40 protein-coding genes and 1 tRNA gene (1 of these 41 running past the window's edge) are annotated in these 57,671 nt (G+C 72.5%); 24 read left to right on the top strand and 17 right to left on the bottom strand.

Annotation, left to right across the window (positions count from 1 at the left end; translation table 11 throughout):
• The 4 genes from LQ222_RS17445 to LQ222_RS17430 all read right to left on the bottom strand — a co-directional run.
• Positions 1-10,972, bottom strand: the 5' portion of a protein-coding gene (locus LQ222_RS17445) for a filamentous hemagglutinin N-terminal domain-containing protein (protein ID WP_230168115.1). Its footprint begins 2,804 nt before the window's first position; only the first 10,972 of its 13,776 coding nucleotides appear in the window; it begins with the start codon at positions 10,970-10,972; its stop codon lies off the left edge, out of view.
• Between the two features lie 111 nt (positions 10,973-11,083).
• Positions 11,084-12,841: a ShlB/FhaC/HecB family hemolysin secretion/activation protein gene (locus LQ222_RS17440; RefSeq protein WP_230168114.1), complete on the bottom strand. Its 1,758-nt coding sequence runs from the start codon at positions 12,839-12,841 to the stop codon at positions 11,084-11,086.
• 129 nt (positions 12,842-12,970) lie between these two features.
• Positions 12,971-13,531: an OmpA family protein gene (locus LQ222_RS17435; protein WP_230168113.1), complete on the bottom strand. Its 561-nt coding sequence runs from the start codon at positions 13,529-13,531 to the stop codon at positions 12,971-12,973.
• Positions 13,532-13,856: 325 nt separating this feature from the next.
• Positions 13,857-16,751, bottom strand: a complete 2,895-nt coding sequence (locus tag LQ222_RS17430) for an FAD-dependent oxidoreductase (protein WP_230168112.1) — start codon at positions 16,749-16,751, stop codon at positions 13,857-13,859.
• A 76-nt stretch (positions 16,752-16,827) separates the two neighbouring features.
• On the opposite strand from LQ222_RS17430, the gene LQ222_RS17425 reads away from it, so the two are divergent.
• The 5 genes from LQ222_RS17425 to hydA all read left to right on the top strand — a co-directional run bounded on the left by LQ222_RS17425 (position 16,828) and on the right by hydA (position 22,248).
• Positions 16,828-17,739 carry a dihydrodipicolinate synthase family protein gene (locus tag LQ222_RS17425; protein WP_230168111.1) on the top strand — a complete coding sequence of 304 codons (912 nt, stop codon included), beginning with the start codon at positions 16,828-16,830 and terminating at the stop codon, positions 17,737-17,739.
• A 16-nt stretch (positions 17,740-17,755) separates the two neighbouring features.
• On the top strand, positions 17,756-18,580 hold the full coding sequence (locus tag LQ222_RS17420) for an ABC transporter substrate-binding protein (protein ID WP_230168110.1): 825 nt from the start codon (positions 17,756-17,758) through the stop codon (positions 18,578-18,580).
• Between the two features lie 80 nt (positions 18,581-18,660).
• A complete protein-coding gene (locus LQ222_RS17415) occupies positions 18,661-19,350 on the top strand; it encodes an amino acid ABC transporter permease (RefSeq protein WP_230168109.1) in 690 nt (229 codons plus the stop codon).
• Positions 19,351-19,387: 37 nt separating this feature from the next.
• On the top strand, positions 19,388-20,707 hold the full coding sequence (locus LQ222_RS17410) for a cytochrome P450 (protein WP_230168108.1): 1,320 nt from the start codon (positions 19,388-19,390) through the stop codon (positions 20,705-20,707).
• A gap of 59 nt (positions 20,708-20,766) precedes the next feature.
• Positions 20,767-22,248, top strand: a complete 1,482-nt coding sequence (gene hydA / locus LQ222_RS17405) for a dihydropyrimidinase (RefSeq protein WP_230168107.1) — start codon at positions 20,767-20,769, stop codon at positions 22,246-22,248.
• On the opposite strand, the gene LQ222_RS17400 is transcribed toward hydA, so the two are convergent.
• The 4 genes from LQ222_RS17400 to LQ222_RS17385 all read right to left on the bottom strand — a co-directional run bounded on the left by LQ222_RS17400 (position 22,241) and on the right by LQ222_RS17385 (position 29,236).
• Complete coding sequence (locus LQ222_RS17400; RefSeq protein WP_230168106.1) at positions 22,241-22,957, bottom strand: hypothetical protein; 717 nt, start codon at positions 22,955-22,957, stop codon at positions 22,241-22,243. The genes hydA and LQ222_RS17400 overlap by 8 nt on opposite strands.
• Positions 22,958-23,026: 69 nt before the next feature.
• The gene (locus LQ222_RS17395) at positions 23,027-27,286 is read right to left on the bottom strand and encodes a Hint domain-containing protein (RefSeq protein ID WP_230168105.1); all 4,260 of its coding nucleotides are present in this window, start codon (positions 27,284-27,286) and stop codon (positions 23,027-23,029) included.
• A 100-nt stretch (positions 27,287-27,386) separates the two neighbouring features.
• Complete coding sequence (locus LQ222_RS17390) at positions 27,387-28,541, bottom strand: aminotransferase (RefSeq protein WP_230168104.1); 1,155 nt, start codon at positions 28,539-28,541, stop codon at positions 27,387-27,389.
• A 65-nt stretch (positions 28,542-28,606) separates the two neighbouring features.
• The gene (locus tag LQ222_RS17385; RefSeq protein ID WP_230168103.1) at positions 28,607-29,236 is read right to left on the bottom strand and encodes a DNA-3-methyladenine glycosylase; all 630 of its coding nucleotides are present in this window, start codon (positions 29,234-29,236) and stop codon (positions 28,607-28,609) included.
• 240 nt (positions 29,237-29,476) lie between these two features.
• Here LQ222_RS17385 and LQ222_RS17380 point away from each other — a divergent pair, with 240 nt between their 5' ends.
• The gene (locus LQ222_RS17380; protein ID WP_230168102.1) at positions 29,477-30,193 is read left to right on the top strand and encodes a response regulator; all 717 of its coding nucleotides are present in this window, start codon (positions 29,477-29,479) and stop codon (positions 30,191-30,193) included.
• Positions 30,186-31,532: an ATP-binding protein gene (locus LQ222_RS17375; protein ID WP_230168101.1), complete on the top strand. Its 1,347-nt coding sequence runs from the start codon at positions 30,186-30,188 to the stop codon at positions 31,530-31,532. Before LQ222_RS17380 ends, LQ222_RS17375 begins: the two co-directional genes overlap by 8 nt.
• A gap of 98 nt (positions 31,533-31,630) precedes the next feature.
• On the opposite strand, the gene LQ222_RS17370 is transcribed toward LQ222_RS17375, so the two are convergent.
• From LQ222_RS17370 to LQ222_RS17360, 3 genes are read right to left on the bottom strand one after another with little or no spacing between them, the layout of a single operon-like run.
• Complete coding sequence (locus LQ222_RS17370) at positions 31,631-33,580, bottom strand: Tad domain-containing protein (protein ID WP_230168100.1); 1,950 nt, start codon at positions 33,578-33,580, stop codon at positions 31,631-31,633.
• Positions 33,577-34,233 (bottom strand): TadE/TadG family type IV pilus assembly protein, encoded by a 657-nt coding sequence (locus LQ222_RS17365; RefSeq protein WP_230168099.1) that lies wholly within the window; start codon positions 34,231-34,233, stop codon positions 33,577-33,579. The genes LQ222_RS17370 and LQ222_RS17365 overlap by 4 nt, the downstream gene beginning before the upstream one ends.
• Positions 34,205-34,804: a TadE family protein gene (locus LQ222_RS17360; protein WP_230168098.1), complete on the bottom strand. Its 600-nt coding sequence runs from the start codon at positions 34,802-34,804 to the stop codon at positions 34,205-34,207. Before LQ222_RS17360 ends, LQ222_RS17365 begins: the two co-directional genes overlap by 29 nt.
• Positions 34,805-35,031: 227 nt before the next feature.
• Between LQ222_RS17360 and LQ222_RS17355 the strand changes: the two genes are divergently transcribed.
• Positions 35,032-35,595 (top strand): LemA family protein, encoded by a 564-nt coding sequence (locus LQ222_RS17355; protein WP_230168097.1) that lies wholly within the window; start codon positions 35,032-35,034, stop codon positions 35,593-35,595.
• A gap of 93 nt (positions 35,596-35,688) precedes the next feature.
• Entirely contained in the window at positions 35,689-36,876 is a 1,188-nt protein-coding gene (locus LQ222_RS17350; RefSeq protein WP_230168096.1) for a M48 family metallopeptidase, read from the top strand.
• On the opposite strand, the gene LQ222_RS17345 is transcribed toward LQ222_RS17350, so the two are convergent.
• The 3 genes from LQ222_RS17345 to LQ222_RS17335 form a co-directional block, all read right to left on the bottom strand.
• A complete protein-coding gene (locus LQ222_RS17345; RefSeq protein WP_230168095.1) occupies positions 36,877-37,527 on the bottom strand; it encodes an aspartate/glutamate racemase family protein in 651 nt (216 codons plus the stop codon).
• On the bottom strand, positions 37,524-37,979 hold the full coding sequence (locus LQ222_RS17340; protein WP_230168094.1) for a hypothetical protein: 456 nt from the start codon (positions 37,977-37,979) through the stop codon (positions 37,524-37,526). The genes LQ222_RS17345 and LQ222_RS17340 overlap by 4 nt, the downstream gene beginning before the upstream one ends.
• A gap of 141 nt (positions 37,980-38,120) precedes the next feature.
• Positions 38,121-39,353 (bottom strand): MFS transporter, encoded by a 1,233-nt coding sequence (locus tag LQ222_RS17335; protein ID WP_230168093.1) that lies wholly within the window; start codon positions 39,351-39,353, stop codon positions 38,121-38,123.
• A 138-nt stretch (positions 39,354-39,491) separates the two neighbouring features.
• Between LQ222_RS17335 and LQ222_RS17330 the strand changes: the two genes are divergently transcribed.
• Together LQ222_RS17330 and LQ222_RS17325 are read left to right on the top strand one after the other, a co-directional pair.
• Positions 39,492-39,567, top strand: a tRNA-His gene (locus LQ222_RS17330).
• Between the two features lie 71 nt (positions 39,568-39,638).
• A complete protein-coding gene (locus tag LQ222_RS17325) occupies positions 39,639-40,424 on the top strand; it encodes an SDR family NAD(P)-dependent oxidoreductase (RefSeq protein ID WP_230168092.1) in 786 nt (261 codons plus the stop codon).
• 254 nt (positions 40,425-40,678) lie between these two features.
• On the opposite strand, the gene LQ222_RS17320 is transcribed toward LQ222_RS17325, so the two are convergent.
• Entirely contained in the window at positions 40,679-42,451 is a 1,773-nt protein-coding gene (locus LQ222_RS17320) for a DEAD/DEAH box helicase (protein ID WP_230168091.1), read from the bottom strand.
• 218 nt (positions 42,452-42,669) lie between these two features.
• Between LQ222_RS17320 and LQ222_RS17315 the strand changes: the two genes are divergently transcribed.
• The gene (locus LQ222_RS17315) at positions 42,670-42,999 is read left to right on the top strand and encodes a hypothetical protein (RefSeq protein WP_230168090.1); all 330 of its coding nucleotides are present in this window, start codon (positions 42,670-42,672) and stop codon (positions 42,997-42,999) included.
• A gap of 51 nt (positions 43,000-43,050) precedes the next feature.
• A complete protein-coding gene (locus LQ222_RS17310; RefSeq protein WP_230168089.1) occupies positions 43,051-43,860 on the top strand; it encodes an aspartate dehydrogenase in 810 nt (269 codons plus the stop codon).
• 194 nt (positions 43,861-44,054) lie between these two features.
• On the opposite strand, the gene LQ222_RS17305 is transcribed toward LQ222_RS17310, so the two are convergent.
• Positions 44,055-45,656 carry an alkaline phosphatase gene (locus LQ222_RS17305; protein WP_230168088.1) on the bottom strand — a complete coding sequence of 534 codons (1,602 nt, stop codon included), beginning with the start codon at positions 45,654-45,656 and terminating at the stop codon, positions 44,055-44,057.
• 148 nt (positions 45,657-45,804) lie between these two features.
• Between LQ222_RS17305 and LQ222_RS17300 the strand changes: the two genes are divergently transcribed.
• The 9 genes from LQ222_RS17300 (at position 45,805) to rseP (ending at position 54,399) form a co-directional block, all read left to right on the top strand.
• Entirely contained in the window at positions 45,805-46,779 is a 975-nt protein-coding gene (locus tag LQ222_RS17300; protein ID WP_230168087.1) for a tripartite tricarboxylate transporter substrate binding protein, read from the top strand.
• Positions 46,780-46,960: 181 nt separating this feature from the next.
• Positions 46,961-47,764, top strand: a complete 804-nt coding sequence (gene rpsB, locus LQ222_RS17295) for a 30S ribosomal protein S2 (RefSeq protein WP_230168086.1) — start codon at positions 46,961-46,963, stop codon at positions 47,762-47,764.
• A gap of 68 nt (positions 47,765-47,832) precedes the next feature.
• Complete coding sequence (gene tsf / locus LQ222_RS17290; protein WP_230168085.1) at positions 47,833-48,777, top strand: translation elongation factor Ts; 945 nt, start codon at positions 47,833-47,835, stop codon at positions 48,775-48,777.
• A gap of 227 nt (positions 48,778-49,004) precedes the next feature.
• Positions 49,005-49,730: a UMP kinase gene (gene pyrH / locus LQ222_RS17285; RefSeq protein WP_230168084.1), complete on the top strand. Its 726-nt coding sequence runs from the start codon at positions 49,005-49,007 to the stop codon at positions 49,728-49,730.
• Positions 49,731-49,844: 114 nt separating this feature from the next.
• Positions 49,845-50,411 carry a ribosome recycling factor gene (gene frr, locus LQ222_RS17280; RefSeq protein ID WP_230168083.1) on the top strand — a complete coding sequence of 189 codons (567 nt, stop codon included), beginning with the start codon at positions 49,845-49,847 and terminating at the stop codon, positions 50,409-50,411.
• A 152-nt stretch (positions 50,412-50,563) separates the two neighbouring features.
• Positions 50,564-51,235 (top strand): polyprenyl diphosphate synthase, encoded by a 672-nt coding sequence (gene uppS / locus LQ222_RS17275; RefSeq protein ID WP_230168118.1) that lies wholly within the window; start codon positions 50,564-50,566, stop codon positions 51,233-51,235.
• Between the two features lie 59 nt (positions 51,236-51,294).
• Positions 51,295-52,092 (top strand): phosphatidate cytidylyltransferase, encoded by a 798-nt coding sequence (locus tag LQ222_RS17270; protein WP_230168082.1) that lies wholly within the window; start codon positions 51,295-51,297, stop codon positions 52,090-52,092.
• Positions 52,089-53,270, top strand: coding sequence for a 1-deoxy-D-xylulose-5-phosphate reductoisomerase (gene dxr / locus LQ222_RS17265; RefSeq protein ID WP_230168081.1), 1,182 nt, complete (start codon positions 52,089-52,091; stop codon positions 53,268-53,270). The genes LQ222_RS17270 and dxr overlap by 4 nt, the downstream gene beginning before the upstream one ends.
• Positions 53,271-53,298: 28 nt before the next feature.
• Positions 53,299-54,399 carry an RIP metalloprotease RseP gene (gene rseP / locus LQ222_RS17260; RefSeq protein ID WP_230168080.1) on the top strand — a complete coding sequence of 367 codons (1,101 nt, stop codon included), beginning with the start codon at positions 53,299-53,301 and terminating at the stop codon, positions 54,397-54,399.
• Positions 54,400-54,541: 142 nt separating this feature from the next.
• On the opposite strand, the gene LQ222_RS17255 is transcribed toward rseP, so the two are convergent.
• Positions 54,542-54,796 carry a hypothetical protein gene (locus tag LQ222_RS17255; protein WP_230168079.1) on the bottom strand — a complete coding sequence of 85 codons (255 nt, stop codon included), beginning with the start codon at positions 54,794-54,796 and terminating at the stop codon, positions 54,542-54,544.
• Positions 54,797-55,145: 349 nt separating this feature from the next.
• On the opposite strand from LQ222_RS17255, the gene bamA reads away from it, so the two are divergent.
• Both bamA and LQ222_RS17245 read left to right on the top strand, forming a co-directional pair.
• The gene (gene bamA, locus LQ222_RS17250; protein ID WP_230168078.1) at positions 55,146-57,458 is read left to right on the top strand and encodes an outer membrane protein assembly factor BamA; all 2,313 of its coding nucleotides are present in this window, start codon (positions 55,146-55,148) and stop codon (positions 57,456-57,458) included.
• An 18-nt stretch (positions 57,459-57,476) separates the two neighbouring features.
• Positions 57,477-57,671, top strand: a 195-nt coding sequence (locus LQ222_RS17245; RefSeq protein WP_230168077.1) for a hypothetical protein, incomplete at its 3' end; no start/stop codon positions are given.

The raw sequence follows: 57,671 nt of genomic DNA, 5'->3' as shown, positions 1-57,671 counted from the left end.
TCCCGTTCGCCGCCAGCCCGGTCGCGCCGGTCAGGGCGAGGTCGCCGCCGAGGGTCTCGATCCGTCCGCCGGCGGTCAGCACCGCGTCGGCGCTCAGGGTGACGTCGCCGGTCGCGGTGAGGCGCGCCGTGCTGCCGAGATCGCCGCCGGCCGTGCCCGTGAAGTCGCCGCCCGCGGTGATGGTGCCGCCCAGGGTCAGCGCTCCGCCGGCGGTGGCGACCATGGTGCCACCCGCGGAGATGGTGCCGCCGAGGGTCATCGCACCGCGGGCCTCGAAGCCGGCGAAGGTGCCGATCGTCGCGGTGCCCGAGAAACCGAGCGCGCCGCCCGCCATCAGGTTGGCCGCGCCGCTGGCGCCGAGGATGCCGGCATAGTCGATCGCCCCGCCGGCCGCCAGCGAGACACTGCCCGGTCCGCCGGTGACGGTGATGCTGCCGGTATTGGCGACCGTCAGCCCCAGGTCGGTGGTCAGCGACAGGCTGCCCACCGCCGAGACCGCGCCGCTGACCAGCACCGGCAGCACAGTGTTCAGCGCCAGTACCGGCCCGGTCGCGACCAGGCCGTTGAGTTCGAGGATCTGGTTGTCCTCGGGCAGCGAGACGCTGCTGCCGTTCAGCGTGAACAGCCCGGTGACGATCAGCGCGCCGGGCCGCTGCGAGACCGCCCCGTCGCTGTCGATGGTGACCGAGGTGCTGCCCTGGACCAGGCCCAGCAGCGTGACGCTGCCGCCCTCGATCGTGACGACCGGTGCCGTGATGCCGGCGGCGAACAGGTCGCCGCCCGCCGCCACCCGCACCGAGACCGGCGCGGAGATGGTGCCGGCATCGAGCACGCCCGCCGTCGCCAAATCCACCCGCCCGGTCGCGCCGGTCGCGGGCAGCGTGCCGGCGGTGATGCCGGTCGCGGTGTCGAAGGCGTTGGCCGCGCGGCCGAGCTGGAAGTCGCCCTGCGCCGTGCCGGTGATGGTCGCGACATCGACGCTCCCGCCGGTCTGCCGCACCGATCCGCCGGCGGTCCCCGGCGTGCCGGCCACCAGCTCCAGCGTGGCGACGCGGTCGATCCCGGCGCCGCGCAGCAGCACATCGCCGGCCACCGTGATGTCGCCCGCCGCGCGCACCGTGCCGGTATCGCCGGCCACGCCATCGGCCCCGATCACCAGGCGCGAGACCGGCGGATCACCGGCCCCGCGGATCAACGCCAGCTCCGCCGTGCCGAGCGCGAGCGTGCCGGCCGCGGCATTCGGCCCACCGAGCGTGACGGTCCGCCCGAGCGTCTCGGGCAGGATGTAGATGGTGCCCGCGGTCGCGAGGATCGCCGCCTGGATGTCGAGGTCGTCGGCGCGCAGCACGATGGTCGCGCCGGTCGGCGCGCTGATGGCGCTGCCGGCGCCGCCGTCGCGCAGTTCCATCATGCCCGCGCCGCCGCGGATCTCGACATTGCCGCCGGCGGTGACGCCGGCCAGCGCCTGGATGCGGTTGTCCGCAGTGCCCGGGTCGAGCAGCACCGCGCCATTGGGGAACAGCGCCGAGAGCGTCGCGACATCGAGCAGCGTGCCCGCGGCCTGCGTCAGCGCGCCGTCGCCGGCGAGCGTCAGGCGCCCCACGCGCGGCGCCGCGCCATTCACCAGGTCGACCGTGCCGGCGATGTCGATCGACCCGGTGACGCCAAGCGCGCCGAGCCGCAGCTCGGCCGCTGCCGTGCCGCTCGGCAGGAAGCCGAGCTCGGTGCTGTCGAGCGTGATCCGCCCCGCTGTGGTGTTGCCCGACGCGCCGCCCAGCACGTAGCCGATGCCGGTGGTGATCGGCAGCAGGGTGATGACACCGCCCGGCGCGCGAAGCTCGGCGCCGATCGCGAGGTCGTCGGCGCGCAGCCTCAGCGTGCCGCCGGCGTCCACCTGCAACGCCCCGGTCACGCGCAGCGCGGCCGATCCGCCGAAGCCGTCGCTGTGCACGGTGGCGTTGGTCCCGGCCCTGAGACCGAGGCCGAGCGCCGTGCCAGTGGCGTCCCGCCCGCCGCCCAGCGCGCCGATCGCATTGCCGGCGCGGTCGAGCGTCACGGTCCCGCCCGCCAGCGCCGCCAGCGCGGCCGCCGAGATGGTGCCGCCGGTCTGCGTGATGTTACCGCCGCTCGCGGTGCCGCCGTTGAAGCTGCCGGTGCGCAGGATGATCTGCCCGTTCGGCCCGGCCGCGCTCAGGTTGTTGGCGAGCGTCAGGCCGTTCGCCTCCAGCGTGAGGACACGGTCCGTGCCCACGCTGATCGGCAGGTCCAGCGTCAGCGCCAGCGCGTTTCGCAGCGTGATGTCGCCGCCGGCCGTCAGCTGCGTCAGGTCCTGGATGGTGTTGCGCGCGGTGCCGTCGCCATTGGCCCCCGCCAGGCGCAGCGTGCCGGCGGCATTGGCTGCCAGCGTCGCGGCCGACAGCCGCGCGCCGGCATTCTGGAGCAGGTTGCCGGTGGTCGCATCCAGCATCACCGTGCCGCTGCCCAGCACGTCGTTGAGCGTCAGCGACGGCGCGGCGATGTCGATGGTGCCGGCCACCTCGGTGCCCGCGCCGCCGGCACCGACCGCGCCGACCGTGGTGGCGCCGGTGCCGCGGAAGGCGACGCCGTCGCGCGCCTGGGCGGCCAGGGTGCCCACGGCATTGTCGCCGGTCAGGCGCACCTCGCCGGCCGTGGCGGTGGCGTTGAGCGTGCCGGCGCGCACCGCCGCCTGCGCCGCGGTGCCGGTGATGTCGCCCGCCGTCGCGGTCAGGTTCACCGCGCGGCCGGCATTGTCGATCGTCACCTGGCCGGCGGTGAGCCCGGTGGTCGACAAGGTGATGTCCGTGCCGCTGAAGGTCACGCTGCCGCCGCTGCTGGCAGTGCGGCGGATCTCCAGCGCGCCCTCGGTCGCGACATTGATGTTGCCCAGCGCCTCGACACCGACCACCGGCAGGCTGTTGCCGGCCTGGCCGATCTGCACGACGCCCTCGCCCTGCAGCGCGCTGACCGTGAGCGTGCCGACCGACAGCCCGCCGGCGATCTGCCGGATCGCGCCGATGCCCCCCGGCGTCAGCGCCAGTTCGAGCCGCGTCGCGGTGCCGGGGGCGATCGTCCAGGCGCCGCGCAGGCGGATATCCGGCGCGGCGGCCAGGATGCTGCCGCCATTGGCGTCGAGCAGCGCGAGCTCGGTCGAGGTCAGGCGCGCCGTGCCCGCATCCGCCACCGTGCCGCCCAAGCTGAGCGTGCCGGGCGACAGGATCTCGATGCGGCCGGGCGCGCCGGCGCCGGTGTCGATGGTGGCCCCCGGCAGCAGCGCGAAATCGGGCGCCTGCAAGGTGATGGTGCCGCCGATGCCCGCGCCGACCAGCGAGATCGGCGCCGCCACGGTGAACAGCCCGGTGCCGGCATCGATGCCGGCGCTGGTGACCGACACCACCGGCCCGCCGGCGCGGATGCCCGAGACCCCGTCCCAGGCGCCGGCGACGACACTGCCGATGCGGCTGCCGGCGGTGCCCAGCCGGATGCTGCCGCTGGCGACGGCACTGATCTGCGGGACCGACAGCGTGAAGCCGTCCGCGATGATGTCGCCGCCGCTGCGCAATTCCAGCGCCTGCGGCGCGCCCGCGCCGGTCAGGTCGACCGCGCCGCGCAGCGTGATGGTGCCCGAGCTCACCTGGTCGGTCGGCTCCAGCGCGCCGATGATCAGGCGGCCGGTCTGCACGCGCTCGATCGCCGCGGCGCTGATGGTGGTGGTGTCGCCGAAGCCGCCGGCGCCGCCCAGGCCGATGGTGCCGCCCGCCGTGAAGGGGGCGAACTGCACCACGCCGCCGGGGGCCAGGAACACGGTGCCGAACAGCCCCGGCGCCACGCTCAGCCCATCGGCCAGGATGCCGATCACGCCGCCGGTCCCGGCATTCACCCGCGCGCCGACCTGCAGGTCCGCCAGGCTGTTCGCCATCAGGAAGGTGCCGCCGGGCGAGGTGACCACGGAATTGGCCGCGGCCCCGCCGCCGAGGCTGAGCCCGGCGAGCAGCCGCTGCACCTCGTTCGCGCCGCCCAGCATCACGTCGCCGCCCGCCGAGGCCGACAGGCCCTGGGCGCGGATGATGCCGTCGGTCTGGTCGATGCTGCCCGCGCCGGGGGCGTCGAAGGCCGCGCCGGTGCGCAGCACCACGTGCCCGCCCGGCTGGTTCGCGGTGATGTCGCCGGCCAGCGTCAGGCCGGCGGCTTCCAGCGTGATGGTGCCGGTGGTGGCGGTCGCGCCCTCGACCGTCAGCGCGCCGGCGTTGCGCAGCGTCAGGTTGGCGCCGGAGGAGGGCGCCAGCGTGCCGACCGCATTGAGATCCCCCACCACCAGCGAGGCGCCGCCATCGAGCACGACATCGCCCGGCGCGGCGACCCGCAGCCGATCGGCGGCGATGCGCGCGCCGGTGGTCTGGGTGATGCCCCCGCTGGCGGCCGACAGGTCCACATCCGCCCCGGTCGCGGCAATGCCCGGCGCGGCCACGACGAAGGCGCCAGCGTTGCGGAAGGTGAAGTCCTCGCCCGCCGCCACGCCGCCGGAGACCTGCCCGACACTGTTCAGCACGCCGGGCGAGCCCATCAGGACCGACCCCGCATCGGCGATCGCCACGAGCCGGTCTGCCGTGACACCGCCGGCGACGCCCTGGACGATGTCGCCGCTGGTCGCGCGCAGCGTCAGCAGCGCGCCGGTGGCCGGGAATTCGAAGGGCGTCGGGATGGTGAAGACGGAATCGAGCGCAATGCTGCCGCCATTGAGCGTCACGTCCAGCACGCCGTTCAGCACGGTGGCAGGGCCGGTCACGGTCAGCGCGCCGGCGCCGGGCGCGTCCAGCCCGATCACCAGGTTCCTGGCGGTCAGGAACTGCAATTCGGCGTTCGACAGGCCCAGCGCATCGAGCACGATGCCATCGCCCACCTGCACGGCGCGCGCGGTGGTGCGCGGCGCGATGTCGATCGTGCCGTTCAAGGTCGGCGAACCGCCCGGGTCACCCGCGAGGATGCGCCCGCCGATGGTGATCTGGTCGGCGCGCAACTGAACCACGCCATCGGCCGCGGTCGCCCAGATGCCCTGGCCCAACGGCGCGACGGCACTCGGCAGCACCGTGAGCGCGTCGGCGGTCAGGAACACCGACCCGGCGATGACGCCGGAGGCATCGACCGTGCCGCCCATCCCGTCGGGCAGCCCGGTGAGCGAGCCGGTGGACAGCGCGCCGGCGGTGGTGAGCGCGAAGGTTCCAGTGGCGGAGGCCGCGATGGCGCGCACGTCGTTGGCGCCGGCGGTCAGGTCCACGTCGCCGCCGCTGTACACGCCCAGCGTCGCGGCGACGATGCCCCCGGCCTCCTGCGTGATGGCGCCGCCGGCGCCCAGGCGCACGGTGCTGGTCGCGGCACCGCCGGTGACCCCGACCGTGCCGCGCAGCGTCATGGCACCGGGCGTGCCGAGGGTGATCGCATCGAAGCCGAGCGTCGCGCCCGCATTGAGCGTGAGCGCGCCGCCCGCGGCCACCTGCAGCGTGCCGCCCGGGGCGGACTGGCTGATCGTGCCGTCCAGCGCCAGGGCGCCGGCGGTGCGCAGCGACAGCGTGCCGCCGACCGTGCTGGTGCCCAGCACGTCCACGGCATTCCCGCCCGTGGGCGCGAGCGTCGCGTTGATCCCGGCGGTGACTTCGAGCCGCCCCGCGGTGATCCCGGCGCCGGTCGCCGCCTGGTCGATGCTGCCGGTGGTCGCCTCCAGCGTGACCGTGCCGGTGCCCGCGCTGATCGGCGCGTCCAGCGTCAGGGTGCCGGCATCCGCCACCAGGGTGATGTCGGCATTGCCGCCGCCGGCCGGCCCGATCGCGGTGCCGACGGTGACGGCGCTGGCGCTGCGGTAGCCGAAGGCGGTCTCGAACGCGATGGCGCCGAGCGACGCCACGGCATTCGGCGCCTGGTCGAGCAGGATCGCGCCATCCGCCGTGGCGGTCAGCAGGTTCGCGGTGATGGTCCCGGCCGCGGTCTGGGAAATGGTCTGGCCCGCGCCCGTCGCGGTCAGCGCCACCGTGCCGGTATCGCCCGGCGTGATCAGCGGCGCCTCGATCAGGACGGAGGCACCCTGCAGCGTCAGCGTGGCGCCGGGCGCCGCCGCCTCGGCCGCCGTGGCCACGGTCAGCGCGCCATCGGTGGTGAGCGAGATGCTGCCGGCCGCATAGAGCGAGCGCGGCCCGGCCGCGCCGGCGGGCGTGCCGCCATCGGCCAGGCGGAAGCTGCCTTCGCCGGCCAGGGTGATCCCGCCCGCCGCGGCATGGGCCACCAGGTCGCGCGTGCCCCCGGCGGCCACCAGCGCGCCGCCGACCGCCTGGGTGATGGAGGTGCCGGCGCGCAGGGCGATGCCGCCGCCGGTCCCGCTGGCGGTGACATCGACCGCGCCCAGCGTGATCGCCGTGCCGGCATCGAGCCGCACGCTGCCCGCGCCGAGCGCGGCATTCACCGCGATGGTGCCGGTGGCGGTGGCTTCGAAGGCCACGCCGCTGCCCAGCGACAACGCTTCGGCCACGGTCACGCTGCCCGCGGTCACGGTGTCGGCCGCGATGGTGGTGCTGCCGATGCGGATGGTGTCGGCCGTCGCGCCCGCAAGCGCCGCCGCGGCGATCTGCAGCGACGCCGGGTTGGCGGTGCTGTCGATGGCGACCGCGCGCCCGGCGGTGCGCGGGCCGACCTCCAGCGTGCCGCCGGCGACCGACAGGCTGCCGCCCGCGCCCACGCCCAGCGTATCGGTCCGCAGCGTCAGCGTGCCGCCGGTGCCCGCGGTGACGCCGGCGCCGATGGCGAGCGTGTCGGCCACCAACCGCACATCGCCGGTGGCGACCACGCCCGACTGCCCGGCTGCCACGGTCAGCTCGCCGGCGGTCAGCGTGACCGTCGCGCCATTCGCCTGCACGACGGAGACAGGGCCGGCGACCGTCACGTCGATCACGCCGGTGAAGGCGCCGGCCGGCGTCGCGGTCGCGCGGATGTCGATCTCGCCGATGTCGTTGATGCCGGCCAGGCTGATGCTGCCCGCGCGCGAATTGCCCGCGGCGCCGCCGCGCACCGTCAGTCGCCCGGCGCCGCCATCCAGCGTGATGGTCGCCGCGCCGTCCTGCGTGATGGCGCGCGCGGCATTGAGCGCCAGCGTCTGCGCCGTGATCGCCGCCGTCGCGCCCATCGCCAGCGTGCCGGTGCCGGCATCGTTGAAGGCGGTCAGGGTGGCGCCGCCGCCGGTCGCGGTGACCGCGCCGGCAATCTCGAGGTGTCGGCCGCGGATCGCGATGTCGCCATCGGTGGTGGTCGCGCTTGTCACCCGCAGCCGGCCGTTGTCGCCGACCAGCGAAATGCCGTCATTGCTGCCCGCCACGGCGACGCTCAGCGCCAGCGCGGTCGCCAGGTCGGCCGCGCCGGTGGTGGCATTGCGGAAGGCCAGCACGCCGTCCACGCCCTGCGTGATGTCGCCCGCGGCGGCCAGCGCCACCGACTGTGCGTGGATCGCGCCATCCAGCGTCAGCGCGTTGTCGGCGCCCTGCACCGTCAGCGTGACGGCGCCGGCGACGCTCAGCACCTCGCCGGCCGCGAGCGCCAGGCCCTCGGCGCTGGTGACCGAGAAAACGCCGTCCGTCGCGCCGCCCGACAGCACGTTCAGCGCGCCATTGCCCTGGGTCAGCACGACATCGCCGGTGCCCGAGACGCTGGCCGCGAGGTCCAGCACGGTGGTGGCGCCGGCGGCGTGGCGGATCGTGGTGCCGGCGGCCTGGCTGATCCCGGTGGCGGCGGCGAGCGTCAGGCCGGTCGCGCGGATATCGCCTTCGAGCTCCAGCGCGCCGGCGCGCGCGGTAAGCGAGACATCCGTGCCGCTGACCGTGGCGGTGACGCGCAGCGTCTCGGCCGCGACCGTGAGGCCCGCATCGGCGGCGCTGGCGCCGAGCGCGAACACGCCATTGCCGGCGCGGTCGAGCACGATCGCGCCATTGGGCGCATTCGCCGTCAGTTCCAGCTCGGTCCCGCTGGTGACATGGGCGATGGTGCCGCCGGATTGCGTGATGCCGGCCTCGCCCGTCAGCGCCAGGGAGGTCGCGCGGATGTCGCCGTCGATGGTCAGCGCGCCGGTATCGGCGGTCAGCGAGACGGTGGTGCCCGCGATCGCGCCGGTCGTGCGCAGCGTATCGGCCGCGACGGTGAAGGTGCCGCCGGCCGTGCTGGCGCCCAGCGCCAGGCTGCCATTGCCGGGCCGCGCGAGGTCGATGTCGCCGCCAGCCGCGGTGGCGGTCAGCGTGAGCTGCGTCGTGGCGCCGCTGCTGTGGCGGATATTGCCGCCGGTCTGGTCGATCCCGGTCGCCCCCGCCAGCGCCAGGTCGGTGGCGCGGATGTCGGCGCCGATGGTCAGCGCGCCGGTATCGGCGGTCAGCGTGACCGTGGTGCCGCTGACCGCACCGGTGGTCGCCAGCGTATCCGCCGCCACCGTGAAGGTGCCGCTGGCCGCGCTGGCGCCGAGCGCGAGAGTGCCGTTGCCGTCCTGCGCCAGGCTGATATCGCCGCCGGCCGCATTCGCCGTGAGCACCAGCTGCGTCGCGGCATCGGTGCGGTGCTGGATGGTGCCGCCGGACTGGTCGATGCCGGTGGCGCCCGCCAGCGTCAGGCCGGTGGCGCGGAGATCCGCGCCGATCGTCAGCGCACCGGTATCGGCGGTGAGGGACACCGCCGCGCCGGAGATCGCGCCAGTGGTGGCGATGGTGTCCGCGGCAACCGTGAAGCCCGCTGTCGCGCTGCTGGCGCCGAGCACGAAATTGCCGTTGCCGCCATTGTCGAGCGACACCGCGCCGCCCGCCGCCACGGCGGTGATCGGCAGCGCCGTGCCGGCGCCGGCGCGCGCCTGGATATTGCCGGCGGTCTGGTCGATCGCGGTGCCGGCGCTGAGCGTCAGGGCCGAGGCGCGCAGGTTGGCGCCGATATCGAGCGTGCCGGTGCCCGCCGCGAGCCGCATCGCATTCGCGATCAGCCCGCCATCGACGGTCAGGTTGCCGCCGGCGATGATCTCGAGGCCCGCGCCGGCCGGGCGCGAGAAGCCGGCGCCGGTGGCGACGGTCACGTCGCCGGCGGTGACGGTGCCGAGGCCGGTGATCGTCGTCTCGCCCAGGCGCAGGGTGCCCGCGGTGATGGTGGCCGCGCCCAGATTCGCCGCCGCGAGCACGAGCGTATTCGCCACGTTGCTGCCGACGCGCAGGTTGCGCCCGGCGGTCTGCGGGCCGATCTCGACCACGCCCGAGGGCGCCGCCAGGGTGCCGGCGCCGCCGAAGGAGACGGTGTCCGCGCGCAGCGTGATGGTCTGCCCGGTCCCCGCCGCCACCGCCGCGTTCACCGCGATGGTGCCGGTGCCCGCGCTGGCGACGAAATCGCCGCTGACGCTGATGGCGGCGCCCAGCGTCACGTTGCGCCCGGCCAGCAGCGACAGGCCGCCATTGGTCTTGTCGATCGCGGAATCGACGATGATGTCGCGCGCCGCATCCAGCGTGACGGTGCCCGCGAAGCCGGTGATGGCGGCGGTCGAGACCCGCGTCCATTCGTCGTTCTCGGGCGTGTTCGCGGTCACGGAGCCGGTCGCGGTGGTGATCTCCACCGTGATGGAATCGCCGCCGGGCAGCCCGGCCGGTTCGGCCGGCAGGGCGGTGTTGCTGACGATGATGTTCTGCGGGTCGAGCAGCAATTCGCCGTTGCTGCCGGCCGGCGCGCGCACATCGACCGTGCCGGCGGCCTCGATCACGGTCTGGCCGGACAGTTCGACGAAGCCGCCATGGCCGCCCGTGGCACCGCCGCGCGCCGACAGCGCGCCGCGCATCTCGGTGCGTTCGAGCGAGTTCAGCACCAGCATGCCGCCATCGCCGGCGCCGGTGGCATCGGCGCGGATCTCGGCGCCGCGTTCCACGATGGTCTGGCGCGCCATGGTCTGGTTGCGCCCGCGCCCGGTGGTGCCGACCAGCACCTGGCCGCCGCCCGCCCCGCCCGAGGCATCTATGCGCGCCGTGGCCCCCGCCGTCACCGTGCCGGTCGCCTGCAGCGCGATGCGCCCGCCGCGTTCGCCCGCGCCGCCGGTCGCGGCGACGCGCCCATCCACGCGCAGGCTGCCGCCCTCGGCGCGGATCGCGACCTCGCCGGTGCGGGTGCCCAGGGTGGGGGCCTCGATGCGCCCGGTCTGGCGCACCAGGTCCTCGACCAGGCCGGAGGCGGCGTGCGCGGTGATCAGCACCGATCCGCCGGCGGCCTCGATCACGCCGGAATTGGTCACCAGGGCATCGCCGCCGGCGGGCGCGGTCCGCACCGCCTGGGTCACGTCGATGCCGATCAGGCCATCGCCCGCGAGGTCGAGCACGAAGGTCTCGGCCGCGCCGAGGGCGACGCGCCCGAGCCGCGCGCGGATCACGCCCGAATTCGACACGCCGGGGCCGACCAGCGCCGCCAGGCCGCGATCGGCCACGGTGATGGAGCCGCGGTTCTCGACCCGCGCGCCGGGGCGCGCCGCCTGGTCGAAGGCCATGCGGCCGGCCATGAAGTTCTCGTTCGTGATGCCGGCGGCCGAGGCGATCAGGCTGCCGACATTCACCTGCGCCCCGCCGGCGAAGACCATGCCGGACTGGTTGACGATGGCGACGCCGCCATTGGCCTGCACGCGCCCCGCGATCACCGACGGATCAGGCCCGACCACGCGGTTGAGCGTCCAGGACCCCTGGCTGGGCTGCACGAACTGCACGGTGTGCTGGCTGCCGACGTTGAACTGCTGCCAGTTGATGGCGGCGCGGTCGGTGCCCTGGGTGATGGTGGTGCGGCCGGGCGTGGTGGCGATGCCGGCCTGGCCGGCGACCACCTGGCCGCCGGTCGGCCCGGTAGTCGGGGCCGGCTGCGCCATGACCGGGCCGGCGGCGATCGGCAGCAGGGCGGTGGTGGCCAGCAGCCAGTCGCGGCGCACCGCCAGCTTGCGGGGCGGCTGCGCGGGCGCAGGCCGGGGCGCACGCGCCGCTGCCGGAATGGTTTTACGGGCGGCCCGCCGGGGGCCGCGCTGCGCCGCGCCTGACATGCTTCAGAACCTTATCAGCGTGCGAAAATAGAGCTGCGTCGCACGCAGCGGATCGGAAAATTCACCATCGGGGCGGGTCGTGATGCGCCGCGCCACTTCCAGGTCGAACTGCACAGTATCCGCAAGTACCGTCCGAACGCCACCGCCCCATGATGACAAGCGGCGATCGGCATCGGTGTCCAGGTTCTGGTAGGCCCAGCCCATGTCCCGGAACACATAGAACTGGCTCGACCCCCGGTTGTTGCCGAGTGTCGGCTGCGCCGCGAGGTCGTAGGCGATATCGAGCTGCAACTCGAGCGCGTAGCCATAGCCCCAGTCGCCTGTCACCTGCCCGGAATAGAAACCGCGCCCGAGCCGCGACCCGCCGAGGTAGTATTTCTCGGCATTCGGCAGGATATTCGATGACCACTGGCCCGAGGTATAGACCTGGAAATTGAACATCCCGCCCTCGAACGGCGAGAAGATCGGCTGGATGCGCTGGTAGTCGCCGGTATATTTCGTGAAGTCGAACTGGCTGCCGATGCGCGTGGCCAGCGGGTCATTGGCCGGCGTGGCGTCCCACACCGCAAGGCCCTGGTGGATGCGCGCCGTGGCCTGGTTGGTGGCGGGCGGCAGGAAGGGCAGCAAGGTGTCCAGCGCCTGCCCGTCGAAGCCGCCGCGCGCGGTGCGGATGCGGTCCCGACCGGCCACGTTGCGCCCCGATGGCGTGCCCACGCCGGTGTAGATGTCACTGTCGAACATGTCGAACTGCGCGACGGCATACAGGTTGGCCGGACGCGAACGGATGATCGGATAGGTCGCGACGATGCCGGCGAGCCGGTTCTCCGCCTCGTAGCCGATCTCCGCGAGCTGCCCGGTCGGCAGCGTATTGCCCATCCCGGCATAGACGCGCACCCGCAGCCCCGATCCGCCGACGAAGGCCTCGACGCTGGCCTGCGTGAACCATTGCGAGGCCTGTTCGGCGCCGAACACCGAGACCTCGGTGCGTTCGCCGTATTCGGTGAAGGAATTGAGCCCGCCGACCAGCAGCGCCTGCCACGGCCCGGTCAGCTGGTAGGCACGGTTGTCCAGGTTGAAATAACCGCTCACGGCGGAGCGCGAGAGCTGCGCGACCAGCCGCAGCGCGCCGGGTTCGCCCTGGATCGGCTGCAGCACGCCGCGCACCGTCACCCCGGGCACGTCGGAGGCCAGCAGCAGCGCGCGCTCCACCGCCGCGGTCGAGATCGGCCGCACCGAGAGCACGCGTTCCAGGAAGCGCAGCACCTGCGTGCCTGCCGGCCCGATGTCGCCATCCAGGCGCACTTCCGCGACATAGCCCTCGGTGATGGCGAAGCGCGCCTCGGCCCGGCCATCGGGCTGCGGCTGCAGCGCCGCCGCCACCGAGACGAAGGGATAGCCGGCCCGGCGATAGAGGCCGAGCACGGCAAGCCGCGTCTCCTCGATGCGTGCCAGCGTCACGGTGCGGTTCTCGATCGGCGCCAGCACGGCGCGGAAGGACGCGATGTCGAGCGCGGTATTGCCCTGCACCACGGCGGTCGAGACCGCGACCTCGAGCGATTCACCCGGTCCGCGCTGCGCCTCGGGCGGCGGCGGCTGGATGCGCGGCGACAAGGTCGGGGCCGACCCGGGCCCCACCCGGTCGATCAGGTCGGCCGGCGCGGGCGGCGGGCGTGGCAGGCCGGGCGGCACCTGCGCCACAACGAGGGCCGGTGCGATCAGCAGCATGGAAGCAGCGATCAGCTGCGCCGGGGTGGAACTCACGGGATCGCCACGCTCGCCTGACTGGATTGTGCAAAGGCTACCGTGGCTTAACCGGGGATGCACCTTTCTTGTGGTAGCATCTGGCCGATTTCCGGCCGACGTAGCGTTGGTGCAACGGTCGGCCCCGGCTCAATCGCCCAGGTTCACCACCTGGACGCGGCGGTTGCGCGGCTCGGCCCGGCCATCGCCGGTCGGCACCAGCAGCGTGCTCTCCCCGAAGCCCCTGGGATCAAGGCGCGTCGCCGCGATGCCGTAGCGTTGCACCAGCACGTCCCGCACCATCGCGGCGCGGCGTTCGGACAGCGCCTGGTTCAGCCCGGCATCGCCGACCGTGTCGGTATGCCCCTCGATCCGGAAGCGCGAACCCGCCAGCTCCGGCGTGGCCAGCGCCCGCGCGAGCGAGCCCAGCACCGCCTCGGCCTGCGGCGTGAGCTGGGCCGACCCGGTGGCGAAGGTGATCATCAACGACACTGCCGGGCGGTCGGGTGGCGCCGTGGTGCCGGCCTGCACCGGGCTGCGCGGGTCGAGCGGCGTGACCGGCGCGGTCACCGCATCGCCCTGGCCCGGGATGCGCAGCCCGCGGGTGAGGTTGCGCACGATGCTGTCGGCGACGGGATCGGGGGCTTGCGCCTGGGCCGGCGCGGCCGCCAGCGCGCCAAGAAGGGCCAGCAGCACAGGGGTGGTGCGCATCGTCCGTTCCTCCATCCCGGTCGGGCCGGCGCCGCGTCGGCCTCAGGTCGGGCAGGCGAGAGCCTAGCGCGTTTTCCGCGCCGTTGTATCGGCGCCGCCCGCCCACCTCCAGGATCCTGAAGCCCGGTCGCGGGGTGGGGCAGGGGGCGGACGCGTGGCACCTGCGGGCCGGAACCGCCCGCCGGGTGGCCGGCCTGCGGCCGCGCACCACGCCTGCAGCGCCGCCCGATGCAGGCGGGTGCGACGCGTGCGGCACCGTGCGTGGCGCTCTGCCCGCCCAGCAGGGCGCTGTGTGTTGCCCAGGCTGCGTGCCGCCGGTCCCCCTTCACCCGAAGCGCGCGATCGCAAAATCCGCCGCGACCGGCGCGCGCCCCAGCACCGCATCCGCCGTCATGCGCCCCGCCACCGGGCCGAGCGTGTAGCCCGAGGAGGTCACCGCGGCGAAGAAGCCCGGGCAGGACGGCGCCTCACCCAGGATCGGCGCGCGGTCGATATGCACGTTCATCCCGGTCCAGGCGCGCAGCACGGACAGGCCCGCCACCGCCGGCACCACATGGCCCGCCACCCACAGGTTGCCCTCGATGCTTTCGCGCCGGTTGCGGGTGGCGCCGGTGGCCGCGTCGTGCACGCCCGGCCAGGCGCCGCCGATCAGCAGGTGGCCGTGCGGGCCCTGCTTCAGCGACAAATGCCGCCCGGCATGGGCGACCAGGTGCGGGATGACGGGGCCGGTGGCCTCGGTGGCGATGACCTGCTGGACCAGCCCGCCGACCGGCAGGCGCACGCCGGCCAGCGCGGCGATCTGCCCGGACCACGGCCCCGCCGCGACCACGACGCGCCCGGCGCGGATGGTGCCGGAATCCGTGGTCACGGCGAAGGCGGCGGCCTCGCGCGCGATGCCGGTGACCGCCACGCCGCCGGCCACGCGCGCGCCGGCCCGCCTCGCCAGCGCCAGCAGCGCCGCGGTGCCGCGCAGCGGGTCGATCTGGCCCTCCAGCGGGCAGAAGGCGGCGCCGAGGAAGCGCGGCGCCAGGTAGGGCGCGATGTCGCGCAATTCGTTCGCGCCGATCACGTGGCTGTCGATGCCCGCACCGCGCTCCACCGCGGTCTTGCCATGCAGCCAGGCCAGCTCGGCCGGGGTCTCGGCCAGCATGATGCCGCCTTCGGTGCGGATGCCGCAGCCCTCGCCGGCATCGCGCGCGATCTCCTTCCACAGGTCGATCGAGCGCGGGCCGAGCGGCAGGGTCGCGGCGGCCGGGCCGGCAGTGCCGAGCGCCTCGGCCTTGTCGCCGAAATCATAGGGCAGCAGTTGCACATGGAGGCTGCCGGCATTGGCGGTGCTGGCGGCCAGGCCGGGCTCCGAGCGATCCACCACCAGCACGTCGGCGCCCTCGCGCGCCAGGTACAGGGCGGTGGACAGGCCCAGCACGCCGCCGCCGATCACCAGCACGTCGCAGGCGCGGTCCTGGGGCGCCAGCGGCACGGCAGGGCTGCGCCAGGTGGTCGGCGTGGGCGCGTGGATCACGGGCGCGTCGAAGCCTTCCGGCACCTCGCGCATCAGGGCCGCGGCCGGGATCGGCTTGATCGGCGCGCGCGGGGCGGCGAAGGCGGCCTCGGCGGCGGGGGCGCCGGCGATGCGCGCGACGGTCGCGCCGCACATGCGCCCCTGGCAGCGGCCCATGCCGGCGCGGGTCTCCTTCTTGAGCGCGGCCAGCGTGCGCGCGCCGGTGGCCATCGCCGCGCGCAGCGCGCCGGCGGTGACCTCCTCGCAGCGGCAGACGATCGTGCCGTCCGCGATGGCGGCGGCGTCGAAGGCGGGGGCGGCGAAGATGCGCCACAGCGCGCGCTGGAACGCCAGCGCGCGATCCAGGTCGCGCCGCGCGCCCGTATCGTCGGGTGCGGCCAGGCCGAGGTCGCGCGCCGCCGCCAGCCCCGCCAGCGTCCCGCGCGCGAAGGCCACGCGCGACCCGCCGATCGACGCGCCATCGCCGACCGCGAAGACGCCCGCGACATCGGTGCGGCCTTCGCCATCGGCCACGGTCTCCAGCCGGCCGATCTCCGCCCCCGGCCCATCCGTGGCGAAACGCTGCGCGCAGCCGAGCGCGCGCGCCAATCCGGTCTCGGGCTGGAAGCCCATGTTGAGCGCGGCGACGCCGGCCGCGATCCGCCCTTCGCCATCCGGCGTGGCGATGCGCAGCGCGGCGAAGCGGTCGGTGCCTTCGCAGGCCAGGATGCTGCTGCCCCACAGCACCGGCACCCCGGCGCGCCGCAGCTGCGCCAGGTAGCGCAACCCGTCCCAGGCGAGGTCGGGCGATGTCCGCGCCAGCGCCAGCATGTCGCGCCACGCGCGCAGCCCCGGCCGCGGTGCCGCTTCCACCACGGCGGCCACCTGCACGCCGCCCGCCGCCAATTCGCAGGCCAGTTGCAGGTTGAGCGGCCCGCTGCCGGCGATCACCACGCGATCGGCCGGGCTGACGCGCTGCGCCCGCGCCAGAGTCTGCAGCGCGCCCGTGGTCATCACGCCGGGCAGCGTCCAGCCCGGCACCGGCACCGGGCGTTCATGCGCGCCGGGGGCCAGCACCAGGCGGCGGGGCCGGAAGGTGAGGGCGGTGTCGCCGATGACCGCGGCGATCTCATTCGCCGCGAAGCCGCCCCACACGGTCGCGCCGTGGTGAATGGCGACGCCGGCCAGGCGCGCTTCGGCCAGCAGCGCCGCGCCGTGCCGGAACTGCGCGTCGGGGGCAGCGTTGGCGTGGGACTTCGCCAGTGGCTTCAGGTACTGGCCGCCGGCCTCGGCGCGTTCGTCCAGCACGATGGTCGCGGCACCCGCGCGTGCGGCGGCGATGGCGGCGGACAGCCCGGCCGGGCCGGCGCCCACCACCAGCACGTCGCAGGCCCGTTCGGCGATCGCGACCGGCGGCACCGCGAGCGGCGCCGGGTCCGCCGGCAGCGCACCCTCCACGCGCATCCCGGCCTCGGCCTTCACCAGGCAGGCGCGCTGCCCGGCGCGGCCATCCACCGTGACGATGCAATCCCAGCACGCGCCCATGCCGCACCACAGCCCGCGCGGCGCGCCCTTCGCCGTGGTGCGCAGCGCGACCACCCCGGCGGCGGACAGCGCGGCGGCGATGGATTCGCCGGGCAGCGCTTCGACCTCGCGCCCATCGAAGGTGAAGCGGACCGGCGCCGTGGCGCGCGTGATGGCAGGTGAGGTGAGACGCATGCCCTTGCCGTGCTGGGGAAAACAGTCTCGGATCATCGCATGCGGCCCGGCCGCGTCCATCCCCGGAGACTTCCCGATGTCCCGCGAGCCCTTCCGCGGCACCTACACGGTGCTGGTCACGCCCTTCACCGCCGATGGGTCGGCTGTCGATCACGCCGCCCTGGCGCGGTTGGTGGAGTACCAGGTGACGCAGGGCGTGCGCGGGCTGATCCCGCTGGGGTCCACCGGCGAGTTTTTGTCGGTTTCGCGCGAGGAGCGCGCCGCCATCGTGGACACCGTGGTGCGCAGCGCGGCCGGGCGTGTGCCCGTGTTGGTCGGCACCGGCGCGGAGGACACGCGCGAGGTTGTCGCGATCTCGAAGGAAGCGGAATCGCAGGGCGCGGACGGCGTGATGATCATCCCGCCCTTCTATTCCGTGCCGACGCTGGCTGAACTGGTCCACCACTACGACACGGTGGCGAAGGCGATCGGCATCCCGATCATGGTCTACAACAACCCCGCCACGTCCAACGTGGACATGACGCCGGCGATGCTGGCCGAGATCAGCCGCATCCCGAATTGCCGCTACGTCAAGGAAAGCACGCTGGAAGTCACCCGCGTGCGCGACATCGTGGATTTGTGCGGCGACCGCATGGAGGTCTTCGCCGGCGTGCTCGGCTATGAAAGCGCCTGGCTGGGCGCGATCGGCTGGGTCGCTGTGTGCAGCAATGTCGCGCCGCGCCTGTCGAGCGAGATGTTCGACGCGGCGGCCTTCGAGGTGAACCGCGACAAGTCCCGCGCGCTCTACAAGCGCCTGACGCCGCTGCTGCCCTGGGTGGGCGGGCCGCGCTACGTCAGCGGCACCAAGGCGGCGTTCCGGCTGATGGGCATGGACATGGGCCCGCCGCGCCCGCCGCGCCTGCCGCTGCCGGCGGCCGACCTGCCGGCGCTGGCGCAGGTCTTGCAGGGCATCGGGCTGATGAGCATCGCCGCGCAGGCCGCGGAATAACAGGGAGCATCACACCATGGATCGTCGCCTTTTCCTCGCCGCCGGCGGATCGCTGCTTGCCGCGCCAGCACTCGCGCAGGCCCCCGCCTGCACCCAGGCCGTGCCGAATACCGAGCTGGTCAAGGCCGGCACGCTGACGCTGTCGACCAACCCCACCCTGCCGCCGATGCAGTTCGTCGATGGCCAGGGCGTGCTGCGCGGCATGCGTGTGGAACTGGGCGCGGAGCTCGCGCGGCGCCTGTGCCTGCAGGTCGAGCATGTGCGCGTGGAATTCGCCGCCATGATCCCCGGCCTGGCGGCGCGCCGCTGGGACATGATCAACACCGGCATGTTCTACACCGAGGAACGCCAGCGCCTGATGTGGCTGGTGCGCTATGAACAGCAGGCGATCAGCGTGTCGGTGCCGCGCGGCAACCCGCGCAACATCCGCCGCATCGAGGACCTGGCCGGGCTGCGCGTGGGCGTGGAGCAGGGCGGCTTCGAATTCCGCCGCACCACCGACATGTCGAACGACCTGCGCGCGCGCAACCTGGCGCCGCTGACCATCCGCGCCTTCGACAATTTCGCGGTATCCTTCCAGGCGCTGCGCGCAGGGCAGCTCGACGCGGCCATTTCGATCGACAGCACGGGAAAGGAATACGACGACCGCGGGGAATTCACGCGCGCGATCGCCGGGCTGTACGGCACGCCGATCAATTTCGGCTTCCGCTCGCGCGCGCTGGCGCAGGCGGTGGCGACGGCGCTGACGGCGATGAAGGCCGATGGGTCGTTCCAGGCGCTGCTCGATCGCTTCGGCGTCGCGGCCTATGGCGGGCCGTTCGAGGTGGTCGGGCCTTCGTGATCGCGCCCCTGGGCGCCGGGCAGCGCGCTGGGCGACCAGCGTGCCGTGCGCGCGACAGCCGCATGGGGACGCGCTGACCCATGCAGATCTGGCGCTGGGACGGCTTCTTCGATTCGCTTTTCAACGCCTACCTGCTGGAAGGGGCGATCATCTCGGTCGGCCTGACTGCGGGATCGCTGGTGTTCGGGCTGTTCATCGGGATCGGGCTGGCGCTGATGCGCCTGTCCGGCAATCGCGTGATGTCCGGCTTCGCGGCCTTCTATTGCTGGTTCTTCCGCGGCACGCCGCTGCTGGTGCAGCTGCTGCTGATCTATACCGGCCTGCCGCTGCTCGGCATCCGCTTCGATGTATGGGAAGCAGCCCTCATCGGCATTTCGCTGAACGAGGGCGCGTATCTCAGCGAGATCGTGCGGGCCGGCATCATGTCGGTGGCGAAGGGCCAGCGGGAGGCAGCGGCCGCGCTCGGCCTGCATCGCGCGCAGGTGTTCCGCCTGGTGACCTGGCCGCAGGCGATGCGCGTCATCATCCCGCCGCTCGGCAACAGCGTGAACGGGCTGCTCAAGACCACGTCGATCGCGTCGGTCATCAGCGTGGATGAGCTGCTGCGGCGCACCCAGCTGCTGATCCAGGAACGCTTCCTGGTGCTGGAGCTCTTCATCGTCGCGGCGATGTACTACCTGCTGATGACGACGCTGTGGGATATCGTGCAGCGCCGGCTGGAACGCCGCTACGGCCGCGGCTACGCGGCGGATTCCGCCGACCGGCGGTGACAGGGCAGGGCCGGCGCGCTATCGCTGGCCCCGACCCATGAGCGACAGCGCCGACTTCGTCCCGCCCATGCCCACGCCGGCCTGGCGCCCGCCCACCGCCCTGGGCGGGTTGCTGCGCGCGCGGCGCGACGTGCTGTCGATCTTCCCAGCCGATGCCTATCGCCGCCAGGTGATGACCACGCGCCTGCCCGGTCGGATGATCCTGGTGGCGAATACGCCGGAAGTGGTGCGCGACGTGTTCGTGACCAAGCACGCGACCTACCAGCGCAAATCCCGCTTCCTCGAGGACGCGCTGCGGCCGGTGATCGGCGGGTCGTCCTTCATCGCCTGGGGCGACGACTGGGTGGCCAGGCGCGCGGCGATCAGCCCGCCGATCCATCCGTCGGGCATCGCGCAGTTCCACTGGGCCTATGTGCAGGCCGCCGAGGAGACCGCCGAAATCCTCGCCCGCGCCGAGGGCCCGGTCGATGTCGCCGCCGCCTTCGCCACCGGCATCACGCGCGTGCTGCTGCTGTCGGTCTTCGGCCCCGGCGTGCCGCGCGACGAGGCCGCGATCATCGCCGAGACCTTCACCGCCTACCAGGATGCCGCCGAGGTGGTGGACCTGTTCGGCCTGATGGGGCTGCCGGACATGCTGGGCTGGCTGACGCGCCGGCGCGCCGGGCGGCTCGCGGCCGCGCTGCGCGGGCGCGTTGCGCGGTTGCTGGAGACCGCCGGCGAAGGTACGCCGCTGCTGGCCGCGCTGCGCGCCGCGCTGTCGGGTGATGCGCTGCTGGATGAAGTCGTGATGTTCCTGCTGGCGGGTGCCGAGGGCGCGGCCATCACGCTCACCTGGACCGCCATGCTGGCCGCGCTGCATCCCGCCACGGCCGACCGCATGGCGGATGAACTGCCCGCCGCGCCGCCGGACTATGCCGACCTGGCCGGCTTCACCTTCACCCGCGCGGTCATCCAGGAATCCATGCGGCTCTATCCGCCCGTCGCGGTCTTCGCGCGCCAGGCGCTGAAGCCCGACCGCATCCGCCGCTGGGATGTGCGGGAGGGTGACATCGTGCTGGCCGTGCCCTGGCTGTTGCACCGTCACGAACAGCTCTGGGAGGCGCCACACGCCTTCCGCCCGGAACGCTTCCTGGGCGATGCGCCGCGCCAGCGGCCGCGCTTCGCGTACCTGCCCTTCGGCATCGGCCCGCGCATCTGCGCGGGTGCGGCCTTCGGCATGGCCGAGGTCTCAGTCTTTGCCGCCATCCTGTTCCGCCGCTTCCGCTTCGCCATCGCGCCGGGCTTCACGCCGCGACCGAATTGCCGCCTGGCGCTGCGCCCCAAGGGCGGCATGCGGCTGGTGGTGAGCGCGCGCTGAGGCTTGTCGCCCCAGGCGCTGCGCCGCAATGTTGCGGCGCGGCGAACAGGAGAGCGGGTATGGCGGAGTACGACCTCGCGGTGCGCGGCGGCCAGGTGGCGACCGGCTTCGGCACCACGCGCTGCGACATCGGCGTGAAGGACGGGCGGATCGTGGCACTCGCCGACCGCATCACCGATGCGGCGCGCGTGGTGGAAGCGGATGGGCTGCTGGTTCTCCCCGGCGGCGTCGACAGCCATTGCCACATCGAGGAACCCTCGCGCGGCGGCTATGCCAGCACGGGCGTGGCGGAGCCGCCGGTCACGGTGAACGAGGAAAGCTTCGCTACCGCCAGCGCATCCGCCTTCGCCGGCGGCACCACCTCGGTCGTATGCTTCATCCCGCAATGGAAGGGCTTCGGCGTCTGGGACCGCTACGTGGATTACCGCGCGCGGGCCGCGAAGGGGATGCTCGACCACGCCTTCCACCAGATCATCTCCGACCCGACCGACGCGGTGATGGATGATGAAGTGCCGCGCGTGGTCGCCGAGGGCGTGCGCAGCCTGAAGGTCTTCCTGACCTACGAACCGCTGCACCTGGCCGACGCGCAATACCTGCGCGTGCTGACCAAGGCGCGCGAGCTGGGCTGCCTGGTCACGGTGCATTGCGAGAACTACGCGGCGATCAACTGGCGCACCGCCGAGCTGCTCAGGCACGGCATGACGGCGCCGAAATACCACGCCTGGGCACGACCGCCGGTGGTGGAACGCGAAGCCACCCACCGCGCCATCGCGTTGGCCGAGCTGGTCGACCAGCCGATCCAGGTCTTCCACGTGAGCTGCGCCGAGGCCGCGGAGGAGATCGCCCGCGCCCAGGCCCGCGGCGTGAAAGTCTGGGGCGAGACCTGCCCGCAATACGTCGCGCTCACCGCCGCCGACATGGACCGCCCCGGCTTCGAGGGGGCGAAATTCATGTGCAGCCCCGCGCCCCGCACGAAGGACGAACACGCGCGCATCTGGGAGATGATCCGCCGCGGCACGCTCGACGTCATCTCGTCGGACCATTGCGCGTTCTCGTATGAAGGCGACAAGGGCAAGCGGTCCAATGGCGCCGATGCGGTGTTCCGCGACATCCCCAACGGCATTCCCGGCTTCGCCGCGCGCCTTCCCATCATCTTCAGCGAGGGTGTCTCGAAGGGCCGCATCAGCCTGGATGACTTCGTGCGCCTGACCAGCACGAACCCCGCGCGGCTGATGGGCCTCGCCCCGCGCAAGGGCATGATCGCGGTCGGCGCCGATGCCGACCTGGCGCTGTGGGATCCGCGCAAGAAGGTCACGCTCACCAACGCGCTGATGCAGCACGCGATCGACTACACGCCCTATGAAGGCATGGAGGTCACCGGCTGGCCCGTCGCCACCATCCGCCGCGGCGATGTCGTGATGCGCGACGGCAAGGTGCAGGCCGAACCCGGCACCGGCCGCTTCCTGCCGCGCGGCCCCTACGACTTCATCCGCCCGCGCGGCATCACGCCGGACGGCTTCGACCCCGCGCCCTTCAGGTGACGGCCTGGGCGTAGCCGACCGCCCAGATGCCGGTCTCGTCGTAGTCGATGCGCGTCGCGTCGGTGATCGGCGCGGCGGCCAGGATGGCGGCGAGTTTCGCGCGCGCGGCATCGACGCGGTGGCGGATCTCGCCGGCGTCGCGCGGCGTCGGTTCCGCGTTCAGCACGCCCGCGCCGGCCCAGGACAGGCGCGTGGTCCAGCGCTCCGTCGTCTCGGGCCGCGGGCGAATGCGACCGGTGGTGGACATGCGCAGCAACAGCGCGTCGCGCTCCGGCCGCGGTTCGATCACGCCTTCCAGCCGGCGCGACGCGGTGCTGACCTGCGCGTCGTGGAAGGACAGCGTCTCGATACCGAGGATTCGCAGCGCCCCGGCGTCATCCACGCCGATCACCGCGGCCAGCTTCTGCGCCACGCCCGTGCCGCGATTGCCCTGGAAGGAGGCCAGCAGCACCTCCCGCCCCGCGATCGGCAGGCTGCGCAGGATGCGCCCATCGCCGTACCAGGTGGGCAGGCGGATTTCGCCCTGCGGCGCGCCCGCGCCGGTGAAGGCGATGGCGAAGGCCTCGCCCGCCGCGCCGCGGATCGTGCGTGCCACGATGGTGCTGTGGGGCTGGCCAGTGCGCAGCGCGATCGTGGTCGCGGCGGCCTGCGCCGCGGGCGCGCCGGCCAGCCCCGCCGCGGCAAGGAATAACGAACGGCGGCTGGTCATGGCGTATCTCGGCGCATCGGTGGCTGCGCCGATCCTGCCGCGGACCACGCCGCGCGCCAAGGAACCGCTTCAGCCGGCCACGCGCGCACGCAGCATCGCCGCGCGCTCCGCCAGCCGCGCGCGCAGCGCGGCCAGCGCCGGCCCGCCGCGCAGCACCGGGCGGCAGGCTGCGGCCTCGTAGCGCGGGCGCGGCGCGAACGGCGCAAAATCCTTGAACAGCGTCGTGACCACGTGGTTGTCGAACAGGCCGCGGTTGCCGTCGTCGTAGTAGGTTTCGCTGGGCGCGCCCTCCGCCAGCACCAGGCCATGCGCGGGCAGTTCGACGTGCCAGTATTGCGCCTCCGCCCGCCAGCATTCCTGGACGATGCTGGTGCCGTTCACGAGAAGCACCGCGGGCACCAGGTGGCCGTCCAGCAGCATGCCGTGCTCGGGGGAAACACGCAGGTCGCGCCGCGGCAGGCCATCGCCGAGCGCACCCGCGCGGATCAGCACGGGGGCCACGCCGGTCGGGTCGGCGCGCCCGGCCACGGCCACGCGCGTGCGGCCCATCCAGATCACGCCCTGCGGCACCTCGCCGCGCGATCCCGTCAGCACCATGTCGCCGGCGCGCAGGCTTTCCACCGGCACCTCGCCGGTCGGTGTCGCGATCATCGTGCCGGCCAGGAAGCAGGTGACGTCCTCGAGCCCATAGGCGCGCACCGACCCGCCCGTGCCGAGCACGAATAGCCGCGCGCCGTCGGCCTCGGTCGTCTCGGTCCAGTCGTCGGTGTCGTCGCCGGTCCAGCCCGTGAGGTAGAGCGTGTCATCGCCCGCGCCGAACTGGATGGTGTCGTTGCCATCGCCCGCGCGCCAATAGGCCAGGTCGCCATCGCCGCCGGCATCGATGCTGTCGTCGCCTGCGCCGCCGGTGATGGTGTCGGTGCCGTCGCGGCCGAGCAGCGTATTGGCGCCGCCATCGCCGGTCAGCGAATCATCGCCCGACCCGCCCGCCGCATCCTCGAAGCGGCTGATCGTGCTGCCTTCCAGCAGCCCGCCCGCCACGGTCTGCGCCGCAAGGTCGATCACCACGCCCGCGGTATCGGCCCCGGCATCGAGCATGTCGTGGCCGGGTACCGTGCCGATCACCACGCCGATCCCGAACAGCGTGCGCGTGCCGCCATCCAGCACGTCGCCGCCGCCGGTCGCGAGGATGGTGTCATCCCCGCCGCCGCCCTGCAGCGTGTCGGACGCGCCAGCCAGGCCCGACAGCACGTCGTTGTGGTCGCTGCCGTTCAATGCCTCGATATCGACCAGCGTATCGCCCGCGGCGTCGCCGCCGGACCCCACCACGCCGGGTGCGAGGGAGACCGTCACGCCGGCGGCCGAGGTATTGTAGTCGGCAAAATCCTGGCCTTCGCCACCGACCAGGCTGTCGGCACCGGTGTTGCCCTCCAGCGTGTCGTTGCCCCCCTCGCCCTGCAGTGTGTCGAGGCCGCCATTCACGTCCCGCAGCAGGTCGTCGCCATCGCGCCCGAGCAGGCTGTCGTTGCCGCCACCGCCCAGCAGCGTGTCGTTCAGCCCGAGCCCGCCGATCGTGTCGTCGCCCGACCCGCCATTGATGTTGAAATACTCGAAGCCGAACACGGTGGTGCCGTCGCTGATGGTCTCGGCAGCCAGCGGGTCGGTCGGCAGGAAGCTGAACGACGTCGCCAGGTTGAAGCGGGAGATGACGGCCAGGTCGATGCCGTCGTCGCCGTCCGGCGCGGGCGTATCCTCGCCTTCGGGCGGGGCGGGCGGGATGCTGTCGCCGCCGACCAGCAGGTCGACCCCGCCGCCGCTCACCACCGTGTCGCTGCCGAGCCCGCCAAAGATCGTGTCGGCGTCGGTGTTGCTGGAGAGGTCGCCGTCGCGGATGCTGTCGTCGCCACCGAAGCCGAGAAGCGAATCGGCCCCACCTTCGCCCCGCAGCGTGTCGTCGTAGTCGCCTTCGGCCAGGCCCGCGATGGTGTCGCCCACCTGCGTGCCGCGGATGTTGAAGCGCTCGACTCCGAGCACCACGCCGCCATCGCCCAGCGCCGTCTCCAGCGTGTCCTCGGGCGTGAAGTTCAGCGCCTTGCCGGGTTCTGTGATCTGGAAGCGCCCGATGATCGCGAGGTCGTCGCCCTCGCCGCCATCGATCCGATCCGACCCGGGCTCCGCGGTCCCGGTTCCGGAGATCCGGAAGTCCGTACTCTCCAGCACGTCGTCGCCGGCACCGCCCTCCAGCGTGTCGTTGCTTGCCACGCTGCCGGGATTCAACCCCTGGTCGCGCAGGGTGTCGTTGCCGCCCTCGCCGCGCAGGAGGTCGCTGCCCCGCCCGCCAAGGAGCGAATCATCAGCGTCGAGCCCACCGATCGTGTCGGCCACTTCGCTGCCGGAGATGTCGAAGCGCTCGACGTTGATCACCGTGCCGCCGATGCCGGTCGAGGCCTCGATGGTGCTGCTGACCGGGGTGAAGTTGATCGGCGCGTTGGACAGCGTCCCTGCGCCGCTCAGGACGAGCGTGTCGAAACCCTCGCCGCCGTCGACGTAGACAGCGTCAAGGTTCCGAAAGCCAGACCCGGAGATCAGCCGGTCGTCGCCCTTGCCGCCCAGCATCGTGTCCGCCGCGCCGCCCGGGGAGTCGTTGCCGCCCTCCAGCGTGTCGTTGCCGTCGCCGCCGCCGATCAGGTCGGCGCCGGTGCTGCCGTCCAGGCTGTCATTGCCGTCCAGGCCGAAAAAGGTGTCGTTGCCGTCGCTGCCGCTGAATCGGAAGACCTCGATGCCGACCACCGAGCCGCCGCCCGCACCCAGCGAGGCGGCGGTCGCGCTGTCGACCGGTCGGAAATCCCAGGTCTCGCCGCTCCGGGCATCCGCCGACAGCGTGTCCTGGCCTATGCCGCCATCGATGCTGTCCGCCCCGCCGGTGGCGCTGATGCTGTCGTTGCCGGCGCCTGCCATCAGCGTATCCGGGGTGGCGATCGCGCCGGCACCGGCCAGCGTGTCGTTCCCATCGCCGCCCCACAGGCTGTCTCCCCCGCCATTGCCGACGAAGTTGTCATTGCCGCCCAGGCCCTGGATCGTGTCGCTGCGGAGCGATCCGCGGATCACGAAGACCTCGACGCCGACCACGGTGCTGCCTTCGCCCAGGCTGGTCGGCGTGGCGCTGTCCACCGGACGGAAATCGAGCGGCGGGTCGGTCGGCGGGTCGCCGAAGAATTGCTGGGTATGGCGGAAGACCAGCGTGTCCTGGCCCTCGCCGCCGTCGATCGAATCGCCGCCCGCGCGGCTCAGGATCGAGTCGTCGCCCTCGCCGCCGATCAGCGTGTCCGCGCCCGAGAGCGTGTTGTCGCCATCGAAGATCGTATCGTTGCCCGCACCGCCCTCGATGCTGTCATTGCCCGCGCCGCCGAGGATCGAATCCGCGCCGTCCTCGCCCAGGATGGTGTCGGCGGCATCTCCGCCCAGCGCGGTGTCGTTGCCCTCGCCGGCCAGGATCGAATCGGTGCCGGCCTCGCCGTTCAGGCTGTCATTGCCGGCCCCGCCCAGCAGCGTGTCGTTGTCCGCGCCACCCAGGATGCTGTCATTGCCGTCCCCGCCATCGAGCGCGTCGTTGCCCGTCAGGTCCACCAGCAGGTCGTTGTCGGCGCCGCCCGCCAGGCTGTCGGTGCCGGAACCACCGCGCAGCACGTCGTTGCCGGCCTCGCCCACCAGCGTGTCGTCGCTGGCGTCGCCAGCGAGCGTGTCGCGGTCCGCCCCGCCTTCCAGCAGGTCGCGGTCCGCCCCGCCCAGCAGGCTGTCGGCGCCGGCGAAGCCGCGCAGCGTGTCGTCGCCCTCCAGGCCGACCAGCGTATCCCCGCCGCCATCGACCCGCCCCTCGATGCGGTTGGCGGCGCCGGTGGCGGTGAAGTGCAGCTGCTCGACCCCGGTCACCAGGAAGCCGGCATTGGCCCAGTCGCCCGCGGCATCCGGCACGAAGTCTGCGCTGGCGCCACTCGCCGCGATCGAGATGAAGGCGGTGTCGATGCCCGCGCCGCCGATCAGCGTATCGCCGGTGATGGCGCCGAACACCTGGTCGGTGCTGAACAGCGAATCATTGCCGCTGCCGCCATCGAGCGTATCGGCCGCCGCCGCGGGTGCCGCGCCGCCACCGAGCACCGTGTCGAAGGCGATGAGAAGGTCGTTGTCGTCGCCGCCGCTGAGCGAATCCGCACCGAGCGCCCCGCGCAGCGTGTCGTCGCCGCCGAGCCCATCCGCCGCGTCGTCGCCGGCGGTGCCGGTGAAGCTGTCACTGCCGGTCGTGGCGCCTGGGCCCGGAAACCAACCCGACATGCCGAACCCCTTCCGATCACCGAACTGGCGAAAGTGTCGGGGAGGCAACCGCCTGCGGCAAGGCGGAAAATACGTTCGCGCAACGGTTGTGCGGGCTGTCCTACAGTCGCGCGGGAACCTGCGCGATCACGCTCTCCTCGGCATTGGCGAAGGCGAGGCGCAGGTGGCGCTCCTGCCCCGGCCCGAAGAACGGCCCCGGCAGGCCGAGCAGCCCGCGTTCCACCGCGAGGTGCTCGGCCAGCGCCACCGCGTCCGGCGCATCCGCCGGCAGGCGCAGATAGGCGAAATAGGCGCCGAGGCTGTCCAGCCGCCAGCCCGGCAGTTGCGCCACCGCACGGCGGAACGCCCCGGCGCGCCCGGCCATCAGGTCGCGGTTGGCGCCGCGCCAGTCGCGCAACGCCTCCACGCCCCAGGCCAGCGCCGCCTGCGCGGCCTTGGGCGCGTTGATCTGCATGGTGTCCAGCGCCTTCATCAATTCCGCGCGGAAGCCCGGCCCGCACACGATGGCGCCGACGCGGTGCCCCGGCACGCAATACGCCTTGGAAAACGAATACAGGTGCACGAAGCCATCGTCCCAGGCGGGGTTGGCGAACAGCGCATGGGGTGGCGACTGCGCGGGGCTGAGGAAATCGCGATAGGTCTCGTCCAGCACCAGCCAGGCGCCGTGCGCGCGCGCCAGTTCGGCAAAGCGCGCGATCACCGCGGGCGGATAGACCGCCCCCGTGGGATTGTTCGGCGTGACCAGCACGATGGCGCGCACGCCCGCCATCAGCGCGGCGGCGCGGTCGGGGTCGGGGATGAAGCCGTCCTCCGCCCGGCAGTCCAGCGGCACGCAGGGAATGCCGAGCGCGCTCAGCGCCATGCGATGGTTGAAGTACCAGGGGGTGGGCAGCATCACCGCCTCGCCCTGGCCGGCCAGCACGCTCATGGCCATGGTGAAGGCGAGGTTGCCGCCCGAGGTGATCGCCACATCCGCCGCGCTGATGCGCGCGCCGTAGAAGCCGGCCATGTCCTCGGCCAGCGCCTCGCGCAGCGCCGGGTCGCCATCGATCGGGCCGTAGCCGGCGGCGGCGCGGCTGCCGGCGGCCTCGGCCAGCTTCGCCAGAAGGTCAGGATGCGGCGGATAGCCCGGCACCGCCTGGGTCAGGTCCAGCACCGGCCCGGCGCGGCCGTCATAGCGCGCCGCCCAACCGCGCACGGCCGGAATCGGTGGGGTCTGGGTGGCGCGGATGCGCGGCGACAGCGGCAGGGTCATGGCGCGCGAAGGAACCATCCGCGCGGGCGGCCGTCCATGCCCCCCGGCTCGCCGGCCTGCCGGCCCTATGGCGCCTCGCCGGCCGGGCGGCCCGTCGCGTGGCGCCAGTGATGCCACAGCAGCCGCGCCGCCAGCGAACGCCAGGGCGACCACGCCACCGCCATCTCGACCAGCGCGCGCGGCTTGGGGCGTTCCGGCAGCGACTTCAGGTGCGCGGCGCTGGCGGCCAGCGCCACGTCGCCGGTCGGGAAGACATCCGGCCGTTCGAAGCCGAACACCAGATGGACCTGCGCCGTCCACGGGCCGAGGCCGGGGATCGCCGACAGCATGGCCACCGCCTCGGCATCCGGCGCCGCACGCAGCGCGGTGAAATCCAGCCGGCCCTCCAGCACCGCATCCGCCAGCGCCCGCACATGCGCCATCTTCGGCCGCGACAGCCCGGCGCCACGCAGCGCGTCATCCTCCAGTGCCAGCAACCCGGCGGGGTCGAGCACGCCCGGCAGCGCCGACAGCCGCCCCCAGATCGCCGCGGCGGCCTGGTTGCTGATCATCTGCCCGCAGATGGTGCGCAGCAGCCCGGGAAAGCCCGGGTCGCGCTGCCGCCAGGCCAGCGGCCCGGCGCGGTCCTCGATGCCGGCGAAATCGGGATCGAGGCGCCCCAGCGCCACGATGCCCGCCCGCGCCCAATCGGGCACGGGAGGGGAGGCGGCGGGGGTGGGGGATGGGGAGGGAACCCCCGCCGCCTCGGGGGAGGACCGCCCGCGGGGGATGCGGCGGGCGAGGCTCCGTGGGGGGGGAGGTGGGGTGGCCATGGCCCGGCACGAAGCCCTGCCGGGGCTGCGAATGCAACGCCGGGCAACGCTGCGGCCCCCTGCAACAAGACGAAACACGGCCCGACGCTGCAACCTTCCCCGTCGAGGACTATTGTAACAGGCATGGAGTCCGCACCGCATATCCTCGTGGTCGATGACGACCGCGAGATCCGGGACCTGCTGTCCCGCTTCCTCGAGAAGCAGGGCATGCGCGTGACCGCCGCGCGGGATGCGCGGGATGCGCGCCGCGCCTGGCCGCTCGGGCGCTACCACCTGGTCGTGCTCGACCTGATGATGCCGGGCGAACCGGGGCTCGATTTCGCGCGCTGGCTGCGCACGCAATCGGACGTGCCGATCGTGATCCTGACCGCCATGGGGGAGGAGACCGACCGCATCGTGGGTTTGGAACTGGGCGCGGACGACTACGTGGCGAAGCCGTTCAACCCGCGCGAATTGCTGGCGCGCATCCGCGCCGTGCTGCGCCGCGCGAATGGCGAGGGCCCGGCCAAGGAGCCGCCGGCCAAGACCATCCGCTTCGCCGGCTGGACGCTTGAGCCCGTCCTGCGCCGCCTGCTCAACCCCGAGGGCGCGGAGGTGCCGCTGACCGGCGGCGAATACGAATTGCTGCTGGTGCTGGTCGAACGGCCCAACCGCGTGCTGACGCGCGACATGCTGATGGACCTGCTGCGCGGCCGCCAGGCCGGCCCGTTCGACCGCGCGATCGATGTCGCGGTATCGCGCCTGCGCCGCAAGCTGGAGGATGACGGGCGCAACCCGACGCTGATCAAGACCGTGCGCGGCGGCGGCTATGTCTTGGCGGCGACGGTCGAGCGTGGCTGAACCCCGCCGCCGCTTCCGCCTGCCGGCCAGCCTGGGCGGCCGCACCGCCTTCTGGCTGATCGTCGCCTTGATGCTGGTGCAGGCGGCGGGGCTGACCATCCACGCGCTCGACCGCGTGGACCTGCAGCGCTTCATCCAGGCGCGCGAGATCGCCGGGCGCGCCTTCAGCGCCTGGCGGACCTCGATGCTGGCGCCGGCGGACCGGCGCGAACAATTGCTGGCCGACCTGGACCTGCCCGAGGGGCTGAGCGCCGAGATCGCGCACCACCCATCGGTGCGGGCCGGGGCACCGCCGCCGCCGCCGCATGTGGCGCGGCTGTTCCGGCTCGACCTGCTGAATTCCGGCCCGCCGCGGCTGCGCCCGCGCGAGGTGCGGATCGGCGCGCTGTCGCCCGGCGGCTTCGTGGCGGCGCTGCGCCTGCCCGATGGCGAATGGCTCAACCTGCGCGTCGAGATGCCACCGCCGCGGCCCTGGCATTCGGCGACCTTCCTCGCCGCCTTCGTGGTGATGACGGTGGCCGCCGTGCTGCTGATCCTGTGGGCGGTGGCGCGGCTGATGCGCCCGGTGAAGCTGCTGGCCGAGGCCGCCGACCGGCTGGGCCGCGACGTCAATGCGCCGCCGCTGCCCGAGAAGGGGCCGTCCGAGGTCGCCACCGCGGCGCGCGCCTTCAACGTCATGGCCGGGCGCATCCGTCGCTTCGTGGCGGACCGCACGCAGATGCTGGCGGCGATCGGGCATGACCTTCGCACCCCGATCACGCGCCTGCGCCTGCGCGCCGAATTCATGGATGACGACGAGCAGCGGCGGAAGATGCTGAGCGACCTCGACGAGATGGAGCAGATGATCGCGGCGACGCTCGCCTTCGCGCGCGACGACGCGGCGGCGGAACCGGCATCGCCGATCGATCTGGCCGCGCTGTGCCGCACGGTCGCGGACGAAGCCGCGGATGCGCGCCCCGAACTGGCCGAGGCGATCGCCTTCGATGGCCCGGAGCGCCTGACCCTGCGCGCGCGCCCCATCGCCCTGAAACGCGCCATCGCGAACCTGGTGAGCAATGCGCTGGCCTATGGCGGTGCCGCGCGCCTCACGCTGTCCGCGCGCGAGGGCGGGATGGTGCGCCTGGCGGTCGAGGATGACGGCCCGGGCATTCCCGAGGCCGAGCTGGAAGGCGTGTTTGCGCCGTTCAAGCGGCTTGAGGCCAGCCGCAACCGCGAGACCGGCGGGACCGGCCTGGGCCTGACCATCGCGCGCAATATCCTGCGCGCGCATGGCGGGGACGTGGTGCTGGCCAATCGTCGCGAAGGCGGCTTGCGGGCGGTGGCCAGCCTGCCAGCATAGGGCATATCCCGACCGGATGGTCCTGCACGATCGGGGTTGAACGTGACGCCACGGGTATCGAGGCGCCACGGCGCCTCAGGCCGGGCGGCCGGCCGCTGCTATTCGAGCAGCCGCAGGCTGGCCAGCGAATTGGCGACCTGGGTGAAGGCGCCTTCCAGCGCCGCCGCGGATGGCGCTTCCAGGTAGAAGGGCGCCTCCGGGCGGGTCGCGCAGGTTTGCAGCATGTTGCGCACGGCCGTCGCATTGCCCGATGACGGATTGCCGATCTCGAAGCCGATCACATAGATCGTCATGCGCGGGTTGTTCGGATCGGGGCCCTTCATCGCCGCGCAGATGGCGGCGAAGCGGCCATCGAGGCGCGCATCGGCGTTGGTCTGCGACGGCGGCAGCGGGATCTGGTTGCCGGGGAAGGTGCCGTTCCAGGTCGCTTCCGGCCAGACGTTCTGGATCGGCCAGACCGGATTCGGCCCGACGCGCCCGTAGGCATTGTAGAGCAGCTCCGTCACGCCCGCGGTCGGCGAGGCGCGCACGTTGCCGCTGGCATAGAGCGCTTGCCAGTTGTTGTCGCCATCGGTCAGGATGACCACGGCCTTGGTCATGTTGCGGGTGTTGTAGGGCAGCGGCAGGGTGCCGATGGTGCTGTTGTTCGCGATGTTGGGCCACTGGTTCTGCCAGCGCGGGCTGAGCGTGTACCACGCGCCCTGCATGCCGGTGACGATGGTGGTGCCGCCGCTGCGCACCGGCGCGGTGATGGCGTCCACCGCCGCCTGCACCGCGGCGCGGCTGGCGGTCAGCGGCAGAATAGGGCTGAGCGCGCACAGCCGGTTCGGGCCGGCCGACGAGGTGGGCAGATTGCCGATGCCGGTCATGCCGGCGTTGATCAGCGTGGCGTATTCGGCGTTGTAGCGAAGCGCGTCGTTGGTGGGTGTCGAGACCAGCCCGTTCGGGTTGGTGAAGTCGTTGTCGCCACGGCAGAACCGGACGGTGTAGTCGCGCCTTGTCCCATCGGTGTTGTTGCGGAACAGCCGCACCGGGATCGCGGCATAGGCGTTCGCGTTCGTGCAGGCGTTCGCGCCCGCATAATGCGGCACGTCATAGCCCGGGTAGGTCCCGAGCCCGGTGGAAGGCACGCGGGTCGCCGTCGTCCAGTTGAGCGGGTTCGCCACGGCCGGGTCGTCGATGTTGCGCTGGAGCGTGACGATGCCATTCGCGGTCGTGCTGTTGGTGACGTCCTGGTTGTCCAGCGTGTCCCGCAGCACCCAGCCGACACGGCGGTAGGTGCTCTGGTAGTAATAGGGCGTCAGGCGCCCGCCGGCATCGGCGGGGCCGAGGTCGGCGATGTCGTCATTGCCGTTCGAACGGGCCTCGACGCAGCCGCTCCAGTTGGCCTGGCGCCAGCCGATCGGCATGTTGGTGGTGTCGAGGAACGCCGCATTGCCGGTGCCGATGTTCACCGTGCGCGCGAAGGGCACCACCGAGAACCACAGGTTGCGCCGGGTGTCGTCGTTGGGCCCATACAGGCGGCCCAGCATGGTGCGAACCGCCTCCTGCGCCGCCACCAGCTTCGACGCGAAGCCCGGCGCCGATTGCCGCATCGACGATGTCTGGTCCAGCACGATCGCGACCTCGAGCCCGGTGCCCTCGCGCCGCGCCACCGCGGCATCGGACACGGTCGTGTTGCGCCGGTCGATGATGCTGAACAGCGTGGTCGGCACCGTCGCGAAGCCGCTCACCTGGATGCGCTCGTCATCGAGCGGCGTGATGGTCGGCCGGCCGGGCGTCGCCAGCATGTAGTTGCTGGCCCAGCGCCCGTTCTGGTTGTAGTTCGCCCAGTAGATGTTCTCGACCAGCGCGTCGCGGGTGGCCGCATCGGTCCCGATCTGGCGCGCCGCCAGCAGGCTGGCGGCGTCGATCGCGGTCTTGAGCCGCGCATTCACCATCCAGATCCGCGTGAGGTCGATCGCCAGCCCGGCAAAGCCGATCACGCCGATCATCACGACGGCGCTCATGGCCGCGACGGCGCCGCGGCGATCGCTCAGGGGCTTCATGCGGTGCAGTCCCTCGCGTTGGAATTGGTCGGCGGCGTGCGCAGCCTGGCGGCGTCGGCCACGCGCGTGACGAACATGGTCATGCTGTTGATGCTGCGCGGCAGCGCGGTGCCGATCAGCCCGATGCTGAGCCGCCACGGCACCACGATGGCGGTCGCCTCGAAGACCATCAGCGTCTCGCCGGTCGGCAGCACGAAGGGCGCGGCATTGCGGCCGGTCAGGGTCGGCGCCCCGCCGACCGCCACATTGCCCAGCACGCTGCCCGCCGAGGCATTGCCGGTGCGCACGGTCCAGTCGAGCCGGTTCTGGTTGGTGGCGGTGTTGCGGCTGACCGCGCTGATGCGCATGGCGCCGCCGCTGGCGGAATTGACATCGACCAGGCCGCCGCCGATCCGCGCCGCATGCGCCCAGAATTCATTGGTGTCGCCAGGCGTGGTGATGCGGCTGCACTGGGAGATGATCTGGCCAAGCTGCACCGCGATCATTTCCATGCGGATCTGCGCGCGGAACACCCGCACCACATCCGCCGCCGCCAGCAGCACCAGCACGAACAGCGGCGCCACCAGCGCGAATTCCGACGCGGCGACACCGCGCCGGCCCAGGCGCGATGGGCGCGCGCGGCGCTCAGCAGGGCAGGTTGTCGAACGGCTCATTCTTGACCACGATCGTTGTCTGGTGGGTGAACCCCGGCCCGCCCCAGATGGACGCCGCGAGCGGACCCGTGATGAAGGGCTGCATGTAGCGGATCGTGTAGGACGTGATCTGGCTGCCCGCGCCCGCGGTGGCGGTGCCGGCACCCGCCATGGTGCCAAGATTGCCCCAGGTCGCGGTCGTCACGGTCAGGTTCTGGCCCTCGCGGATCAGCCGGTTGGTCGCGGCCGAGACCATCCAGGTGATGCCGGCGCTGCGGCAGCCCGGCATGTCCGCCGCCGGCGTATTGCCGCGCTGCCAGGCCGGGATGGCGTTCGACCCGGTGCCCCCGAAGCGGCTGGCCTTCAGCGCGGCATGGTCGAGCGCCGCGCCGGTCGCCAACTGCCAGGCGGCTTCGCAGGTGCCCAGGATCATGATGAAGAACGGCCCGGCGATGATGGCGAATTCCGATGCCGAGGCGCCACGGCGCTGGCCCAGCACGCGCCGAATGAGGGCCAGCGGCCCGATCCGGCCGTCCGACCTTTGCGGCCGCGTCGCGCGCGGCGGGGGAACCCGCGGGCCTTGATCGGTCATTGTCCAAAAATCCGGAGCAGGTTACAAAAAAATAGCGTTAACGAACCGGCAAAATCCAACAATTGAGGCGCTGCGACTATACACAAGCGCGTGACTTCAGGGCAAGCTCCTTCACGGGCCAGGGCTGACGCCGCGGCCCCCGGCCGCTAGGCTCTGCTCCCGGCAGCAACGACTCGCCGATGCCGGGGCCATCGCGCCGGCACCGAACATCGAAAGGGCACAGCGCCATGGAATGGGTTCTGCTCGGCATCGTCGTGGTGCTGATCGCGTGGCTGGTGATGGTCTACAATCGCCTTGTCACGCTGCGGCAGGTCACCGGCCAGTCCTGGTCCGACGTGGATGTGCAGCTCAAGCAGCGCCACGACCTGATCCCCAACCTGGTCGAGACCGTGAAGGGCTATGCCGCGCACGAAAAATCCACGCTCGATGCCGTGATCCAGGCGCGCAATGCCGCGGTCAGCGCGCAGGCGCAGGGCCCGGCGGCGGCGGGGCCGGCGGAAGGCCAGCTGGGTGCCGCGCTGGGCCGCCTCTTCGCGCTGTCCGAAGCCTACCCCGACCTCAAGGCCAACCAGAACTTCCTGTCCCTGCAGGGCGAATTGTCGGATATCGAGAACAAGATCGCCGCCGCCCGCCGCTTCTACAATTCGTCGGTCGCCGAATACAACGCCATGACGGAGAGCGTGCCGGCCGTGTTCTTCGCGAAGTCGATGGGCTTCCAGCAGCGCGGCTTCTTCGAACTGCCCGAGGCCGAGCGCGCCGCCGTGCAGGCCAGCCCCCAGGTGAAATTCTGAAGCGCGCCATGCGGTCCGCTTCGTCCATCCCGCGCGCATCCCTGCCCGCCCGGACGGTGCCGTTCGGGCGGGCGATGCCCTAGGCGCCCGGCCATGCAGGCATTCGGCCTGCGCACGCATGCGTGGAACACCGCCTGGCGGTCGCTGCTGCTGCTGGCGGGCTTCCCGCTGCTGTTGGCCATCATGGCCTTCGGTGTCGGCCTCATCTTCGCCGCCGACCAGCAGAACATCGACCGTGCCTTCCGCGAGACGCTGCGCAACCTGCCCTGGCTGTACCTCGTGGCCTGCGGAGCGGCGGCGGTCTGGTTCGCCATCGCCTGGGTCGCGCACAACAGGATCCTCGATTGGGCGACCGGCGCGCATCCGGTGACGCGCGCCGAGGAACCGCGGCTGTGGAACCTGCTCGAGAACCTGTGCATCTCGCGCGGGATGCGGATGCCGCGGCTCGCGGTGATCGAGACGCCGGCGATGAATGCCTATGCCGCCGGCCTCACCCGCGACAAGGGCGCGGTGACCGTCACGCGGGGCCTGATGAACGCGCTGGACGACCGCGAACTGGCGGCGGTGCTGGCGCATGAGCTCGCGCATATCCGCAATGGCGATGCGCGGCTGGGGCTGATCGCGGCGGTCTTCGTGGGGGTGATCTCGCTCGGCTTCGATTCCATGACGCGCGGGCGGCGCCTGGCGCGGGCCGGCGGCGCGACGCGCGACGAGGGCGGCGGCTGGCGGGTCAGCGGCAATTCGCGCAACACCGGCTGGGCGGCGCTGATCGGCGTGCTGATGATCTCCCTGGCCTGGCTGCTGGCCACCGCGCTGCGCATGGCGCTGTCGCGCAACCGGGAATTCCTGGCCGATGCGGGCGCGGTGGAACTGACCTCCGACCCCGACGCGATGATCTCGGCGCTGCGCAAGGTCGAGGGCAATGCCGAGATGCCGGAGGTCTCGCCCCAGGTCCGCGCGCTGTTCCTCGAGGATGCCTCGGACAACGCGCTGTCCTCGCTGATGGCGACGCATCCGCCGATCGCATCTCGGGTCGAGGCGCTGGTGAAATTCGCCGGCGGGCGCGACCCCGGTCGCATCGAACGCGCGGCGATCGAGGACACGCCGGCCTGGGCGCAGCAGGCGGCATCGGACGACGCCACGGTGCAGATCCCGCCGGGCGCGCTGCCCGGCATGCCCTTGCCGGTGCCCGCGCCGTGGTGGCAGGGACCGGCGCAGGGAGGCGCGCCGCCCGGCCAGGCCGCGCCCCCGCCGGCATCCCCGTGGGGCAAGCGCGGCTGATCAGCCGCCGAGCAGCCGCCTGAGCTTCAGCACCGCGCTGTCCGGCGTGGTCAGCACCGGCTTGCCGGTGGCGCGTTCCACCAGCGGCTTGGCGCGCGCCAGAGAGAACTGCCCGAGCGCGATGGCATCGCAATCCGCGAGCTCCCGCGCCGCCTCCTCGGCCAGGCGGTCATGCGTCGCGACATCGCCGGCATCGAGTGCCGCGAGCCCGCCCTCGGCCACCTTCGACACCACCGTGATCCCCGCCGGGAATTCCGGCGTCATCGACGGGATGGTGCCCTGGAAGGTCACCAGCAGGCCGATCCGCTTCCCCCTGGTGATCGCTTCCTCGATCATCGCCTCGTTCGGCTTGAGCACGGGCAGGGGCGCCAGGTCGCGCGCGCAGGCCTCGATGCAGGGGCCGAAGGCCGAGCAGGTGAATAGGATCGCATCCGCCCCGGTGCCCGCGGCATAGCGCGCCAGCGTCAGGAAGCGTTCGGTCATGCGGGGCGTGAGCGCGCCCTCGCGCGCCAGGTCGGCCGACAGGCTGTCATCCAGCAGGTTCATCAGCACCTGGCCGGGCCACAGCCGCGCGAAGGCGGCCTCGATCGGCGGGGGCGAATGGCGCAGCGCATGGATCAGCGCGATGCGCTTCGGGCGGGCCGCGCTCATCGCTCGGGGCTGCCGCAGCGGCGCAGCGGGGATGGCATGTCGCGGCAATCGGGGAAGACGATCTCGTCCGGCCCGACGCGGCGCACTTCCAGCGTGTCCGGCCCGCCCGGGCAGCCAAAGGCGATATCGGGCGGCAGGCGGCCCGCGGCGGCGCCCGGCGGCACGATCGGGCTGAAGCGGAAGGTCGCGCCATCGGCGCGCGTCACCACCGTCTCGATGATCCGCTGACGGTAGGCGGGGTCGAGCAGGCCCGACCGCAGCACCACGTCGCGGGTGAAGATCACGGTCGGCTGCGCGGTGCAGCGCGGGCCGATGGTGTCCGCGGCGGGGAACATCCCGCCCGTCCAGGACCCGAACAGCCATTCATGCGGCGCGACCGGCCCCTGTGCCAGGGCCGGCGCGGCCAGCATCGGCGCGGCGAGGATGAGCTTGCAGGCGAAACGGCGCTTCATGGAATGCTCTCCGGGACGCGGGGCGCCCGGTATGGCGCCCATGCGGCGCCGGGGCAAGCGGGTCGGCCGCCGCGCCGGCGGCCCAAGCCGTGGCCTGCCACCCTGCCGCGAAGGGCTCGCGGCGGCGTGCCGTCGATCGCCTCAGGCCGGCGCGGGCACCGCGCGCGGGGGTTCGTCGCGCACCGGCATGTGGATCAGCGCGGCGAAGACCGCGGCCAGGATGCCCAGCACCCACATCAGGTCGTAGGTGCCGGTGCGGTCGAACACCACCCCGCCCAGGAAGGCGCCGGTGAAACCGCCGATCTGGTGGCCCAGGAAGACCAGCCCGAAGATGGTCGCGAGCCAGCGCGTGCCCCAGTTGCGCGCGCACAGCGCGACGGTCGGCGGCACGGTGGACAGCCACAGCACGCCCATCAGCGCGGCGAAGATCATCACGGATGTCGTGGTCTTTTCCATCAGCAGGAAGCCGGTCATCAGCACGGCCCGCCCGGCATAGATGCAGACCAGCAATTCCCGCCGCTTCCAACGTTGCGTCAGTTCCCCCGACAGCAGCGACCCGCCGATGTTGAACAGTCCGATCAGCGAGATGGCGCCCGCGCCCACATACAGCGGCAGCCCGCAGGAATGCACGAAGCCCGGCAGGTGCACGGTCAGGAACGACACATGCAGCCCGCACACGAAGAAGCCGAAGAACAGGCACCAGAAGGACCGGTCGCGCAGCGCGCGCGACAGCGCGGCGCGCGCCGTCTCGGTATCGGCCGCGGGCGCATTGGCGGCCACCGGCGCCGGCTTGTCCGACAGCGGCAGCGCCAGCGGGATCATCAGCAGCGCCGCCACCGCCATGGCCACCAGCGCCCATTGCCAGCCGAAGCCCGAAATCCCGAGCCCCGCCAGCGGCACCACCAGGAACTGCCCGGCCGACGACCCCGCCGTGCCCAGCCCCACGGCGCGCCCGCGCATGGTCTCGGGCAGCATGCGGGTCATGCTGGCGATGATGGTGGGCATGCCCGCTGCCGAGACCGCCATGCCCATCACCGCGCCGGCGAAGAAGGTGAAGACCGGCAGTGAGGTCGAGAACGCCATGCCGAGGATGCCGGTCGCATAGAGCAGCGCGCCGCCGATGATCACGTTGCGCCCGCCATAGCGGTCCGCGAGCTGCCCGGTGATCGGCTGCGTCACGCCGTTCAGCAGCACCTGCAGCGCGATGGCGAAGGCGAAGCCCGAGGCCGACCAGGCATGCGCCTGCGTCATCGGCGCCAGGAACAGGCCGAAGGATTGCCGCAGCCCCATGGCCAGCATGGCGCCGGCCACCGCGCAGGCGATCAGCAGCCCGGCCGGCACGGCGGCGCGTCTGGCGGCGGAGGAAAGGCTCATGGGCAGGCTCCCGGTCGCGGCCATGATGATGCGTGGCGCCACGGCGCGGCAACGGGGGCGGCGGCGCAGGGCAGCCATGCATCGACGCACGTGGTTGACGGGGCAGGCCCTGCGGCCCTATTCCCCGCCCCCTCGGTGGCGGCCATAGCTCAGTTGGTAGAGCGCCAGGTTGTGGTCTTGGATGTCACGGGTTCGAGTCCCGTTGGTCGCCCCACCCTTTTCCCCTCGCTTGCGCGCGCCGGCTTTCCCGGCAGGATGGCGGCAACATCCTCAGGGGAACTCGCCATGCAACTTTCGCTCAATGGCCGCAGCGCGCTGATCACCGGCGGGTCGAAGGGCCTTGGCCTCGCGATGGCCAAGGCCTTCGCCCAGGCCGGCGGCAATGTCGCGCTGGTCGCCCGTGGCGCCGAGGCGCTGGCGCGCGGCGAGGCCGAGGTGCGCGAAGCCGCGCCCACCGCCAAGGTGGTCGCCATCGCCTGCGACATCCGCACGGTGGAAGGCTGCGAGCAGGCCTATACCGGCGCCGTGCGCGCCCTCGGCCAGGTCGATATCCTGGTGAACAATGCCGGCACGTCCCAGCGCGGTCCGTTCCTGGAAGTCTCGGACGCGCTCTGGCAGGACGACCTCGACCTCAAGCTGTTCGCCGCGGTGCGGCTGTGCCGCCAGGTGCTGCCGGGCATGCGCGACCGCAAATGGGGCCGCATCATCAACGTGCTGAACATCGGCGCGAAGGCGCCCAAGGCGACCAGCACGCCGACCAGCGTGTCACGCGCCGCCGGCATGGCGCTGACCAAGGCGCTGGCGAATGAATTCGCCCCTCACAACGTGCTGGTGAACGCCATGCTGGTCGGCATCATCGAGAGCGACCAATGGGTCCGCCGCCACGCGCAGGAAAAGCGCAACATCACCTGGGAGGACTGGAAGGCCGAACAAGGCAAGCCGGTCCCGCTGGGGCGCATCGGCAAGGCCGAGGAATTCGCCGCGATGGCGCTGCTGCTCGCCTCCGACATGGGCGGCTACGTCACCGGCACCGCCATCAACGTGGATGGTGGCTCGTCGCCGGTGGTGTAGGGGTGCTTGGTCCTCGCCCTGCTACCCCGGCAGGGCGTTGTCGTCGCGGGGGCCTTCAGCCGATCGGATGAACCGTCCGATCGGGCTCGGTGCCCGCCGCGGATCGCGCGCCGACGGACCCTCTCGCGCGGGCAGGCACCAGAGCATGCTGCATTCGCCCGCGCTCACGTCGCAGGCTCTAGCCTGTTGTTTTCAGACCATCTTCACGCGTTCAGACGGTTCCGTCTGAACGCGATCTGCTCCAGGCGGCGCGGCTACGGCCGGCGCTTGCCGCGCGCGGGCATCGGGGCGGGCGGCCCGGCCCCGTGGTCGGCGGCCGCCCGCGCAGCCTCCGGCCGGCGCGACAGGCGCGGCGGTCCCTTCAGCGGCTGCAGCGGCTCGACCTTGATATGCGCGTCGTCGCCTTCCGCGCGGCGTGCCGCGGCGGCGAAGCGCGCTGCGGCATAGGGCGCGACCTCGAACTGCGTCTCGCGGCCCAGGATGCGGATGCGACCGATCTCCTGGCGCGTGACGTGGCCGCGCCGGCACAGGAAGGGCAGCAGCCAGCGCGGGTCGGCATTGCCATTGCGCCCGACATCCATGCGGAACCAGATGCCTTCCTGGCCGCCGGGCTCGCGGCCGGGCGGGCCGTCGCGCGCGCCGTCCTGCGCGGCGCGGGGCATCGCGTCGCGGCGGTCGCGCGGCGCGGGGCGGTCGGAGAACTCGGTGAGTTCCTCCGGCGCCGGCAGCGGCGCGCGCAGCACGCGCACCAGCGCTGCGGCCAGCGCCTGCGCGCCGCCCTCGGCCAGCGCGGGGTCGGCCAGCAGCAGGCGGGCGACCGCCACATCCTCCTCCGCCGGTTCCTCGGCGGCCAGGGCGATCGCCTGGGCCGACAGCCGTTCGGCATCGCGCGCGCGGATCGCCTCGGCCGAGGGCGCCGGCGCCCAGGTCGCGGTCACCCGCGCCGCGCCCAGCAGCCGCTGCGCCAGCCCGCGCCGCGTATGCGGCACCAGCAGCACGGAAATCCCCTTGCGCCCAGCGCGCCCGGTGCGGCCGGACCGGTGCAGCAGCGTCTCGGGGTCGCGCGGCAATTCGGCATGGATCACCACGCCGAGGTCCGGCAGGTCGATGCCGCGCGCCGCGACATCGGTCGCGACACACACCCGCGCACGCCCATCGCGCAGGCTTTGCAGCGCGCGATTGCGTTCCGCCTGCGAGAGTTCCCCCGACAGCGCCACGGTCGAGAAGCCGCGTTCGGACAGGTTGCCCTGCAGGCGCGTGACCGTGGCGCGCGTGGCGCAGAACACCATCGCGATGCGCGGGTCCTCCAGGCGCAGGATGTTCACCACCGCGCGTTCGATCTCATGCGGCGCGACCACGGCGGCGCGGTAGTCGATGTCGCCATGCTGGCCGCCTTCGGAGGCCACCTCGATGCGCAGCGCATCGCGCTGATAGCCCTTGGCCAGCGCCGCGATCCCGCGCGGCACCGTCGCCGAGAACATCAGCGTGCGCCGTTCGGCCGGCGTCTCCTCCAGGATCGCCTCCAGCTCCTCCTTGAAGCCGAGGTCGAGCATCTCGTCCGCTTCGTCCAGCACCACGGCGCGCAGCGCGGACGGCGCGAGGTTGCCGCGTTCCAGGTGGTCGCGCAGCCGCCCCGGCGTGCCGACCACGATATGCGCGCCCTGGTTCAGCAGCCGGCGTTCCGCCACCGGGTCCATGCCGCCCACGCAGGAGACGATCCGCCCGCCAGCCGGGGCGAAGAGCCAGGTCAGCTCGGCCTTCACCTGCAGCGCCAGCTCACGCGTCGGCGCCACGACCAGCGCCAGCGGCGGGCCGGCCGGGGGCAGGCGCGGGGCCTCGCCGATCAGTTCCGGTGCCAGCGCCAACCCGTAGGCGACGGTCTTGCCCGACCCGGTCTGGGCGGAGACCAGCAGGTCGCGCCCCGCGGCCTCGGGCTGCAGGACGGCGGCCTGGACGGGGGTGGGCTCGGCATAGCCGCGGCCTGAAAGCGCGGCCAGCAGCGGGGCGGGCAGGGTGGCGAAGGTCATGGGGGCACGAGGGTCCGGAGGGCGGGGCGTGGGATGTGCCCGCAGCGGCTCCGCGTCAAGCGCGGGGCGCGCGGGGCTGGGTCGCGGCGAAGGCCGCGCGGGGTGCAGGGGGCGCCGCGCCCGGTCCGCCGCGCGCGATTTGGCGGTGCGGAGCCGGCCCTGCGCCCCTAGGCTCGGCAGGACAGGGGCGCGGTGCCGCGCCGAGCGGGAGGTGCGCCGTGCTGGAACTCGTCGCCATGGTCTGTGCCGCCGTCCTGGTGGTCTGGACGCCCATCGAGGCGCGCAAGGTCGCCGGCGGCTGGGTCCGCAAGCGCCACAAGGGCACACCGGCGGAATTCCGCGCCGCCTACCGCAAGCAGCTGGCGCTGTTCTTCTGGATGGGGATCGTGCTGGGGCTGGGCAATCTCGGCCTGGCCTTCGCCTTCGACGACGAGCCGGCGCGCGGCACGGTGAAGCTTGTTGCCGGCGCGCTGTGGCTTGGCGTCAGCGTATCGGCCTTCATCAGCCGGCGCATCGTCGATGCCGGGGCGGACGCCGCCGCCCGCTGACGCCGCGCGCCCGGCGTGCTACCGCCGCCCGGCATCTTGGCGGAGGGACACATGGCGCAGGATCTGACAGTCGGCATCGCGGGGCTTGGCGCGATCGGCCTGCACCTGGCGCGGGCGCTGGATGCCGGCGTGCAGGGGCTGCGCCTGGCGGCGGTGTCCGCGCGGGACCTCAAGAAGGCGCAGGCCAATGTCGGGGCGTTCCGCGTGCCCCCGATGGTGGTCCCGAATGCCGAGCTCGCCGCCTGCGACGTGGTGGTGGAAGCCGCCCCGGCCGTGGCCTTCGAGGAGATCGCCACCGCCGCCATCGCCGCCGGGCGCATCTTCATCCCGTCCTCGGTCGGCGCGCTGCTGCCGCGCATGCACCTGGTCGATCGCGCGAAGGCCACCGGCGCGCGCATCATCGTGCCAACCGGCGCGCTGCTCGGCCTCGATGCCGTGCGCGCCGCGGCGGAAGGCGATGTGGACAGCGTCACGATCGAGACCCGCAAGCCGCCACGCGGGCTGGAGGGTGCGCCCTACCTCAAGCAGAACGCGATCGACGTGCTCGCCATCACCACGCCCACGCGCATCTTCCAGGGCAATGCCTTCGACGCGGCGCAAGGCTTCCCCGCCAACGTCAACGTCGCGGCGGCACTGGCGCTGGCCGGCATCGGCCCCGAGCGCACCATGGTCGAGATCTGGGCCGACCCCGCCCAGACGCGCAACCAGCACACCATCCGCGTCGAGGCCGCCTCCGCGCGCCTGACCATGACCATCGAGAACGTCCCGAGCGAGGAGAACCCCCGCACCGGCAAGATCACGCCCTTGTCGATCCTGGCCTGCCTGCGCGGGCTGACCAGCACGCTGAAGGTCGGGTCGTAGAGCACATCCCGATCAGTTGGGATCATCCGGTCGGGTCAAGATGTTCGTGACAACAACCGCCTGCACGCATCGAAGCGAGCCAGGGCGAGCGGAAAGGGCGGTTCCGCTCGCATCGGCTCACCCCGGCGCCGCTGGGCCCCTGGCGTCACGACCATCGTCACCCGATCGAACGAGGCCCCCGGTCGGGGGTTGCGCTACCCGCGCTCCACGCCGGCGCGCCCGGCCTCCACCACCAGGCGCGCCGCCACCTCCCGCGGCGCGCCCTCCCGCGTGACGAAGGGCAGGGCGACGAATTCCGTCGTCATGCGCGCCGCCGTCGCCTCCGCCACGCCATAGCCGCGCCGCCCGTCGAACAGCGCGATGTCCGGGTTGCGGCGCAGCGTCTCCTCGCCGCCCGGCGTCATCGCCGCGCCGTCGCCCGCGCTGGTGACGGAGGTCGCGGTGAATTCCGTCGCGACAGGGGCGCTTGCCGCGTCCTCGGGCCGGGCGCGTATGGTGGCCGCCAGCGCCACGTGCACATCGCCCGACAGCACCACCGGGTTGGCCGTGCGCCGCGCCGCCATGCCCTCCAGCAGCCGCTGCCGCGCCGCCGGGTAGGCATCCCACTTGTCCATCGAGATCCCGCCGGACAGTACGCGGCGCATCATCGGCACCTGCTGCGCCAGGATGTTCCAGCGCGCCGGGCTGTCGGTCATGCCATCCAGCAGCCAGGCTTCCTGCGCGGCGCCCAGCATCTGCGCCTCGGGGCGGCCCACCTCCGCGCAGGCCGGCTTGACGCCGTCATGGCAGGGCTGGTCGTCGCGGAACTGCCGCGTGTCCAGCACATGCACCCGCGCCATGGTGCCGAAATCCATCCGGCGATAGGCGGTGATGTCGGGTCCGCGCGGCAGGGCGGTGCGGCGCACCGGCATGTTCTCGTACCAGGCCTGGAAGGCGGCGGCCTTGCGCAGCGCAAAGACCTCGGGCGGCACGGCGATGGGGAAGCGACCGCGGCCATCCTCCTCGCTGTGCGGGCCGGCCCAGTTGTTGTCGACCTCGTGGTCGTCGTAGCTGACCAGGAAGGGATGCGCCGCATGGGCGGCGCGCAGGTCGGCGTCCAGGCGATACTGCGCGTAGCGCAGCCGGTAGTCCGCGAGGGCGATGATCTCCTCGCCGAGATGCGGGCGCACCAGCGGCCCCCAGCCCGGCTGCCCCGGCACTCGGCCGCGGTATTCATAGATGTAGTCGCCATAGTGGAAGACGAAGTCGAGCTCCGCCTCGGCCGCGATGTGCTTCCAGGCGGTGAAGTGGCCGTGCTCGTAGTGCTGGCAGCCGGCGAAGGCGAAGCGCAGGCGGTCCATCGCGGCGCCGGGCGCCGCGGCGGTGCGCGTGCGGCCGGTGGCGCTGGCCTCGGTGCCGGCGCGGAAGCGGTAGAAATAGGGCCGCCCGGGGGCCAGGCCGGCGACCTCGACATGCACCGCATGCGCCAGTTCGGGCCGCGCAATCGCGGTGCCGGCGGCGGCGATGCGGGCGAAGCGCTGGTCCTCCGCGACCTCCCACGCGACCGGGATGGCGGCGCGCACCATGCCGCCATCGGGCTGCAAGGGTTCGGGCGCGAGGCGCGTCCAGATCACGACGCCATCCGGCGCCGGCTCGCCGCTCGCGACGCCCAGGGTGAAGGGAAACGACCGGAAGACCGGCTGCGCGAGGGCCGGGCGCGCGGCGGGGGCCAGCGCCGCCAGCGCGGCCAGCCCGGTCGCGCCGCGCAGCAGGCCGCGGCGCGACAGGTCCAGGATGTGGCGGGCGGTGCTGTCCATGGGCGGGCTCCTGCGGCGCGCCAGCCTGCGCCAGGCCCTTCGCGCGCGGGGTGAATGCTGCGTGACGGGGCGGGCGCGCGCCAGGGGCTTCCGGTGCCGCCCGAAACCCGGCCAGACTGCACCGTCCAGGGAACGAGGGAACCCCCGCATGAAGGCCACCCGCCGCGCCGCGCTCGCCGCGCCTGTCCTGCTGCTGGGACCGCGCGCCGCCCGCGCCGCCTTCCCCGACCGCCCGGTGCGCATCATCGTGCCTTTCGCGGCGGGCACGTCGTCCGACCTGCAGGCGCGCATGATCGGCGAACGCATGGCCGCCGCGCTGGGCCAGCCGGTGGTGGTCGAGAACCGGGCCGGCGCCGGCGGGGCGGTCGGCGCCGATGCGGTCGCGAAGTCGGCGCCCGATGGCCACACGCTGCTGCTGGGGTCGAACGGGCCGCTGACCAATGCGCCGGTGCTGCAGGCGCGGCTCGCCTACGACCCGGCGAGGGATTTCGCCGCCGTCGCGATGATCAGCCGCAGCCCGGTCACGCTGACGGTGCGCGCCGACAGCCCCTGGCGCAGCCTGGCCGACGTGCTGGCCGCCGCGCGCGCCCGGCCCGAGGGCATTTCCATCGGCTCCTCCGGCCAGGGCAGCGCCACGCATTTCCTGATCGAGCAGATGATGGCCGCCGCCGGCATCCGGCTGACGCATGTGCCCTATCGCGGCTCCTCGGTCTCGGTGCCGGATGTGGTGGCGGGCAACATTCCGGTGGTCATGGCCGAGATCAGCACCGTGCTGCCGATGTTCCGCGGCGGGCAGCTGCGGATCCTGGCGGTGTCGTCGGCCGGGCGGATGCCGATCGCGCCGCAGGTGCCGACGCTGATCGAAAGCGGGCTGAACCTGACCGGCGGGTCGTGGGCCGGGTTGGTGGCGGCGGCCGGCACGCCGACGGCGGCAGTGGCCACGCTGTCGGCAGCGGCGCGGCGCGGGCTGGCCGACCCGGCCTATCGCGCGCGGCAGGCCGAACTGGGTGCGGAGATCGTGGCCGAGGGCGAGCAGACGCCCGAGGGCTTCGCCGCCTGGCTGGAGCGCGAGCGGGCGGCGATCCGCACCACCGCCGAACGCGCCGGCATCCGCCCCGAATAACACCCCGGGGGCTTGCCCCCGCGCCGGCTTTCCGCCATATCGCGCCCGCCGGACGGGGCTGCCCCGCCCGGCAAATCCACACGCGGCGCACCCTTCCCACACCAGGCAGGGTCCGGTCCCCGGCAACGGGGCATGCGCCGCGGAGGCCCAACCGGACCACCCAAGGAAGGAGGCTCGCCCCATGGCGATGCGTGAAGTCACCCTGCGTGCGCTGCTCGAAGCCGGCGTGCATTTCGGCCACCATACGCGCCGCTGGAACCCGCGGATGGCGCCCTACATCTTCGGCATCCGCAACCAGGTGCACATCCTGGACCTGCAGCAGACCGTGCCGATGATGGAGCGCGCGCTGAAGGCCGTGCGTGACACCGTCGCCGCCGGCGGCCGCGTGCTGTTCGTGGGCACCAAGAAGGCCGCCGCCGACTATGTCGCGGAATCCGCCACGCGTTGCGGCCAGTATTACGTCAACCATCGCTGGCTCGGCGGCATGCTGACCAACTGGAAGACCATCACGGGCTCGATCAAGCGCCTGAAGCAGATGGACGAGCGTCTGGGCACCGACACGAGCGGCCTGACGAAGAAGGAAGTCCTGATGCTCACGCGCGACAAGGACAAGCTTGATCGCGCGCTGGGTGGCATCAAGGAGATGGGCGGGCTGCCCGACATCATCTTCGTGATCGACACCGTCAAGGAGAAGCTGGCGATCGAGGAGGCCAACAAGCTCGGCATCCCGGTGATCGCGGTGGTCGATTCCAATGCCGATCCGGCCGGCGTGACCTATCCCATCCCGGGCAATGACGACGCGATCCGCGCCATCACGCTGTATTGCGACATGATCGCCTCGGCCGTGCTGGATGGCATCTCGGCCGAGATGCAGGCCTCGGGCGTCGATGTCGGCGCCGCCGAGGACCTGGCTCCGGAAGCCCTGCCGGACGCGCTGCCCGAAGCCCTGCCGGACGCGCCGGTCGAGGCGCAGCCCCAGGCCTGATGATCCCTGCCGGGGCCGCGAACGGCCCCGGTTCCCGACTTTCCACGTAGCAACCACGGAGCATTCCGATGGCCGAGATCACTGCGGCGATGGTCCGCGACCTGCGCGAGAAGACCGGCGCGGGCATGATGGACTGCAAGAAGGCGCTGGTGGAGGCGGCCGGCGACATGGAGGCCGCGATCGACTGGCTGCGCAAGAAGGGCCTGTCGGCCGCGGCCAAGAAGTCCGGCCGCGTCGCCGCCGAAGGGCTGGTGGCGGTGGCGTCCGCCCCGCGCACGGCCGCCATGGTCGAGATCAACGCCGAGACCGACTTCGTCGCCCGCAACGAACACTTCCAGGGCTTCTGCGCCGCGGTGGCGGAGCTGGTGCTGACGGTCGGCGATGACATCGAGGCGATCAAGGCCGCGCGCTACCCGGGCTCGGTCGACCTTGTCGAGGGCGGGCAGTCCTTCCGCACCGTGAATGAGCAGCTGACGCACCTGATCGCCACGATCGGCGAGAACATGTCGATCCGCCGTGCCAAGCGCCTGCATGTGTCGTCCGGCGCGGTCGCGACCTATGTGCACTCCGCCGTGAAGCCCGGCATGGGCAAGATCGGCGTGCTGGTGGCGCTGGAAGGGGCGTCGGAGATCGACGCGCTGGAGACGCTCGGCCGCCAGATCGGCATGCATGTCGCCGCCGCCCGGCCCGAGGCGCTGGACGCCTCCGCGGTCGATCCCTCGGCGCTGGCGCGCGAGCGCGACGTGCTGTCCGAACAGGCGCGCGCCTCCGGCAAGCCCGAGGCGATCATCGAGAAGATGGTCGAGGGCCGCATCCGCAAATACTACGAGGAAGTGGTCCTGCTCGAGCAGGTCTGGGTCCATGACGGCGAGAGCCGCGTGAAGGAAGTGGTCAAGAAGGCCGGCGGCAACCTGACCGGCTTCGCCCGCTACCAGCTCGGCGAGGGCATCGAGAAGGCGGCCTCCGACTTCGCCGCCGAGGTCGCCGCCGCGGCCGGCACCGCGCCGGCCTGACCGGCCCCGCCACCGCTGCTGCACGCCGCCCGGATGGCCGCCATCCGGGCGGTTTTTCATGGCTGCCGCGTCGGCCATCGGCGCTGCCGCCGGCCGTCCGCCGCCTTGCCCCGGCCGGGCGGCCATGGCAAAGCCCCCGGCCGCCGGCGGTCCGCGCCAGGCTGCCTTGCGGGCGCCACAAGCCCTGCATATGGTCCGCCACCCTTGCCCGTCGGAACTGCCCCTCCATGGCCTTGCCCAACTACAAGCGCGTGCTGCTGAAGGTCTCGGGCGAGGCCTTGATGGGCAGCCGCGACTACGGGCTGGACACCGCCGTCTGCCGCCGCATCGCGGAGGATGTCCGCGGCGTGGTCTCGTTGGGTGTCGAGGTCTGCCTGGTGATCGGCGGCGGCAACATCTTCCGCGGCGTCGCCGGCGCGGCGTCAGGCATGGATCGCGCGCAGGCCGATTCGATCGGCATGCTGGCCACCGTGATGAATGCGCTCGCCATGCAGTCGGCGCTCGAGAAGGTCGGCGTGCCGACCCGCGTGCAATCGGCCATCCCGATGTCGTCGGTCTGCGAACCCTTCATCCGCCGGCGCGCCACGCGCCACATGGAAAAGGGCCGCGTGGTGATCTTCGCCGCCGGCACGGGCAACCCCTTCTTCACCACCGATACCGCGGCGGCGCTGCGCGCCGCCGAGATGGGCTGCGACGCGCTGCTCAAGGGCACGCAGGTGGACGGCGTCTATTCCGCCGACCCGCGCAAGAACCCGCAGGCCGAACGCTATGTCTCGCTGACCTACCTGGACATGCTGGCGCGCGACCTGGCCGTGATGGACGCCGCGGCGATTTCGCTGGCGCGCGAGAACCACCTGCCGATCATCGTCTTCAACATCCACGAGCCCGGCGCCTTCACCGCGGTGATGAAGGGCGAGGGCCGCTTCACCACCGTCCACGAACACCAGCACTGAGGCTTCGCGACACGATGCCCGCCAGCACCGGCCTGCACCGCATCAGACCAGGCCTTGCCGCGGGCGCGCTGTCGCCCCGTCGATTTCGTCACGCAAACTGAGGGAGACCGCGACATGGCCGCCGACTTCCAGGCCCTGAAGCAGGACCTGACGCGCCGCATGGACGGCGCGATGGAGACGCTGAAGAAGGAATTCCAGGGCCTGCGGACCGGGCGCGCCAGCCCCGCGCTGCTCGAACCGATCCGCGTCGAGGCCTATGGCTCCGTCACGCCGCTCAACCAGGTGGCCAATATCTCGGTCGCCGGGCCGGGGCTGCTGTCGGTGCAGGTATGGGACAAGGCCGTCACCAAGGCGGTCGAATCCGCCATCCGCGAGGCCAATCTCGGCCTCAACCCGCAGGCCGAGGGCCAGGTCATCCGCGTGCCGCTGCCGCCGCTGACCACCGAGCGCCGCAACGAACTGGCCAAGGCCGCGGCCCGCTACGCCGAGCAGACGCGCGTGTCGATCCGCGGCGTGCGCCGCGATGGCATGGAGCAGGCCAAGGGCTGGATCAAGAAGCACGAGGCCAGCGAGGACGAGGTCAAGCAGGCCGAGGTCGAGATCCAGAAGCTCACCGACCAGTATGTGAAGCAGGTCGATGCGGCGCTGATCGACAAGGAAAAGGATATCCGCACGGTCTGACCGGCAACGGTCGCGGGCAGGACGGCAGCGGAGGAACGGTTGGTCGGGACAGCGGCCCTGGCGGTCGGAGGGCAGGGGGCGTGAGCGCCCTCAGCGACCCCGCGCGCCTGCCCGCAGCGCCGGCCGATGCCCCCTGCCATGTCGCCATCATCATGGATGGCAATCGCCGCTGGGCGCAGGCGCGCGGGCTGCCGGTGGCGCTCGGCCACAAGGCCGGCGCCGAGGCGGCGCGCCGCACGGTCGAGGCCGCGGCGGAGCTGGGCGTCTCCTGGCTGACCCTGTTCGCCTTCTCCTCGGAGAACTGGCGCCGCCCGCTCGAGGAAGTCTCGGCGCTGAAGGGCCTGCTGCGCCTGTACCTGCGCGCCGAGGTCGCCACCCTGGTCAAGGAAGGCGTGCGGCTGCGCATCATCGGCGACTACACCCGCTTCGGCCCCGAGATGGTGCGCGCCATCCGCGCCGCGCAGGAGGCCACCGCCGGCGGCACCCGGCTGAACCTGAACATCGCCCTGTCCTACGGCGCGCGGGACGAGATCCTGGCCGCCGTGCGCCAGGCCGCGCGCGACGTCGCCGAAGGCCGCCTGGCGCCCGAGGCGCTGGACGAGGCACGCTTCGGCGCCATGCTGCAGACCGCGGGGATGCCCGATCCCGATCTCATCATCCGCACCTCGGGCGAGCAGCGGCTGTCGAACTTCCTGCTCTGGCAGGCGGCCTATGCCGAATTCGTCTTCCAGGACGTGCTGTGGCCCGACTACGGCGCCCCGCATCTGTCGGAGGCCGTGGCCGATTTCCACCGGCGCGAGCGGCGCTACGGAGCCCGGTCCTGACCGGCGCGGCCGCCGCCGGCGGGGATGAGGCCAAGCGCTGGCGGGATCTTCGCAAGCGCGTGCTGTCGGCGCTGGTGCTGGCGCCGACCGCCTTCGCCTGCATCTGGCTGGGTGCCGAGACCTGGACGCTGCTGATCGCGATCGGCATCGCGGTGCTGACCTGGGAATGGGTGCATCTGTGCGGGCTGCGCACCCGCGTGCTGCCGGGCATGGCGGTGCCGGTGGCGGTGCTTTCGGCCGGCATCCTGGCGGTGGCGGAGCACCTGAACGCCGCGCTGGTGGCGCTGCTGGTGGGCTGGGCGCTGACCTGGTGGGCCGCCGTGGCGATGCGCGGGCGCGCGCGGCTTGCCTATTCGGCCGGCTGGCTGGCGGCCGGCGTGCTGTATATCGGCATCGCCGGCATCGCGCTGATCGAATTGCGCCACGACAACCAGGCCGGGCGCGCCAATGTGCTGTTCCTGTTCTTCGTGGTCGCCTTCTCGGACATCGGCGCCTACTTGGCGGGACGGGCCTTCGGCGGACCGAAGCTGGCGCCTTCCATCTCGCCCAACAAGACCTGGTCGGGGGCGATGGGTGGGCTGGTCGCGGCCATGATCGTGGGCGTGGCGGTGGCGGCGGCGCTGGCGCCGGGGGGGGCTTCCCGCGCGGCGGCGGTCGCGGCCATGCTGGCGGTCATGGCGCAGGCGGGCGACCTTCTGGAAAGCTGGATCAAGCGTCGCTTCGACGTGAAGGACACCTCGTCCCTCATTCCCGGCCATGGCGGGCTGCTCGACCGGCTGGACGGGGTGATCGCCGCGGCGCCGGCGGCGGCGCTGCTGGCCTGGACGCTGGGGCAGGGCCAGCCGCTCTGGCGATGACCCGCAGCATCACCATCCTCGGCAGCACGGGTTCGGTCGGGCGCAGCACCGTGGCGTTGCTCGACGCCGCGCCCGCCGGCGCCTTCCGGGTCGAGGCACTGGTCGCCCATCGCGACGTGGCGGGCCTCGCGGCGCAGGCGCGGGCGCTCTCGGCGCGCTGCGCCGTGGTGGCCGACCCGACCTGCTTCGCCGCCCTGCGCGACGCGCTGGCCGGGACGGGCATCGAGGTCGCGGCGGGCCCCGATGCGGTGGTCGCCGCGGCCGCCCGCCCGGCCGACTGGACCATGGCCGCGATCGTGGGCTCCGCCGGGCTGCCGGCGACACTGGCGGCATTGGCGCGCGGCGGCGTCATCGCCATCGCCAACAAGGAAAGCCTGGTCTGCGCCGGGGAGATCGTGCTGGCCGCCGCGCGTGCCGGCGGCGCTACCCTGTTGCCCGTCGATTCCGAGCACAACGCCATCTTCCAGGCGCTGGAAGCCCGCGGGCAGGGTGCCGACCCCTATCATACGGTCGAGAAGATCGTGCTGACCGCCTCGGGCGGGCCCTTCCGCACCATGCCGCTGGATCAGATGGCCACGGTCACGCCCGAGGCCGCGGTGAAGCACCCCGTCTGGTCCATGGGGGCCAAGATCAGCGTCGATTCCGCCACCATGATGAACAAGGGGCTGGAACTGATCGAGGCCGTCCGCCTGTTCCCGCTGCCCGAGGACCGCGTGGACGTCCTGGTCCACCCGCAATCCACCGTGCATGGCCTGGTGCACTACGCGGATGGGTCGGTGATGGCGCAGCTGGGTTCGCCCGACATGCGCACGCCGATCGCCCATGCCCTGGCCTGGCCGGCCCGCATGGCGGCCGCGGTGCCGAAGCTCGACCTGGTGGGGCTCGGGCGGCTGGATTTCTTCGCCCCGGACCCGGTGCGCTTTCCCGCGCTTCGCCTGGCGCGGGAGGCCTTGCGGGCGGGGGGTGGGGCAACCACCATATTGAACGCCGCGAACGAGGTGGCGGTCGGGCTGTTCCTCGACCGCCGCCTCGGCTTCCTCGATATCGCGGCGGTGGTGGAGGAATGCCTGTTCAGGCTTGGTGCACCGCCGGCGGGCGATCTTGACGCCATCCTGGCGCTGGACGGCGTGGCACGACACGAGGCGGCGAGGATCGCCGCGGAACGGGCGGCGGCCTGACGGCCCGCGCCCCTAGGAACTGGACCCGATGGATTTCCTGCCCGACCCCTTCCGCACCATCCTCGCCTTCGTGGTGGTGCTGGGCGTGCTGATCTTCGTGCACGAGCTCGGCCACTACCTGGCGGCGCGCTGGCGCGGCGTGCATGTGGAGCGCTTCTCGATCGGCTTCGGGCGCGCCATCGCATCCTGGAACGACAAGCGCGGCTGCGAATGGCGGATCGGCTGGATCCCGCTCGGCGGCTACGTGAAGATGCACGGCATGGAGCATCCCTCTGATGCCATGCCCGATCCCGGCACCTTCCGCGCCGGCGAAAGCTTCCATGAGAAGAGCGTGGGCGACCGCGCCATCGTCGTGGCCGCCGGGCCGGCCTTCAATTTCCTGCTCGCGGCGGTGCTCTTCGCGCTGATCTTCGCGGTGCACGGCAAGCCGGTCGGCTCGACCGCGGTGCAGACCGTGGTGGCGGGTTCGGCCGCCGAACGCGCCGGGCTGGTGCCGGGCGACCGCATCCTGGCCCTGGATGGCGAGCGCGTCGCGCGCTTCGACCAGTTGCAGCGCCACATCCAGCCGCGTGCCGGCCAGCCCGTGCAGATCCTGCTGCGCCGTGGCGAGACCGAGATGACCGTCACCGCCACGCCAGTGGCGCGCCCCGATGACGGGCGCGGCATGCTGGGCGTGTCCGGCGGTGCGATCGAGCGCGAGAAGCTCGACCCCTTCAGCGCGGTGGTCGAGGGCAGCTGGCACATGGTCGTGGTCTCGGGCCAGACGCTGTCGGGCGTGTGGCAGATGATCACCGGCCAGCGCGGGTCGGAGGAGATCGGCGGGCCGCTGCGCATCGCCCAGCTCTCGGGCGAGGTCGCGGGCGTCGGTTTCCTGACGATGCTCTCCTTCATCGCGATCCTCTCGGTGAACCTGGCGCTGATCAACCTGTTCCCGATCCCGATCCTGGATGGCGGGCACCTGGTGTTCTATGCGGCCGAGGCCATCCGCGGCCGGCCGCTGGCGGCGCGCACGCAGGAATACGCCTTCCGCGGCGGTTTCGCGCTGCTGATCACGCTCATGATCTTCGCGACATGGAACGACCTGACGCAGTTGGGCGTGGTGCGCTGGATCAGCGGGCTGATCGGGTAGGGCCTGCCGCATCGCCGCGGCGGCCCCGCGGCGCGGCGCGTTGCCATGCGCCCGGGCGTGCCGCCTTGCCTCGTGAGCGGTGCCTGGGCGCGCGTCGGCGCACGGACGGATGGGTGAATCAGGCCGGCAAGGGCCATGGTCGTCAGCTGCGGGCGGCAACCACGGCCATTTCCACGCGCACCCATTCCAGCCGCTTCGGGTTCTGGCTGCCGGCATAGACACCCTGCTCGCCGAGCCAGCTGGCCAGGTAGTTCAACACGTGCGGGTGCTTGAGCCGGCGCTCCCGGTCGCCCGGGTCGTCGTCGGCGAATTCGACCAGGCCGTAGCGTTCGCCATCGGACACCTGGAACAGGTTCGACTTCGGGCCGAGCCGCAGGATCTCGATCAACGGTTCCATCGCCGCGATCCATGATGTGACGCAGCATTCTGCGAGGTTCGGGCGCGGATACAACCCTGGGATGCAAGGCTCGCGCGTCCGGTCCCGGCCTGGACGGCCGCGCCTGCGGCCCTGCAGGCCCATGGGGCAGCGTCGCAACTTGGCGTGATGTGCCGGCGCGACCGCCGAAATGGTCGCGCCGCCGGGCGATGGCATGGGCGTGCAGGACGCGCGGTGCCACCGCCGGCCCACGCGCGGCGACGGCCGCCGGCGCCACCCGGCCGGGCCTGCAATTCGCGGGGTTTCCCTGGGGGGGGGCCTCGGCTAGTGTCCGGCGCCGTTTCACGCCCCAAGATCAGGTGCCGATTCGTTGACCAGGCTGCGCACCCTCCTCCTCGTCCTCGCCGCCCTCGTGCTGGCGCTCCCGTCCTCGGCGCAGGCCCCCGGGCGCGTCGCGACCATCGAGGTGCAGGGCAACCAGCGCATCGAGGCCGACACCATCCGGTCCTACATGCTGGTGCAGCCGGGCGGCACCGCCGATCCCGACACGCTCGACCGCAGCCTGCGCGCGCTGTTCGCCACCGGCCTGTTCCGCGACGTCGAGATCCGCCCCGAAGGCAACCGCGTGATCGTGCGCGTGGTCGAGAACCCGCTGGTCAACCGCGTCGGCTTCGAGGGCAATCGCCGCGTCACCAGCGAGGTGCTGCGCGGCGAGGTGCAGCTGCGCCCGCGTGGTGTCTTCACCCCCGCCGCGGCGCAGGCCGACCGCCAGCGGATCCTGGAGATCTATGCCCGGCGCGGCCGCTTCGGCGCCACCGTCGAACCCAAGATCATCGAGCTCGACCAGAACCGCGTCGACGTGGTGTTCGAGATCACCGAGGGCAATGTCGCCCTGGTCTCGCGCATCGGCTTCGTCGGCAACGAGAGCTATTCCGACAGCCGCCTGAAGGAAATCATCGCGACGCGCGAACAGGCCTGGTACCGGCTGCTGTCGACCTCGGACAACTACGACCCGGACCGCCTCGCCTTCGACCGCGAATTGCTGCGCCGCTTCTACCTGCGCCAGGGCTATGCCGATGTCGAGATCACCGGCGCCACGGCCGAACTGGCGCCCGACCGCAGCGGCTTCTTCCTGACCTATACGATCAGCGAGGGGCCGCGCTACCGGATCGGCAATATCGAGGTGACCAGCTCGATCCGCGGGCTCGACCCGGCCGGGCTGACGCGCGACATCCCGCTGTCGGTCGGCGACTGGTACGATGGCGACGCGGTCGAGCGCGCCGACACCCAGCTGACCGAACGCCTGGGCAGCCGCGGCTTCCCCTTCGCCAATGTCGAACCCCGCGTGGTCCGCAACCGCGAGGCACGGCGCGTCGACCTGACCTTCGAAATCACCGAGGGCCCGCGCGCCTTCGTCGAGCGCATCGAGATCACCGGCAATACCCGCACCCAGGACCGCGTGATCCGTCGCGAATTCCGCCTGGCGGAGGGCGACCCGCTGATGGTCCAGCAGGTGCGCCGGTCGCGTGAACGCATCCGCTCACTGGGCTTCTTCTCGGATGTGCAGATCAACTCCGCACCGGGCTCCTCGCCTGACCGGGTGATCCTGAACACCCAGGTGACCGAGCGCGCGACCGGCGAATTCACCATCGGCGGCGGCTATTCGACCGATGCCGGCCTGCTGGCGGATATCGGCCTGCGCGAACGCAACCTGCTTGGCACCGGCGTGGATGCGCGGTTGAACGTCACGCTGGCGCAGCGGCGCTCGCAGGTCGACATCTCGGTGACCGACCCGCAATTCCTCGACCGCAACCTGGCGGCCGGCGCCGACGTCTTCCTGGTGCAGCGCAACCTGCAGGAGACGTCGGGCTACGATGAACGCCGCGCCGGCTTCGCGCTGCGCATGGGCTACGAGATCAACGAACGCCTGCGGCAATCCTGGTCGTACTCGCTGGTCGATCGCGAACTCACCGATGTCGATCCGAATTCATCGCGCTTCATCCAGGAACAGGCCGGCCGCACGCTGCTGAGCCAGGTCTCGACCACGGTCACCTACGACCGCCGCGACAGCCGTGTCGAACCGCGCAGCGGCTACGTGGTGCGCGGCGGGATCGACTGGGCGGGGCTGGGCGGCGACATCTCCTTCGTGCGGTTCCGCGGCGACGCGCAGTACTACATCCCCTTCGAACGCCTGCTGGGCGACAACGACTACGTGCTGGTGCTGGCCGCCGGCGCGGGGCACCTCGCCCCCTATGGCGACAACGACACGCGCATCGTCGACCGCTTCTTCCTGGGTGGCGAGAACCTGCGCGGCTTCGCGCTGGGTGGCGCCGGCCCGCGCGACATCTCGACCAACGACGCGCTGGGCGGCCAGACGATCTGGACCAGCTCGGCCGAATTCCGCTTCCCGCTGCCGCTGCCTGCCGAACTCGGCTTCATTGGCCGCGCCTTCGTCGATGCGGGCGGCAATTTCGGGCTGCCCGGCAGCGTCAACGACACCGGCTGCCCGACCACCTTCCCCAATTGCGTGCGCGACGATGCCAGCCCGCGCGTGGGTGCGGGCGTGGGCATCTCGTGGCGCAGCCCGATCGGCCTGATCAACATCGACCTGGCCCAGGCCCTGGTGAAGAAGTCCTACGACGAGACGCAGGTCTTCCGCCTGGGCTTCGGCACCCGTTTCTGAAGCAGGATCCTGCCTGACATGTTCCGATACGTTTCCGTCGCCCTGATCGGCGCTGCCTTTGCCCTGCCTGTCGCGGCGCAGGGCCAGCAGCAGTGGTTCGTGCCCGGCCAGCCCCAGGGGCAGGCGCCCGCTCCTCCGCCGGGGCAGCGGCCCGCGCAGCCGCCGCAGCGCCCCGCGCAGGCCCCGGCCCAGCGCCCGGCGCCCACGCCGCCC

Source organism: Roseomonas sp. CECT 9278 (assembly GCF_918698155.1).
In the GTDB taxonomy this organism is placed as follows: domain Bacteria; phylum Pseudomonadota; class Alphaproteobacteria; order Acetobacterales; family Acetobacteraceae; genus Neoroseomonas.
Note: the sequence above shows the minus strand (reverse complement) of the source record. Positions and strands in the feature narration are given on the sequence as shown.

What these genes read in the sequence shown, in the direction of transcription:
- LQ222_RS17435 (WP_230168113.1), bottom strand. Translation starts at nt 13,531, where the DNA reads ATGCGCACCACCCCTGTGCTGCTGGCCCTTCTTGGCGCGCTGGCGGCC.
- LQ222_RS17430 (WP_230168112.1), bottom strand. Translation starts at nt 16,751, where the DNA reads ATGCGTCTCACCTCACCTGCCATCACGCGCGCCACGGCGCCGGTCCGC.
- LQ222_RS17425 (WP_230168111.1), top strand. Translation starts at nt 16,828, where the DNA reads ATGTCCCGCGAGCCCTTCCGCGGCACCTACACGGTGCTGGTCACGCCC.
- LQ222_RS17420 (WP_230168110.1), top strand. Translation starts at nt 17,756, where the DNA reads ATGGATCGTCGCCTTTTCCTCGCCGCCGGCGGATCGCTGCTTGCCGCG.
- LQ222_RS17415 (WP_230168109.1), top strand. Translation starts at nt 18,661, where the DNA reads ATGCAGATCTGGCGCTGGGACGGCTTCTTCGATTCGCTTTTCAACGCC.
- LQ222_RS17410 (WP_230168108.1), top strand. Translation starts at nt 19,388, where the DNA reads ATGAGCGACAGCGCCGACTTCGTCCCGCCCATGCCCACGCCGGCCTGG.
- hydA (WP_230168107.1), top strand. Translation starts at nt 20,767, where the DNA reads ATGGCGGAGTACGACCTCGCGGTGCGCGGCGGCCAGGTGGCGACCGGC.
- LQ222_RS17400 (WP_230168106.1), bottom strand. Translation starts at nt 22,957, where the DNA reads ATGACCAGCCGCCGTTCGTTATTCCTTGCCGCGGCGGGGCTGGCCGGC.
- LQ222_RS17395 (WP_230168105.1), bottom strand. Translation starts at nt 27,286, where the DNA reads ATGTCGGGTTGGTTTCCGGGCCCAGGCGCCACGACCGGCAGTGACAGC.
- LQ222_RS17390 (WP_230168104.1), bottom strand. Translation starts at nt 28,541, where the DNA reads ATGACCCTGCCGCTGTCGCCGCGCATCCGCGCCACCCAGACCCCACCG.
- LQ222_RS17380 (WP_230168102.1), top strand. Translation starts at nt 29,477, where the DNA reads ATGGAGTCCGCACCGCATATCCTCGTGGTCGATGACGACCGCGAGATC.
- LQ222_RS17370 (WP_230168100.1), bottom strand. Translation starts at nt 33,580, where the DNA reads ATGAAGCCCCTGAGCGATCGCCGCGGCGCCGTCGCGGCCATGAGCGCC.
- LQ222_RS17365 (WP_230168099.1), bottom strand. Translation starts at nt 34,233, where the DNA reads ATGAGCCGTTCGACAACCTGCCCTGCTGAGCGCCGCGCGCGCCCATCG.
- LQ222_RS17360 (WP_230168098.1), bottom strand. Translation starts at nt 34,804, where the DNA reads ATGACCGATCAAGGCCCGCGGGTTCCCCCGCCGCGCGCGACGCGGCCG.
- LQ222_RS17355 (WP_230168097.1), top strand. Translation starts at nt 35,032, where the DNA reads ATGGAATGGGTTCTGCTCGGCATCGTCGTGGTGCTGATCGCGTGGCTG.
- LQ222_RS17350 (WP_230168096.1), top strand. Translation starts at nt 35,689, where the DNA reads ATGCAGGCATTCGGCCTGCGCACGCATGCGTGGAACACCGCCTGGCGG.
- LQ222_RS17345 (WP_230168095.1), bottom strand. Translation starts at nt 37,527, where the DNA reads ATGAGCGCGGCCCGCCCGAAGCGCATCGCGCTGATCCATGCGCTGCGC.
- LQ222_RS17340 (WP_230168094.1), bottom strand. Translation starts at nt 37,979, where the DNA reads ATGAAGCGCCGTTTCGCCTGCAAGCTCATCCTCGCCGCGCCGATGCTG.
- LQ222_RS17335 (WP_230168093.1), bottom strand. Translation starts at nt 39,353, where the DNA reads ATGAGCCTTTCCTCCGCCGCCAGACGCGCCGCCGTGCCGGCCGGGCTG.
- LQ222_RS17325 (WP_230168092.1), top strand. Translation starts at nt 39,639, where the DNA reads ATGCAACTTTCGCTCAATGGCCGCAGCGCGCTGATCACCGGCGGGTCG.
- LQ222_RS17320 (WP_230168091.1), bottom strand. Translation starts at nt 42,451, where the DNA reads ATGACCTTCGCCACCCTGCCCGCCCCGCTGCTGGCCGCGCTTTCAGGC.
- LQ222_RS17310 (WP_230168089.1), top strand. Translation starts at nt 43,051, where the DNA reads ATGGCGCAGGATCTGACAGTCGGCATCGCGGGGCTTGGCGCGATCGGC.
- LQ222_RS17305 (WP_230168088.1), bottom strand. Translation starts at nt 45,656, where the DNA reads ATGGACAGCACCGCCCGCCACATCCTGGACCTGTCGCGCCGCGGCCTG.
- LQ222_RS17300 (WP_230168087.1), top strand. Translation starts at nt 45,805, where the DNA reads ATGAAGGCCACCCGCCGCGCCGCGCTCGCCGCGCCTGTCCTGCTGCTG.
- rpsB (WP_230168086.1), top strand. Translation starts at nt 46,961, where the DNA reads ATGGCGATGCGTGAAGTCACCCTGCGTGCGCTGCTCGAAGCCGGCGTG.
- tsf (WP_230168085.1), top strand. Translation starts at nt 47,833, where the DNA reads ATGGCCGAGATCACTGCGGCGATGGTCCGCGACCTGCGCGAGAAGACC.
- pyrH (WP_230168084.1), top strand. Translation starts at nt 49,005, where the DNA reads ATGGCCTTGCCCAACTACAAGCGCGTGCTGCTGAAGGTCTCGGGCGAG.
- frr (WP_230168083.1), top strand. Translation starts at nt 49,845, where the DNA reads ATGGCCGCCGACTTCCAGGCCCTGAAGCAGGACCTGACGCGCCGCATG.
- uppS (WP_230168118.1), top strand. Translation starts at nt 50,564, where the DNA reads ATGGATGGCAATCGCCGCTGGGCGCAGGCGCGCGGGCTGCCGGTGGCG.
- dxr (WP_230168081.1), top strand. Translation starts at nt 52,089, where the DNA reads ATGACCCGCAGCATCACCATCCTCGGCAGCACGGGTTCGGTCGGGCGC.
- rseP (WP_230168080.1), top strand. Translation starts at nt 53,299, where the DNA reads ATGGATTTCCTGCCCGACCCCTTCCGCACCATCCTCGCCTTCGTGGTG.
- LQ222_RS17255 (WP_230168079.1), bottom strand. Translation starts at nt 54,796, where the DNA reads ATGGAACCGTTGATCGAGATCCTGCGGCTCGGCCCGAAGTCGAACCTG.